The 52864-nt window shown below is 72.4% G+C and carries 48 protein-coding genes and 1 pseudogene; 30 read left to right on the forward strand and 19 right to left on the reverse strand.

Translation table 11 applies throughout. The features are described from left to right. Nucleotides 1-365: 365 nt before the first annotated feature. Nucleotides 366-1673: a hypothetical protein gene (locus ACIRVK_RS35595; protein ID WP_404254562.1), complete on the forward strand. Its 1308-nt coding sequence runs from the start codon at nt 366-368 to the stop codon at nt 1671-1673. 120 nt (nt 1674-1793) lie between these two features. Next, nucleotides 1794-2165: a hypothetical protein gene (locus ACIRVK_RS35600; RefSeq protein WP_404254564.1), complete on the forward strand. Its 372-nt coding sequence runs from the start codon at nt 1794-1796 to the stop codon at nt 2163-2165. Between the two features lie 2 nt (nt 2166-2167). On the opposite strand, the gene ACIRVK_RS35605 is transcribed toward ACIRVK_RS35600, so the two are convergent. Genes ACIRVK_RS35605 through ACIRVK_RS35615 form a run of 3 tightly spaced genes read right to left on the reverse strand, consistent with a single transcriptional unit; the run spans nt 2168 to nt 4653 of the window. Then, nucleotides 2168-2707 carry a putative immunity protein gene (locus tag ACIRVK_RS35605; RefSeq protein WP_404254566.1) on the reverse strand — a complete coding sequence of 180 codons (540 nt, stop codon included), beginning with the start codon at nt 2705-2707 and terminating at the stop codon, nt 2168-2170. A 30-nt stretch (nt 2708-2737) separates the two neighbouring features. Then, the gene (locus ACIRVK_RS35610) at nt 2738-3412 is read right to left on the reverse strand and encodes a cinnamyl alcohol dehydrogenase (RefSeq protein WP_404254568.1); all 675 of its coding nucleotides are present in this window, start codon (nt 3410-3412) and stop codon (nt 2738-2740) included. Beyond that, on the reverse strand, nt 3409-4653 hold the full coding sequence (locus ACIRVK_RS35615; RefSeq protein WP_404254570.1) for an SGNH/GDSL hydrolase family protein: 1245 nt from the start codon (nt 4651-4653) through the stop codon (nt 3409-3411). The genes ACIRVK_RS35610 and ACIRVK_RS35615 overlap by 4 nt, the downstream gene beginning before the upstream one ends. A gap of 228 nt (nt 4654-4881) precedes the next feature. On the opposite strand from ACIRVK_RS35615, the gene ACIRVK_RS35620 reads away from it, so the two are divergent. Together ACIRVK_RS35620 and ACIRVK_RS35625 are read left to right on the forward strand one after the other, a co-directional pair. Continuing rightward, entirely contained in the window at nt 4882-6816 is a 1935-nt protein-coding gene (locus tag ACIRVK_RS35620; RefSeq protein WP_404254572.1) for a glycoside hydrolase family 97 catalytic domain-containing protein, read from the forward strand. Nucleotides 6817-6866: 50 nt separating this feature from the next. Next, entirely contained in the window at nt 6867-7430 is a 564-nt protein-coding gene (locus ACIRVK_RS35625) for a DinB family protein (RefSeq protein WP_404254574.1), read from the forward strand. A gap of 13 nt (nt 7431-7443) precedes the next feature. Here ACIRVK_RS35625 and ACIRVK_RS35630 read toward each other — a convergent pair whose 3' ends face one another. Next, nucleotides 7444-8493, reverse strand: coding sequence for a LacI family DNA-binding transcriptional regulator (locus tag ACIRVK_RS35630; protein WP_404254576.1), 1050 nt, complete (start codon nt 8491-8493; stop codon nt 7444-7446). 68 nt (nt 8494-8561) lie between these two features. Here ACIRVK_RS35630 and ACIRVK_RS35635 point away from each other — a divergent pair, with 68 nt between their 5' ends. Then, nucleotides 8562-11222, forward strand: a complete 2661-nt coding sequence (locus tag ACIRVK_RS35635) for a carbohydrate-binding protein (protein WP_404254578.1) — start codon at nt 8562-8564, stop codon at nt 11220-11222. Between the two features lie 22 nt (nt 11223-11244). On the opposite strand, the gene ACIRVK_RS35640 is transcribed toward ACIRVK_RS35635, so the two are convergent. From ACIRVK_RS35640 to ACIRVK_RS35650, 3 genes are all read right to left on the reverse strand, one after another. Next, complete coding sequence (locus ACIRVK_RS35640) at nt 11245-12060, reverse strand: SAM-dependent methyltransferase (protein WP_404254580.1); 816 nt, start codon at nt 12058-12060, stop codon at nt 11245-11247. A gap of 108 nt (nt 12061-12168) precedes the next feature. After that, entirely contained in the window at nt 12169-13299 is a 1131-nt protein-coding gene (locus tag ACIRVK_RS35645; RefSeq protein WP_404254582.1) for a PP2C family protein-serine/threonine phosphatase, read from the reverse strand. 84 nt (nt 13300-13383) lie between these two features. Next, a complete protein-coding gene (locus ACIRVK_RS35650; protein ID WP_404254584.1) occupies nt 13384-13857 on the reverse strand; it encodes a hypothetical protein in 474 nt (157 codons plus the stop codon). 148 nt (nt 13858-14005) lie between these two features. Between ACIRVK_RS35650 and ACIRVK_RS35655 the strand changes: the two genes are divergently transcribed. Beyond that, a complete protein-coding gene (locus tag ACIRVK_RS35655) occupies nt 14006-14371 on the forward strand; it encodes a hypothetical protein (RefSeq protein ID WP_404254586.1) in 366 nt (121 codons plus the stop codon). A 35-nt stretch (nt 14372-14406) separates the two neighbouring features. Here the strand turns inward: ACIRVK_RS35655 and ACIRVK_RS35660 are convergent, their stop codons facing one another. Next, nucleotides 14407-14988: a hypothetical protein gene (locus tag ACIRVK_RS35660; RefSeq protein WP_404254588.1), complete on the reverse strand. Its 582-nt coding sequence runs from the start codon at nt 14986-14988 to the stop codon at nt 14407-14409. Between the two features lie 172 nt (nt 14989-15160). Here ACIRVK_RS35660 and ACIRVK_RS35665 point away from each other — a divergent pair, with 172 nt between their 5' ends. The 5 genes from ACIRVK_RS35665 to ACIRVK_RS35685 all read left to right on the forward strand — a co-directional run bounded on the left by ACIRVK_RS35665 (nt 15161) and on the right by ACIRVK_RS35685 (nt 22963). Next, nucleotides 15161-16030: a class II glutamine amidotransferase gene (locus ACIRVK_RS35665; RefSeq protein WP_404254590.1), complete on the forward strand. Its 870-nt coding sequence runs from the start codon at nt 15161-15163 to the stop codon at nt 16028-16030. A 163-nt stretch (nt 16031-16193) separates the two neighbouring features. After that, a complete protein-coding gene (locus ACIRVK_RS35670) occupies nt 16194-17384 on the forward strand; it encodes a glutamate--cysteine ligase (RefSeq protein WP_404254592.1) in 1191 nt (396 codons plus the stop codon). A 154-nt stretch (nt 17385-17538) separates the two neighbouring features. After that, the gene (locus tag ACIRVK_RS35675) at nt 17539-19323 is read left to right on the forward strand and encodes an N-acetylglutaminylglutamine amidotransferase (protein WP_404254594.1); all 1785 of its coding nucleotides are present in this window, start codon (nt 17539-17541) and stop codon (nt 19321-19323) included. Next, on the forward strand, nt 19296-21395 hold the full coding sequence (locus tag ACIRVK_RS35680; RefSeq protein WP_404254596.1) for a S9 family peptidase: 2100 nt from the start codon (nt 19296-19298) through the stop codon (nt 21393-21395). The genes ACIRVK_RS35675 and ACIRVK_RS35680 overlap by 28 nt, the downstream gene beginning before the upstream one ends. A gap of 104 nt (nt 21396-21499) precedes the next feature. Continuing rightward, nucleotides 21500-22963, forward strand: coding sequence for an aminotransferase class I/II-fold pyridoxal phosphate-dependent enzyme (locus ACIRVK_RS35685; protein WP_404254598.1), 1464 nt, complete (start codon nt 21500-21502; stop codon nt 22961-22963). A 25-nt stretch (nt 22964-22988) separates the two neighbouring features. On the opposite strand, the gene ACIRVK_RS35690 is transcribed toward ACIRVK_RS35685, so the two are convergent. From ACIRVK_RS35690 to ACIRVK_RS35700, 3 genes are all read right to left on the reverse strand, one after another. Then, nucleotides 22989-24206, reverse strand: a complete 1218-nt coding sequence (locus tag ACIRVK_RS35690; protein ID WP_404254600.1) for a PP2C family protein-serine/threonine phosphatase — start codon at nt 24204-24206, stop codon at nt 22989-22991. A 46-nt stretch (nt 24207-24252) separates the two neighbouring features. Then, nucleotides 24253-25998 (reverse strand): SpoIIE family protein phosphatase, encoded by a 1746-nt coding sequence (locus ACIRVK_RS35695; RefSeq protein WP_404254602.1) that lies wholly within the window; start codon nt 25996-25998, stop codon nt 24253-24255. Nucleotides 25999-26126: 128 nt separating this feature from the next. Beyond that, nucleotides 26127-26492: an STAS domain-containing protein gene (locus tag ACIRVK_RS35700; RefSeq protein ID WP_404254604.1), complete on the reverse strand. Its 366-nt coding sequence runs from the start codon at nt 26490-26492 to the stop codon at nt 26127-26129. A 239-nt stretch (nt 26493-26731) separates the two neighbouring features. Between ACIRVK_RS35700 and ACIRVK_RS35705 the strand changes: the two genes are divergently transcribed. Both ACIRVK_RS35705 and lpdA read left to right on the forward strand, forming a co-directional pair. Next, complete coding sequence (locus ACIRVK_RS35705) at nt 26732-27166, forward strand: ATP-binding protein (RefSeq protein ID WP_404254606.1); 435 nt, start codon at nt 26732-26734, stop codon at nt 27164-27166. 126 nt (nt 27167-27292) lie between these two features. Then, nucleotides 27293-28705: a dihydrolipoyl dehydrogenase gene (lpdA, locus tag ACIRVK_RS35710; protein ID WP_404254608.1), complete on the forward strand. Its 1413-nt coding sequence runs from the start codon at nt 27293-27295 to the stop codon at nt 28703-28705. Nucleotides 28706-29202: 497 nt separating this feature from the next. Here lpdA and ACIRVK_RS35715 read toward each other — a convergent pair whose 3' ends face one another. Further along, nucleotides 29203-30255 (reverse strand): YihY/virulence factor BrkB family protein, encoded by a 1053-nt coding sequence (locus tag ACIRVK_RS35715; protein ID WP_404254610.1) that lies wholly within the window; start codon nt 30253-30255, stop codon nt 29203-29205. A 162-nt stretch (nt 30256-30417) separates the two neighbouring features. On the opposite strand from ACIRVK_RS35715, the gene ACIRVK_RS35720 reads away from it, so the two are divergent. The 10 genes from ACIRVK_RS35720 (at nt 30418) to ACIRVK_RS35765 (ending at nt 38950) form a co-directional block, all read left to right on the forward strand. Then, a complete protein-coding gene (locus tag ACIRVK_RS35720) occupies nt 30418-32061 on the forward strand; it encodes an FAD-dependent oxidoreductase (RefSeq protein ID WP_404254612.1) in 1644 nt (547 codons plus the stop codon). Between the two features lie 261 nt (nt 32062-32322). Beyond that, complete coding sequence (locus ACIRVK_RS35725) at nt 32323-32787, forward strand: hypothetical protein (RefSeq protein WP_404254614.1); 465 nt, start codon at nt 32323-32325, stop codon at nt 32785-32787. Nucleotides 32788-32899: 112 nt separating this feature from the next. Beyond that, nucleotides 32900-33583, forward strand: coding sequence for a class F sortase (locus ACIRVK_RS35730; RefSeq protein WP_404254616.1), 684 nt, complete (start codon nt 32900-32902; stop codon nt 33581-33583). 138 nt (nt 33584-33721) lie between these two features. After that, a complete protein-coding gene (locus tag ACIRVK_RS35735; RefSeq protein WP_404254618.1) occupies nt 33722-34846 on the forward strand; it encodes a SchA/CurD-like domain-containing protein in 1125 nt (374 codons plus the stop codon). Nucleotides 34847-34915: 69 nt separating this feature from the next. Beyond that, complete coding sequence (locus tag ACIRVK_RS35740; protein WP_404254670.1) at nt 34916-35314, forward strand: cupin domain-containing protein; 399 nt, start codon at nt 34916-34918, stop codon at nt 35312-35314. Continuing rightward, nucleotides 35311-36579, forward strand: a complete 1269-nt coding sequence (locus ACIRVK_RS35745; protein ID WP_404254620.1) for a beta-ketoacyl-[acyl-carrier-protein] synthase family protein — start codon at nt 35311-35313, stop codon at nt 36577-36579. The genes ACIRVK_RS35740 and ACIRVK_RS35745 overlap by 4 nt, the downstream gene beginning before the upstream one ends. Further along, nucleotides 36576-37826, forward strand: a complete 1251-nt coding sequence (locus ACIRVK_RS35750; RefSeq protein WP_404254622.1) for a beta-ketoacyl synthase N-terminal-like domain-containing protein — start codon at nt 36576-36578, stop codon at nt 37824-37826. The genes ACIRVK_RS35745 and ACIRVK_RS35750 overlap by 4 nt, the downstream gene beginning before the upstream one ends. Before the next feature lie 32 nt (nt 37827-37858). Then, the gene (locus ACIRVK_RS35755) at nt 37859-38116 is read left to right on the forward strand and encodes an acyl carrier protein (RefSeq protein WP_404254624.1); all 258 of its coding nucleotides are present in this window, start codon (nt 37859-37861) and stop codon (nt 38114-38116) included. 1 nt (nt 38117) lies between these two features. Then, the gene (locus ACIRVK_RS35760; protein ID WP_404254626.1) at nt 38118-38597 is read left to right on the forward strand and encodes an SRPBCC family protein; all 480 of its coding nucleotides are present in this window, start codon (nt 38118-38120) and stop codon (nt 38595-38597) included. Nucleotides 38598-38617: 20 nt separating this feature from the next. Beyond that, complete coding sequence (locus ACIRVK_RS35765) at nt 38618-38950, forward strand: TcmI family type II polyketide cyclase (protein WP_404254628.1); 333 nt, start codon at nt 38618-38620, stop codon at nt 38948-38950. A gap of 63 nt (nt 38951-39013) precedes the next feature. Here ACIRVK_RS35765 and ACIRVK_RS35770 read toward each other — a convergent pair whose 3' ends face one another. Together ACIRVK_RS35770 and ACIRVK_RS35775 are read right to left on the reverse strand one after the other, a co-directional pair. Continuing rightward, nucleotides 39014-40042 (reverse strand): methyltransferase, encoded by a 1029-nt coding sequence (locus ACIRVK_RS35770; protein ID WP_404254630.1) that lies wholly within the window; start codon nt 40040-40042, stop codon nt 39014-39016. Between the two features lie 43 nt (nt 40043-40085). Further along, nucleotides 40086-41144 (reverse strand): nitrous oxide reductase family maturation protein NosD, encoded by a 1059-nt coding sequence (locus ACIRVK_RS35775; protein WP_404254632.1) that lies wholly within the window; start codon nt 41142-41144, stop codon nt 40086-40088. A gap of 209 nt (nt 41145-41353) precedes the next feature. On the opposite strand from ACIRVK_RS35775, the gene ACIRVK_RS35780 reads away from it, so the two are divergent. Further along, entirely contained in the window at nt 41354-43000 is a 1647-nt protein-coding gene (locus ACIRVK_RS35780) for an alkaline phosphatase family protein (RefSeq protein WP_404254634.1), read from the forward strand. Nucleotides 43001-43031: 31 nt separating this feature from the next. Here the strand turns inward: ACIRVK_RS35780 and ACIRVK_RS35785 are convergent, their stop codons facing one another. After that, nucleotides 43032-43892 carry a hypothetical protein gene (locus tag ACIRVK_RS35785; protein WP_404254636.1) on the reverse strand — a complete coding sequence of 287 codons (861 nt, stop codon included), beginning with the start codon at nt 43890-43892 and terminating at the stop codon, nt 43032-43034. Nucleotides 43893-43991: 99 nt separating this feature from the next. Here ACIRVK_RS35785 and ACIRVK_RS35790 point away from each other — a divergent pair, with 99 nt between their 5' ends. From ACIRVK_RS35790 to ACIRVK_RS35800, 3 genes are all read left to right on the forward strand, one after another. Beyond that, a complete protein-coding gene (locus tag ACIRVK_RS35790) occupies nt 43992-45014 on the forward strand; it encodes a permease (protein WP_404254637.1) in 1023 nt (340 codons plus the stop codon). Next, nucleotides 45011-45739: a TIGR03943 family putative permease subunit gene (locus ACIRVK_RS35795; RefSeq protein ID WP_404254638.1), complete on the forward strand. Its 729-nt coding sequence runs from the start codon at nt 45011-45013 to the stop codon at nt 45737-45739. Before ACIRVK_RS35790 ends, ACIRVK_RS35795 begins: the two co-directional genes overlap by 4 nt. 113 nt (nt 45740-45852) lie before the next feature. Continuing rightward, nucleotides 45853-47079: an Ig-like domain-containing protein gene (locus ACIRVK_RS35800; RefSeq protein ID WP_404254640.1), complete on the forward strand. Its 1227-nt coding sequence runs from the start codon at nt 45853-45855 to the stop codon at nt 47077-47079. Here ACIRVK_RS35800 and ACIRVK_RS35805 read toward each other — a convergent pair. Next, on the reverse strand, nt 47022-47885 hold the full coding sequence (locus tag ACIRVK_RS35805; protein WP_404254642.1) for an inositol monophosphatase family protein: 864 nt from the start codon (nt 47883-47885) through the stop codon (nt 47022-47024). The genes ACIRVK_RS35800 and ACIRVK_RS35805 overlap by 58 nt on opposite strands. 170 nt (nt 47886-48055) lie before the next feature. On the opposite strand from ACIRVK_RS35805, the gene ACIRVK_RS35810 reads away from it, so the two are divergent. Then, nucleotides 48056-48730, forward strand: a complete 675-nt coding sequence (locus ACIRVK_RS35810; protein ID WP_404254644.1) for a lytic transglycosylase domain-containing protein — start codon at nt 48056-48058, stop codon at nt 48728-48730. Nucleotides 48731-49007: 277 nt separating this feature from the next. After that, complete coding sequence (locus tag ACIRVK_RS35815) at nt 49008-49166, forward strand: hypothetical protein (protein ID WP_404254646.1); 159 nt, start codon at nt 49008-49010, stop codon at nt 49164-49166. Here ACIRVK_RS35815 and ACIRVK_RS35820 read toward each other — a convergent pair. Continuing rightward, a pseudogene (locus ACIRVK_RS35820) lies at nt 49127-49420 on the reverse strand (Gfo/Idh/MocA family protein); the annotation flags it as partial. The gene ACIRVK_RS35815 and the pseudogene ACIRVK_RS35820 overlap by 40 nt on opposite strands. Before the next feature lie 175 nt (nt 49421-49595). Next, nucleotides 49596-50750, reverse strand: a complete 1155-nt coding sequence (locus ACIRVK_RS35825) for a Gfo/Idh/MocA family protein (protein ID WP_404254648.1) — start codon at nt 50748-50750, stop codon at nt 49596-49598. A 109-nt stretch (nt 50751-50859) separates the two neighbouring features. On the opposite strand from ACIRVK_RS35825, the gene ACIRVK_RS35830 reads away from it, so the two are divergent. After that, nucleotides 50860-51858 carry a LacI family DNA-binding transcriptional regulator gene (locus tag ACIRVK_RS35830; protein WP_404254650.1) on the forward strand — a complete coding sequence of 333 codons (999 nt, stop codon included), beginning with the start codon at nt 50860-50862 and terminating at the stop codon, nt 51856-51858. Nucleotides 51859-51865: 7 nt separating this feature from the next. Here the strand turns inward: ACIRVK_RS35830 and ACIRVK_RS35835 are convergent, their stop codons facing one another. Then, nucleotides 51866-52681: an MIP/aquaporin family protein gene (locus ACIRVK_RS35835; protein WP_404254652.1), complete on the reverse strand. Its 816-nt coding sequence runs from the start codon at nt 52679-52681 to the stop codon at nt 51866-51868. Nucleotides 52682-52864: the final 183 nt, after the last annotated feature.

The following is a 52864-nucleotide window of genomic DNA, read 5'->3' on the forward strand; positions in this document are numbered from 1 at the left end:
CGTCATACCCCGGTGCAACGCCAGCGGCCCCGGATCCCCGTCACCGGACACCGACACGACAGCCGGCGGTGGCGTCACCAACTCCGCCCCAGCGGGACAGGTGCCGGACACGGCGTCACCTCCTCAACCCGTCCCCACCGCCCCGACCCCCCTCGAGTCCGGGCAACACCCATCCTTTACTACATCATCTAGAGACATTTCTGGTGGTGAGGGTTCCACTGAACAGGCGTGCGCTGAGCAACCCGCAACCCCTGAATCGCCTCTACAGAGTTGAGGCACGCGGGGCCGCGACCTCGGCCGTCCCGGTGTGGACAGCGCGTGGAGTGGAAGGACAGGGTGTGCGGAACCGGGAGACGGCGAGGTCCGTGCCGGAGCCTGAGAGCGGTGAGCCGGAGGGCTGGGTCTGGTGGCGTCCGGTGCGGTGGCACAACATGCTGCTGGCGCTGTGGACGACGGTCTGGTTCTTCGTGGCCGAACGCCACGGGGCCGTCTCCTGGCACTATCTGCGCCAGGGCCAGGAACTGCTCTTCAACCAGCAGTCCGGCGGCGGCCTCGCGCTCTACGCCAACCACCCCGAGCTGCAGATCGGGCCCGTGAGCTTCCTGGTCGCCGGGCTCTTCGCGCCGTTCTCGCCCGCGGTGGGCGAGAAGCTCGCCGACATGTTCATGTCCGGGCTCGGCCTGTACATGCTGGTCCTGATCGGCAGAGCCGCCGCCGACCACTACCGGGGCACCGGGATCAACCACCGCCGCCTCCAGCAGCGGGTGCTGATCGCGGGCGCGGCCTTCATCCCCATGTGGGTGGAGGTGTCGGTACGTTTCGCCCATCTGGACGACGTCCTGGCGCTGTTCTTCACCACGCTCGCCGTGCGCTCCCTGGTCCGCGGCAACGCCACCGCCGTGGGCGTCTTCCTGGCCCTCGCGGTCGCCAGCAAGCCGTGGGCGGTCGGCTTCCTGCCGCTGCTCCTGGCCCTGCCACGACCCGCGTGGCCGCGTGCCGCCGCCTGGCTCTTCGGCCTGGTGGCCGTGGCCTGGCTGCCCTTCTACCTGACCCACACCGACACCCTGGCCGCGACCCGTTTCACCATCCCCAACCAGCCGGCGTCGTCCCTGCGCTGGTTCGGTGTGCACGATCCCGTCACGCCCTGGTGGGACCGACCGGCCCAGATGGGCCTCGGCCTGGCCCTGGGCACCCTGGCCGTCCGTCGGCACCGATGGCCCGCTGTCGTCCTGCTCGCCGCGGACGCCCGCATCGCGCTCGACCCGAGCGTGTACACGTACTACAACGCCTCAGTCCTCCTCGGCACCCTGATCTGGGACTCGATCGGCCAGCGGCGCCTTGTCCCCTGGGTCAGCTGGATCGCCCTGCTCTCCCTGTACGGCAGTGCCCTGGTCGTCCCCTCGGACTCGGTCCGGGGACTCATCCGCCTCGCCTTCACCCTCGGGTCGGCCGCCTACGTCCTGTTCTGGCCGCAGCGCACCCCGCGCGGCAAGCGGAGCAGCAGACGGCCGCCGGCCCCGCCGCCATTCCCGGGCCCGGGAATGCCCGAGTGGGGCGTTCCGGACGGCCCCTCGCCGCGGCCGGCGCCTCCCCGCGTCCCCCCGCCCCGCTCCGGGTCCGACCCCACGCGTCCCGACCGGACCCGGCGTCGCATGCCACGCTCGACCACATGACGCCCGTATGACCGAGCGCGAGGAGGCCGCTCGCCGCGCTGACCGCTGTGAGGCTGGCCGTTCGCGGTGACGCGGGGCACTCTGGTGGGACGGAAGCGGGAGCCGTCCGGGGGAGGAACGATGAGAACGATTGCCTGGCCGTGGTTCTGCGCCTGGTTCGCCGTCGGCGCACTGGGCTCGCTCGGTGTGCTGACCGTCCTCAGCGTCGGCGTCTACCTGCTGCCGGTCGCCCTCCTGGCGGCCGCCCTGGTGGCCACCCGGCGCAACGCCGCGGCCGGACTGCCGGGACTCGTCTCCGGTCTCGGCGCACCGCTCCTCTACGTCGCCTTCCTCAACCGCGGCGGCCCCGGCACCGTGTGCACGACCACGACCACCGGCCAGTCGTGCGTGGACGAGTACAACCCCTGGCTGTGGCTGGCCGCAGGGGTGCTTCTCCTCCTCGCGGGGATCGTCTTCGGCGTCCTACGACAGCGAAGGACGACACCGCGCTGAGCTCACGGGCGCAGCGCGGTGTCGAGGGCGCGCAGGAGCTCTCCCACCCGTCCGCCTCCGGCAGGCGCGCGAGGCAGACGGCCGAGTACCGCGACGACGGTCGCCGGCGCGTGCTCGCGCGCCCAGCCGAGGGTGTCCCCGACAGCGCTCCGAACCCCTGCGGGAGCGAGCTCCTCGGCGCGTGCCGCGTGTACTGCCGCACCGAGGACGTGCTTGACCTGATGGGCGTCGGCCAGCGGGTGGAGGAACGCGGCCGCGGCCGCATGGCTCGCGGCCCGCGCCGCGTCGGCTGCCGCAGGGTGCGCGGCGGGCGTCTCCTGCGCCGCTTTGAAGGCCGCCCACCCGTGCCGCCGCAGCGCCGCCGTGCGCCGCCCGCCCCCGGCGAACCCGTCCGCCGCCGCGATCGCCTCGCGAGGGCGGGCATCGGTCGGCCGGGCCACCTCGAACAGCCCCAGCACCCTGCGGGCGCAGTCCGCCGCGTACCCCGCGACCTCACGGAGTTCCCCCTCGCTCAGCTCGATCCGCTCCGAGTCACCCGCCACGGCCCCATTCTGCCGCGGGCCGCCGCCCGCTCACCGGGTCCAGTAGCGGAGGTTGCGGAAACGCGCCTCCGCGCGGCCCGAGCCGTGGTCGTAGACGCCGTTCTTGAAGTAGCGGGTGGCCGGACCACGGTCGGCGGCGGTCAGGACGAGGGAGTCGTCGAAGTAGACCTCGACCGTGCCGGTCCCGCTGCTCGCGTGGTGGGCGACCTTGACGTTGAACCAGGTGTCGTAGGCACCGGCCTTCAGAACCGTGCCGTCATAGCGCCGCACCGTACCGCCGCCCGTGTCATAGACGTCGAGCATGATGTCGGTGGCGGGCGTGCCCGACGGGTGGACGCCGCGCAGGATCTGGACGAAGGTCGCGTTGTCCGTGCCGGACGGGAGGTACACGTCGCCGTCCCACATGTGGTCGCCCGTGGTGTAGTCGACGTTCCAGCGCATCTCGGTGCGCGGGTCGGTGGAACTGCCCTGCTTGAACGGTTCGTCGGTGGCGTACACCCACATCCGGTCCACCCCGCCGCTGTGACTGTGCCGCGCACCGAGATCGAGGTTCCACGGCTTGTCCCAGCCGTAACTGAAGGACGTCTGCGTCCAGCCGGCGGTCGGATCGGCGGCCGCGACGGCGTGCGCGGCGGCCGGAAGGCCGAACGCGGCGCCACCGGCCAGCAGACCGGCGCCCGCCCGTAAGACGGATCTCCTGTTCACCGTGTGCCCTTTCCTGTGAGGGAGCCGAGGTCGACGGCGTCGGCCATCGCCTGCAACCCGGCGTCGTCGAAGTGCAGATGGTCGCCGGAGTCGTACGCCGGCAGGATCCGGTCGGGTGCGGCGGGGTCACGCACGACGGCGTCGAAGTCCACCACCGCGTCGAAGATCCCGCCGTCGCGGATCAGGCCGTCGACGGACTGCCGCACCGCCTCGCGCGCCGCGGTCCAGCCGCCGTGGCCGCCGTACGGCGTGATCGTGCCGCCCACGACGCGGATGCCGCGGGCGTGGCAGCGCGCCACGATCTCGCGGTACGCGGCCTCGAAGGCGGCCGGGTCGGTCTGGGCGGGGGTGCCCTTGATGTCGTTGATGCCCTCCACGAGGATCACGGCGCGCACGCCGCTGTGGGAGAGCACGTCCGCGTCCAGCCGGGACAGCGCGCTGGGACCGGTGCCGTCGAGCAGCACGCGGTTGCCCGCGATGCCCGCGTTCAGCACGCCCAGGCGCCTCGGCGGGGGCAGTTGGGCGAGGCGGTCGGCGAGCCGGTCGGGCCAGCGGTGGTTGGCGCTCGCCGTCGAACCCGACCCGTCGGTGATGGAGTCGCCCAGCGCGACGACGCTGCCCGCGGCCGGTGCGCCGAGCACGTCGACGCCGGTCAGGTAGTACCAGGAGCCGGTGGTCGTGGTGTACGCGGCGCCTGCCTGGTCGGCCGTGTGGTCCCCGGCCGGGGCGATGAACGACGTCTGCAGCGCCGAGTGGTGATAGGTCGCCGGGCCCGAGTCGCCGGGAGTGTAGAGGCTGACCAGCAGGTTGGCGTCCGCGGGCACCCGCAGCGGGACGGGATCGCTGACGGCGTCCGCGCCCGCCGGCACCTCGGCGGAGGCGGCGCCGTGGAAGGTGACCCTGCGGACGGTTCCGGCCACCGCGTTCGGGCTCTTGGGGGCGCCGGGCTCCTGTACGGCGACGGTGACGGCCCCGAGTTCGAGCGGTGCCGTACCGAGCCGGTTGGACACGCGGACGCGAGCCGCGCCGCCGCCGACGCTGGTGTGGATCACATTGCGCACCGACTGGCCGGGCAGCTCGGCGGTGGTGGCGGACGGGGCCGCCTCCCACGTGCCCGTCCAGACGGGCCCGTCGGGTCTGTGCGGGGCAGGTGCGGCCGCGCTCGCCGGTAACGGCAGGAGCGCGAGGGTGAGAGCGGCGGCGGGAGCCGCGAGCAGACACCGGAGCGTGAACGTGCGCATGCCGTGCAGTCCTTCCGGTCGGGAGTCGGACGCAGGCAACCGCAATACATCGGAGGAGTCAAGGGATGGAACAAGGGTTGAGGAGGTGATCGAGCGTCAAATTACCTAGTAGATAGGTGCTGTTGAGCAAGGCTTGTCAGTGTCCTTGCCGTTGACAGGCGACAGAAGCCTGCCTAGGTTCTTCGCCGATACACCCGATGTATCGAAGAGCCGTCAGTCTGGAGGACGATGATGACCTCGCAGCCGGGGAAGAGCTCGCCGGTGCGGTGGAGAACGGCGGTCGCGGCCCTGTGCGCCGGGCTGGTGGCCGCGCTCGGCACCACCGCTCCCGCGCGGGCGGAGCAGGGCACCGCGCGGCGCGCCCAGGTCTGGTCGCTGTCCGCCGCCGCGCACGACGCACCGCACGCGCGCGTGTCCCTGGACGGCACCACCGGCGCGCTGAGCCTGTCCGTGTCCCGCGACGGCCGTACGGTCATCGAGCCGTCGCCCGTCGGCATCGTCACCGAACAGGCGGACTTCTCCAAGGACCTGCGCTTCCTGCGGCGCAGCGACCGGCTGGTCGCCGAACACTACCGGACCAGGTCCGGCAAGCGCCTGGACCGCCGGGTCCGGATGAACGAGACCCGCCTGTCCTTCGCCACCCCCGCCGGCGCCCGCCTCGACCTCGTGGTCCGCGCCTCGGCCGACGGCATCGCCTACCGCTACGTCCTGCCCACCGGACACGGCGACGTCCTCGGCGAGACCTCCGCCTTCAACCTCCCCGCGGACGCGAGCGCCTGGCTCGACACCTACCGGGTCGACAACGAGGGGCAGTTCAACTCTTCGTACACCGCCGCGGCCGCCCCCACCGGCGAGTACTCCGACCAGGCCCTCTTCTCCACCGCAGGCGGCTACACCCTGCTCGCCGAGTCCGACCTCACCGGCCGCTACTCCGGCGCCCGGCTCGCCCACGACCAGGGCACCGGCACCTACCGGATCAAGCTCGCCGACGACCGGGTGCACACCACCGGCCCCCTCGTCACCCCCTGGCGCGCGATGATCACCGGCGACCTGGCCACCGTCACGGGATCCACCTTCACCGACGACCTCGCGCCCGCCGCCAAGGCCGCCGACACCTCCTGGATCCGGCCCGGCACCGTGCTGTGGACCTGGCTGGCCGGCGGCCGCGCGGCCGGGCAGAGCCTCGAGGCGCAGAAGGCGTACGTCGACTACGCCGCCGCACGGCACTGGCCCTACGAGGCCGTCGACGCCGGCTGGTACTTCAAGAGCGACGCCTGGGACACCACCGACCCGAACTGGCAGACCGACAGCTGGATGCCCCAACTCGTCGACTACGCCCGCGCGAAGGGCGTCGGCATCGTCGTCTGGATCCACCAGCGCGACCTCGCCACGGCCGAGCAGCGCGCCCAGTGGCTGCCCACCCTGGAACGCTGGGGCGTCAAGGGAGTCAAGATCGACTTCATGAACTCCGAGGCGCAGTCCATGCTCCAGTGGTACGACGACGTCCTCAGGGACACGGCCGCCCACCACCTGATGATCGACTTCCACGGCTCCACGCTCCCCAAGGGCATCCAGCGCACCTGGCCGCAGGTCATGACCATGGAGGGCGTCGGCGGCGAGGAGAAGCGCACCAACACCGCGACCCACCTCACCACGCTGCCCTTCACCCGCAACGTCATCGGCTCCATGGACTTCACCCCCGGCGGCTTCCAGCGCGTCGGCCAGCGGCCCGACTCCGACGCGGCCGAGGTGGGTCTGACCGTCGCCTACGAGTCGGGCCTGCAGATGCTCGCCGGCACCCCGGAGTCGTACGACGCCCGGCCACTCGCCCGTGACTTCCTCCAGCAGCTCCCCGCCGCCTGGGACGACACCCGGCTGCTCGCCGGACAGCCCGGTCAGGAGGCGGTCCTGGCCCGCCGCAGCGGACAGCGGTGGTTCCTCGGCGGGGTGTACGCCGGCGCCGCGCACACCGCCCAGGTGCCGCTGTCGCTCGGTCCCGGACGGTGGCTGGTGCAGACGATCCGGGACGGCGCCGACAGGCTCGTCCAGGACCGGGCGGTGCTGCGCGGCGGTGACACCCTGAGCGTCGACGTCGTCGCCAATGGCGGCTTCGCCGGCATCGCGTGCCCGTGGCGTCCGGGGGTCACCACCTGCCACCGCTGAGCAAAGCGGCCGGACAAATGCGGTGGTGCGCGTCCGGTCCCCGGACCAGCATGGGACGCATGACCGAGCAACCCGCGCGATGGAGCCAGGCGACCGTCTACCCCGACATGTGGGCCGACCCGGACGACGACCCCCGCGAAGGACCGAGTCCGGAGGGCGAACGCGCCACGCTGGAGGACTATCTGACGAACTATCGCCTGACCCTGCGGATGAAGTGCGAGGGGCTGGACGCGGAGCAACTCGCCCGCCGGTCGGTGCCGCCGTCGACCATGTCGCTGCTCGGCCTGATCCGCCACCTCGCCGAGACGGAGCGGGACTGGCGCAACTGGATGACCGACTCGGACCCGCTGCCGAAGCTGTACGGCGACCCCGACGGGGACTTCGACGGAGCAGTCGCCGACCAGGCCGTGGTCGAGGAGGCGTACGCCGCGCTGGAGCGTGAACAGGCAGCGACGGACGCCGCGTTGGCCGCGCATCCGGATCTCGGCGAGCGCCTCGGCAAGGACCGGATCTCGGTCCGGGAACTGCTGGTCCACCGGATCGAGGAGTACGCCCGCCACTGCGGCCACGCCGACCTGCTGCGCGAGTGCGTCGACGGACGGGTGGGCCAGTGATGGCGGCGGCAGGTCACTGAACGGGCGGTGGTCCGCTGCTCTCCCGGACCACCAGTTCCGTCGCCACCTCCACCCGGGTCGTCTCCGGCGCCTGCCCCGACAGCAGGCGCAGCACCATGCGGGCGGCGAGCGCGGTCATGTCGGCGACGGGGGTGCGCATCGTCGTCAGGCGGGGCGTCACCCAGTCGGCGAACGGCAGGTCGTCGAAGCCGACCACGCTGACGTCGTCCGGGATGCGCAGCCCCCGCTCGGCCGCCGCACGGTAGGTGCCGAGCGCCTGGTGGTCGCTGCCCGCGAAGATCGCGGTGGGCCGGTCGGGCAACGCCAGCAGATCCAGGGCGTGTTCGTGGGCCAGCCCGTGGGTGAAGTCGCCGTGGCGGACCAGGGCCGGGTCGAAGGGGAGCCCGGCCTCCGTCAGCGCCGAGCGGTAGCCGTCGACGCGGGCGCGTGAGGTCAGTCGGCGCTCCGGGCCGCTGATGACGGCGATGCGCCGATGGCCGAGCTCGATGAGATGACGGGTCGCGGCCAGCCCGCCGGGCCAGTTGGCCGCGCCCACCCAGGGGACGCCGGGCGCGGGTTCGTCGATCGGGGCGACGAGGGCGTACGGGATGCCGAGCCCGGCGAGGTCCGCCTGCTGCCCCGGGGTCAGTTCGGGGACGACGAGGATCGCGCCGCGGGTGGGGCGGGTGGCCAGCGAGTCGAGCCACTGGCGCGCCCTCTTCTGCCGGCCGTGCGTGGCGGAGACGACCAGCCCCATGCCCGCCTCGTGCAGCACGTCCTCCGCGCCGCGGATCAGCTCCACCGCCCAGGGGCTGTCCAGCTCGTTGAGGACCAGGTCGATCAGCCCGCCCGGTGGAGCCGCCGTGGCCGCAGCCCGCGGCCGTGCCAGATAGCCGTGCCTCTCCAGGAGGCGCTGCACCTTGGCCCGTGTCCCCGCCGAGACATCGGACCTGTCGTGCAGCACCTTGGAGACGGTCGACACCGAAACCCCAGCCTCTTCAGCGATTTCGGCCAGAGTACGCCGCCTCGCGTCGCCGGATTCTGTCCGGACTGTTGACGTCATCGGATGAATCTCCTACGTTTCCGGGACGGTCACAGATTGCGAAAACTATCGCAAGGTGGAGAGGGCACATGAGACCCAGGCACCTGTCCGTACTGGCCGCCGTGGCGGCCCTGTTCGCCGTTCCGCTCCCGGCGCACGCCGCGGCCCCCGCCCGCACCTACCAGGTGGCTCCCTGGGGCAGCGACCACGCGCACGGCCGGCCGACGAGCCCCCTGCGCACCATCGGTGCCTGCCTGGCCCGCGTCCACCCCGGCGACACCTGTCTGATCCACCGCGGCACCTACCGCGAGCAGGTCACCCCGCCCTCCGGCACCAAGGACGCCCCGATCACCCTCGCCGCGTACGGCGACGGGCCGGTGACCGTCGACGGGACCGAGAAGGTGACCGGCTGGAAGGACGCCGGCGGCGGACTGGTCGCCGCCGACACCGACCTGCCGCTCGACCCCGACCTCAACGCGGTGTTCCTCGACAACGACCGGGCGGCGGAGGGCCGTTGGCCCAACTCGGGCCCGGACCCGCTGAACACCACCTGGGCCGAGGCCGACCCCACCTCCACCGACCAGCACATCGACGACACCGACCTGCCGGACGCCGACTGGACCGGCGCCACGGTCCATCTGTGGGCGGGCTCCAACCCCTGGGCCCAGCAGACCGGCACGGTCACCGCGAGCGCGCCCGGCAAACTGGACTTCAAGGGCGGCAACCACCGCTGCCCGCCGCTGTGCATGGGCGACCAGAACTACCGCAACTACTACCTCGTCGGCTCGAAGGCGGCCCTGGACCAGCCGGGGGAGTGGTACTACGACAAGGCCGCGCACCGGCTCTACCTGGTCCCGCCGAAGGGCGGCATGGCCGGGCACACGGTCACCGCCAAGCACCGCCTGTGGGGCGTCGACCTGACGGGCAGCTCCCACGTCACCGTGCGCGGCCTGAACCTGTGGGGCACCTCCCTGCGAACAGGCCCATCCAGCACGGGAGTTGTGGTCGACGGACTGCACGCCACCTACATCTCCGAGTTCTCCACCCTCCCCATGCCGCCGGACAGCGACCTCGCCGTCCCGCCCGCCGAAGGGCACATCGTCGCCTCCCGCATCCTCGACTCCGGCGTGCAGATCCTCGGCACCGGCAACACCCTGGAGAACAGCGAGATCTCGCAGTCGGCCGGCGACGGCGTCCTGGTGCGCGGCGGGCACAACACCGTGACCGACAACTACATCCACGACGTCGGCTGGATGGGCAGCTACACCCCCGGCATCGAGATCAACGGCAACGACCACACGGTCACGCACAACACGGTCCGCCGCACCGGGCGCGCCGCCATCGACACGGCGTGGCAGCTCAACGGGGCCGAGTTCCACGGCAACCGGATCGCCTACAACGACCTGTCCGAGGCCATGCGGACCTCCCGCGACGGTTCGCCCTTCTACGTGTGCTGCAGCCTCGACGCCTCCGGCACCTCCATCGACCACAACACCGCCCACGACGCCGACGGCCAGGTCGGCTTCTACGTCGACAACTACTCCGGCCACTTCCTCCTCCACCACAACGTCGCCTGGAACACCGGCAGTCGGGGCACCTTCTTCAACGGCCACACCGGCCCGAGCATCGCCAACCAGGACCACAACTCCAGTTACGGCGTGGGCATCAACGGCACCTCGGTCCAACTGAGCGGAGCGACCGACGCCTCGGGGTCGTACATCAGCAACATCGTGGGACCGATGCCGGTCAGCGTGACCCAGAAGGGCGATCCGCTGCCGGTCGTCCGCTCCAACCTCGTCACCGACCGGGCCGGATACACCGACGCCGTCAACGGCGAGCTGTGGCCGACCGCCGGCTCACCCGTCATCGACGCCGGCGAGACGATCGACGGCATCACCACCGACGTACGCGGCGCGGCCCCCGACATCGGCGCCTACGAGTACGGCGCGCCGATCTGGTCGACCGGCTGCGACCTCCCGGGCTGCGGGGAGCGCGTCCGGCACGGCGCGTGGACCGCCACCGCGAGCGACGGCACCGACGCCTCCGCCGCCGTCGACGGAGACATCAACACCCGGTGGACGGCGGCGAGCCCACAGACCCCCGGACAGTCGCTGACCGTCGACCTGGGCGAGCCGAAGACCTTCGACCGGCTCTCCCTCGACGCCGGACGCGACACCAGCGGCCAGCCCTACGGCTTCGCGGTCTCCGTCAGCCGCGACGGCAGCCACTTCAGCGGCACCCTCGCCCGCGTCGCCGGCCGCTCCTTCACCCAGGACGCCACCTTCCCGCCCCGCACGGCCCGGTACGTCCGCGTCACCCTCACCGCGAGCGGCCCCTCCCCGTGGGTGATCAACGACCTGCGCCTTTACGGCGACGGACCCGACGCCGCCGGCACCCTCCAGGCCGAGCAGGCCACGTCCGCCCACGGGGTACGGCGGGACACCGCGGCCACCGGCGTCATGGCCTCCGGCGACTGGATCGCCTACCAGCGGGCCGGCGCGTACGGCGACCGGCTCACCGTACGCCTCGCCTCGACCTGCGCCGCCGGCTGCGTTCTGCACCTTCGCCTCGGCGGCCCGGACGGGCCGGTGGCCGGCACCCTGCCGGTACGCGCCACCGGCTCCACCGACACCTGGCAGGAGCAGTCGGTCACCCTGCCCCACCGCCTGACCGGCACCCACGACCTCTACCTGGTCGCGAAGGGAGGCCCCCAGGTCGCGGCCTTGGACTGGCTGAGGATCCGCGAGTGACCCGCGTCGTCGGGCGGGCGGCTCACGGCTTGCGGGCCAGCCCGCCGTGCTCGGCGACCACCTCCGGCGTCGCCGAACCCGGCTCCGGACGCCACCGGGTGACGGAGACGACGCCGGGGTCGACCAGTTCCAGCCCCTCGAAGTAGGCCGTGATCTCGTCGACGGTCCGCAGGTTGTACGGGACGGCACCGCTCTCGTTGTAGGCGTCCTGGGCCTGCTCGAAGACCGGGTCGATACCGCGCGAGCCGTCGTCGACGACGAGGTAACTGCCGGAGGGCAGTGCGGCCATCAGCCGGGTCACGATGGAGCGGGCCTCGGCGTGGTCGGCGACGTGGCCCAGGATGTTGCTGAGGATGAGCGCAGTGGGGCGGCCGAGGTCCAGCGTCTGGGCGGCGCCCGCGAGGATGCGGTCCGGGTCCCGCACGTCGGCGTCGATGTAGGCGGTCGCGCCCTCGGCCGTGGAGTAGAGCAGGGCACGGGCGTGGGCCAGGACCAGCGGGTCGTTGTCGACGTAGACGATCCGTGCGTCCGGGGCGTGCTGCTGGGCCACCTCGTGGGTGTTCTGGGCGGTCGGCAGACCGGTGCCGACGTCCAGGAACTGCCGGATGCCCGCCTCCGTGACCAGGTAGGTGATGGTGCGGCGAAGGAAGGCGCGGCTGCCGCGGGCTATGGTGACGATGCCGGGGAAGACAGCGGTGTAGGCGTCGCCGGCCTCCTCGTCCACCGGGTAGTTGTCCTTGCCGCCGAGCCAGTAGTTCCAGATACGGGCGGAGTGCGGCACCGACGTGTCGATGTCCTGGTGCTGCGCGGGTTCGGGCGTCGTCACGGGGTCGCTCATGGGTCGGGTCCGTCCTTCGGCCGAGGCGTGGATCATTCACGCCCCAACCTACGTCCCAACACCCCCTCGGCACACGCCGGTTCTGCTTTCTCTGACGCGGCGCCCGCCTCAGAGCCGTGGTGACCGGCGCACCGTCAGGACGGCGATGTCGTCGTGCTGGCCGTCGTCGCCCGCGAACGCGCGGGCGTCCTCGTAAAGGGCCTCCGGGAGACCGGTGGGGGAGGAGAGGTCGAGGTGCTTCGCCAGGCGCTCGTCGACCGGGTAGAACGCGCCGTCCGCCGCCCTGGTCTCGGTGAGGCCGTCGGTGCTCAGCAGCAGTGTCGCCCCCTGCGGGAAGTCGAACCAGCCGACGGTGGTGGGCTCGGCGGCCAGTTCGGCGAGACCCAGCGGCACACCGGTGTCCAGGTCGGGCTGAGAGACGGTGCCCTCGTCCACCACGAGGGGCGGGATGTGCCCGCAGTTGACCGCCTGCACCTCGGTGTCCTCGTCCACGCCGATGATCAGCGCGGTGACGAACCGCTCGTCGTCGCCGGAGTGGGCGGCATAGGAGTTGTGCCGTACGACCGAGGCGTCCAGGGCGTCGACGAGCGCGGTCAGGGTGGGCTCCCGGTGGGCGGCCTCACGGAAGGCGCCGATGACGGCGAACGCGGCGCCCACCGCGGCCAGCCCCTTGCCCTGCACGTCGCCGATCAGCACGCGCGTGCCGAAGGGCGAGTCGACGACGTCGTAGATGTCACCGCCGACCAGCCGGTCCTCCTGCAGGGGTTCGTAGACGCCGTTGACCAGCACGTCGCCGGTGACCAGGGGCAGGGGGTGCAGGATGTGCCGCTGCATGGCCGCGGCGGTCGAGCGCAGCCGCAGCATCTCGTTCTCGCGCCGGATGCGGCGATGACCGGCGTAGACGGAGGTCACCCCCAGGGCGAGGGTGAACAGGATCAGCAGCGAACGTTCCAGCCAGTGGCCGCCGGTCGGCGCCCGCAGCACCGTGGTGACGGTGACGACGACGGCCGTCCACCCGGCGACGAACGCGGTCTGCCGGACCGTGCACAGCGTGGACGCCGTGCTCGGCAGGAACACCAGCAGCCCCAGGATCCACACCTCGGTCCCGGACAGGGCACTCAGGAACTCGACCAGCACGGTCGCGGCCAGCGCGCCGAGCACCACCTCGGCGTTGCCCGGCGACTGAACGACGTCGAGGACTTCGACGGGTCTCCTCCGTCGTCGGATGTCGGCGGCCATGCGCACTCCCGGGCAGGTGTTGATCTCCTCAAACGGTATGCCACGTTCGACCGGATGCGGGAGGCGCACCGCCTCGGTGCCGGGTCAGGGCACGGTGATGACGACCTGACCGGTGGGGCGGGTGCCGTCGTAGGCGTAGACATGGACCTGGACCGGGCTGCCGCCGGGTCGCGCCGCGACGAGGGAGAGGGCGACGAGACGACCGGCGCGGTCCTTCGCCACCGTACGGACGCGCACGGAGGCGGTGGGGGACACGACGACCGTGCGGCCGTGGGAGCAGTCGGAGGAGAGGGAGACGACGCGGGGCGCCGGACCGCCGTGCTGCCGGGTGGTGGAGTCGGGCAGCCGGGAGGTGGCCGGGGCGGCGGGCATGCCACGGGTGACCGCTCCCAGCCGGGTCGTTCCGATGGATTCGGCGCCGCTCCAGAACGTCACCCCGCACAGCTTGAGCGGGGGCCCGCCACTGCGCACGTCGGGCTGAAAGCAGCCGGCGGCCCCGGCGGCCACGAGGGCCAGGCAGGCGACCGACAGCGCGCGGTGGTGCGGAGTCCGGGGCATCGGCGTCCTCCTCGTACGGATCGGATCGGCGCTTCACGCGCGGCCGGCCGTGCCGACCACTCCTGAGACGGCGAGGGCGCCGGAAACGTTCGTTGCCCGCTAGGTGAACGGAGCGGCAACCACGAGCCGGTGGACCGACGGCCGTCGGATGAGCGAGCACACACCGTCCCAGGCCGAAGGCGAACGGGACGACGACCGGAACAGCGAACGCGGCGACGCAGGCCACGAGCCGCCCGGGACCACTCCCTCGCAGGCGGAAGGGGAGCGGGAGGACGAGGACGACGATGACGAGGACGAGGAGGACGAGGAGGACACCGACGAGGGGCCGGGGGCGTCGCCCGGGCTCGTCACCCGCGATCACGTACGTGAACTGCTGGCGGCGCACGTAAGCGCCCTCGACGTCATGTCCCGCACGGAACTCGTCCGCCGGATCGGTACGGACTCGCCGTCCGACCGCGAACTGGACCTGCTGGCCGGCACGTTGAACACCATGGTCGCCCAACTCGGCGCCTGAGTACCGGCCGCAGGACCACGGGTGCCCCGTCCCCGCTACACCTGGTCCCCTCCGCGCGAGCTCTTCGCCCCGGCCTTCGGTGCCGTCCTTGGCGAGCCGTCCGGGGACAGCAGGGCGGCGGCGGCCCGGCGATGCAGCGCGTCCACCGTGGTGAGCTGGCGTTCGGCCCGGCGCAGCAGCTCCTCCAGGCGGGCGGTGTCCAGGAGCGGTTCCGTCGGGGCGGCGCAGAGCAGGGCGTGCCAGAGCATCGCCTTGCCGGCTATGCCCGTTCGCAGGGCCTCGAGCTCCACAAGCACCGTGAGACCGGAGCGCCGCAGCAGCCGTCCGTTGGGCTTCGCCCGCGCGAGCTTCTCGCCCACCCACGCCCCGTAGACCTTGTAGCGCCTCGTGGGCGCCCGCAGCTCCGTCATCAGCCGCAGCAGGGCCTGGCGGTCCTGTGAGATCTCCACCTCCAGCGTGCGCAGTTCCTCGCCGTACGGCGTGTCCGCGTGCTCCTGGGCCATGCGGCGCGCGAGCCGCGTACCGGCCGTCGCGCCCGCCAGATGATCGTTGAGATAGATGCCGAGGATTCTCTGCCGACCGGGACCCTCGCCCGAGCCCCGTACCGAAGCGCTCATGGTCTTCCTCCGCCTTCCGTAACCTCTTGACGCTCGGCGAGTGCCCCGGATGGCGCGGTCGACCGCCCCGATCCGGGCACACGATGATCCGTCGGCCGGGTGCGGGAAATGCCACGGTGGGTCAGAGTGGGTAGGCTGGTTCGCCCCTCCGGCTGCGAGGGAGGAGGAATCCGTGTGCCGACTTTTCGGTCTCAGCAGCGCTCCGGAACACACCCGTGCCACCTTCTGGCTCCTGGACGCACCCGACAGCCTCAGCCGGCAGAGCCGTCGCGACCCCGACGGCACGGGCCTGGGCTACTTCACCGCCGACGGCGCCCCGCGCATCGACAAGGCGCCCATCGCCGCCTACCGGGACCGCGCCTTCGCCGAGGAGGCCCGGCAGGTGCGGTCCGTGACCTTCCTCGCCCACGTGCGCTTCGCCTCCACCGGCAGCCTCGACGCCCGCAACACCCATCCGTTCCAGCAGGACGGGCGCCTGTTCGCGCACAACGGGGTCATCGAGGGTCTCGACGACCTCGACGACCAGCTCGGCGACGACAGGTCGCTGGTCGGCGGCGACACCGACTCCGAGCGGTTCTTCGCCCTGATCACCCGGGAGGTCCGCCGCAACGGAGGCGACGTGACCACCGGCATCGAGCAGGCCGCGGGATGGATCGCCCGCAACCTGCCCGTCTACGCCCTCAACCTGATCCTCGTCACCGCCGACGAGCTGTGGGCACTGCGCTTCCCGGACACCCATGAGCTGTACGTCCTGGAGCGTGCGGCGGGTGGGCAGCACGGCAGCCGGCACCTGGACCACAGCGGCAGCAACGGCCGGATGCGCGTCCACTCCGCCCACCTGGCCGACCACCCCGCGGTCGTCGTCGCCAGCGAACGCATGGACGACAACCCCCGCTGGCGCCTCCTGGAGGCGGGCGAACTGCTCCACGTCGGCCCCGACCTCCGTACCACCCACCGCGTCGTCCTGCGGGAGCCCCCCGCCCACCAGCTCACGCTCGACGACCTGCACCCGGACGCCGCCGCCTCCCAGCGAGCCGCCTGATACCGCTCATATGTGAGGCCCATGCGTCAAACGCGCACGCGGGGGCGCTTAGTCATCGCCGCTCTGGGCACTTGGGGGGACGTCATCACAGCCGCCGCGTCCACCCGCCGAGGACAGGTTCCGACAGGACGCGCGGAGTCCGGGCAAGACCTCGAGGAGTGTCGTGAACGTACGCATCGGAGTCGAGGAGGAGTTCCACCTCCTGGAGGTGGAGAGCGGACTGCTCGTACCGCGCGCCGACCGGGTCCTGCGACGGCTTCCCAGCCGGGGCTTCACCGCAGAGCTGCACCAGTCCACCGTGGAGTCGAACAGCGGGGTGCACACCTCGCTGGACAGCCTGTACGCCGACCTCTCCCGGACCAGACGGCGGCTCGACACGGCCGCCTCCTCGCTGGGTCTTGCGGTGGTGGCCGCGGGCACGGCGCCCCTGGCGCCCGCCGCCTCCGGGCACCCCACCGCCGACGCGCGCTACCGCCACATGGTCGAGGAGTACCGCCAGGTGGCCGACGAGCAACTGATCTGCGGTGCGCAGATCCACGTGGACATACCCGACCGCGACACGGCGGTGGGCGTCATGTGCGCGATCTCGCCGTGGCTGCCCGTGCTGCTCGCGCTGTCCGCGAGTTCGCCCTTCTGGCAGGGGTCCGACACCGGCTACGCCAGCTGGCGCACCATGGTATGGCAGCGCTGGCCGACCGCCGGGCCGGTGGGCTGCTACGCCGACGCCGCCCAGTACGACGCCGCGGTCGACGAACTCGTCCGGGCGGGGATCATCAGCGATCCCGGGATGATCTACTGGGACGTACGGCCGTCCGCGCACCTGCCCACGCTGGAACTGCGCATCTGCGACGCCTGCCCGCGCGTCGAGACGGTCGTGCTCATCGCGGGGCTGTTCCGGGCCCTGGTGACGGACGCCCGCGAGCGTCGAACGGCCGGTGCCCTGACGTGCGACGGCCATCACGAGTGGTTGCGCGGCGCCACCTGGCGCGCCGCGCGGTCCGGCCTCGAGGGGACGTTGGTGGACCCCCGGACCCGCCGGGAGGCACCCGCCGCACGGGTCGTCCGCAAGCTGCTCTCCCGCCTGCGCCCCGCGCTCGAGGCCCATGGCGACTGGCAGACCGTCAGCGGCCTCACCAGGCGGGCCCTGACGGAAGGCAGCGCCGCCCGCTCCATACGCCGCACGGCCGAGGAAGAGGACCTGCTGGCCTGCGTCGACATGCTGATCGCCGAGACCCGCGGCGAGCGCAGGAACAGCCGGCCCTCGGCGCACGGCCGCAGGAAGCCCCGGGGCTCCGTCACGGGCCCAGCGGGCGCCTCCGCCACCTCCGGTACTCCGGAGGTCATCAGCCGCTGACCCGCGCCATCACGCGCGGCCTTCCCCCTACGTCCCAGGAGAGGTTCTTCCATGCCCAGCCATACCGTCGGGGCCGCGACCGGCAGGCGCGGCCCGCAAGGCGCCTTCCGCATCGTGATCGCCGAGACACGGAACGGAAGGGAGGTGGCGCACCATGTGCGGGCTGGTCGGTGAGATCACCTTCGACGGCGGGCGGCCCGACCTCGCGGCCGTCGCGCGCATGAGCGACCGGCTCGCCGCCCGCGGACCCGACGGGCACGGGATCTGGACCCGCGACGCGGTGGCACTGGGCCACCGGCGCCTGAAGATCATCGACCTCTCGGACCTCGGCGCACAGCCGATGACCGACACCGACGGCGAGCTCACCGGCGTCTTCAACGGCTGCGTCTACAACTACCGGGAGCTGCGCGAGGAACTGCGCGGCCTCGGCCACCGCTTCGCCTCCACCTCCGACACCGAGGTCGTCCTCAAGGCCTACCTGCAGTGGGGCACCGCGTGCGTCGAGCGCTTCTACGGCATGTTCGCCTTCGCCCTCGTCGAGCACCGCACCGGCCGCGTCGTCCTGGCCCGCGACCGGCTCGGCATCAAGCCGCTGTATCTGGCCCCGGCGCCGGGCCGCCTGCGGTTCGCCTCCACCCTGCCCGCCCTCCTCGCCGCCGGCGACGTCGACACCACCATCGACCCGGTCGCCGTCCACCAGTACCTGACCTGGCACGCGACGGTCGCGGCACCGCGGACCGTCCTGAACGGCGTGCGCAAGCTCCCGCCGGCCACCGTGCGCGTCGTCGAACCGGACGGCACCCACCGCGACCACCGCTACTGGCAGCCGTCGTACACCCGCCGGGCGGAGTACGCGGACATGGGCCCCGACGAGTGGCGGGACGCGGTGCTGGAGGCCCTGCGTACGGCCGTGCGCCGACGGATGGTCTCCGACGTGCCCGTCGGGGTCCTGCTCTCCGGCGGCCTCGACTCCAGCCTGATCGTGGCGCTGCTGGCCGAGGAGGGCCAGCGGGATCTGATGACGTTCAGCGTCGGCTTCGAGGCCGAGGGCGGCGAGCAGGGCGACGAGTTCCGGTACTCGGACCTGGTGGCCCGCGAGTTCGGCACCGACCACCGCCGGATGATGGTCCCCTCCCAGCGGGTGTCGACGGACCTGGACGCCACCGTCGCCGCAATGAGCGAACCCATGATCAGCCATGACGTGGTCGCCTTCCACCTGCTGTCCGAACAGGTCTCCCGCGAGGTGAAGGTCGTGCAGAGCGGGCAGGGCGCGGACGAGGTGTTCGCCGGGTACCACTGGTACCCGGATCTCGCCGAGGTGCCGCGCGAGGAGGAACCCGCCCGGTACGCCGAGGTCTACTTCGACCGTCCGCACGCCGACCTCGCCCGCGTGCTGCAGCCGGACATGCTCCCCCCGGACGACGTCTCGGGCCGCTTCGTCGGGGAGCACATGGCACGCCCCGGCGCGCAGACCGCCCTGGACGCCGCGCTGCGTCTGGACACCCACGTGATGCTCGTCGACGACCCCGTGAAGCGGGTCGACAACATGACCATGGCCTGGGGCCTGGAGGCCAGGGTGCCGTTCCTCGACCACGAACTGGTGGAGCTGGCCGCGGCCTGCCCCCCGGAGCTGAAACTCGCCGACGGCGGCAAGGGCGTACTGAAGGAAGCGGGCCGCAAGCTGCTGCCGCGGGAAGTCGTCGACCGCCCCAAGGGGTACTTCCCCGTCCCCGCCATCCGGCAGATGGCGGGCCCCGTCCTGGACCGGGTGCGCGAGGCGCTCGAAGCGCCCGAGGCGAGGAAGCGCGGGCTCTTCCAGGACGCGTACGTGGCCGAACTCCTTCAGGCCCCGGACGAGCACCGGACCAAGCGGGGGGCCAACGCCCTGTGGCAGGTGGCCCTGTTGGAGATATGGCTGCAGACGCACGGAATCCAGTGACCGGAGAGCCCGCCGCGCCGAACGCCGGGGCTGCGCCGCCCTCCTCCGGCGTCGCCCCGGAGGCGGTGCCGCTGCCCGACGCGAGAGGCCACCGTGACGCGGTCACCCGGCTGCGCGCGCACGGGTGCTGGTACCCCTCCGCCGACCCCGACGGCGCCGAGGCGGCCTTCATCTGCGACCGGGGCGGCGTGCCGCAGCTGTGGGCCGGCCCCGTGGACGGTGAGGACGTCCGGCTGCTCGACGCCTCCCCCGACCCCGTCATCGAGGTGTCCTGGTCCCCGGACGGCCGCTGGATCGGCTACACCACCGCGCCCGGCGGCGGCGAGCACACCCGGGTGCTGTGCGTACGGCCCGACGGCACCGGACGGCGCATCCTGGCCGGGGCCGACCCCGACACCTCCGCCCATCTGGGCTGCTGGGCGCACGACGGATCGGCCGTCGCGGTCACCCTCGCGGCGCCGGTCACCCGCGCCCACGTGAACGGCACGCGGCCGTCCGCCCCGGCCGACCCGGGCGGGACGGACAGCCGCGCGGCGCTCCTGGGCACCGCCACCGACCTCGTGGGGCCGGGGGCTGTCACCCACGCGGCCCCCGCCACCCGCGCCGGTGGCGGGCTCGCGGCCTACCTCGTCGATCCCGACGGTCTGATGTCTCCCGTGTTGCTGGCCACGGAGGCGCACGCCGCCACCCTGCGGGTCTGCGATCTCAGCGCCGACGGCGCCCTCGCCCTGCTGCGCCGCGGGCCGCGCGGACGCCGGGAGGCGGTGGTGAGGCGGCTGGACGACGCGACGACGACGGCCACCCTGCGGGTAGCGGACGGTGATCCGTGGATCGGCCGGTTCTCTCCCGACGGGCGGACGCTGTGGCTGCGCAGCGACGCCCACCGCGAGCACGCCGCGCTGTTCGAACTCGTCCTCGACGCCGACGGCGTGCCGTGCGGCCGCACGGTGGTGGCGGAGCGCGCGGGCACCGGTCTGGAGCTGCTGTCCCTGGGCCACGACGGCCGCACCGCCGTTCTCGCCTGGAACGTCCAGGGCGCGAGCGAACTGGAACTCGTCGAGACCTTCCCCGCGGCCCCCCTCCCGGACACCACCGGCCCCGCGCGACCGGTATCCCTCCCGCACGAGGTAGTCACCCGGATCGTCCCCGCCGGGGCCGGCCGGCTGCTGCTCGCCCTGTCCGGCTCCCGCCGCCGCCCGGGCGTGTGGTGGGCCCCCGAAGGGGTGTCCCTGCTGCGCACCCCCTGGTCCGCCCGCGACGAGGACACCGTCCCGCCCGGCCGGCCCCCGGCACGCCCCGTCTCCCTGCGGCCCGTGGCACGCGACGGCCTGGTCCTGAGCGGCTGGTACCACCGGGCTCCGGGCCGCGCCCCGGGCGAACCGGCACCCTGCGTCCTGTACCTGCACGGCGGCCCGGAGGAACAGGAACGCCCGCTGTTCAACCCGCTCTACCACGAACTGCTCGGCCGCGGACTGGACGTCTTCGCCCCCGACGTCCGCGGTTCCGCCGGGCACGGCAGGTCGTTCGTCGACGCCGACCTGGGCGAGGGCCGCTTCGCCGCCCTGCAGGACGTCGCGGACTGCGTGGCCCACGTCGTGGAGGCCGGCCTCGCGGACCCGACCCGACTGGCCGTCATGGGGCGCTCGTACGGCGGCTACCTGACCTACGCCTCCCTCGTGTGGCACCCCGACCTGTTCCGCACCGGCGTCGCCGTCTGCGGCATGTCCGACCTGCTGACCTTCTTCGCCGGCACCGAGCCCTGGATCGCCGAATCGGCCGCCCACAAGTACGGCGACCCCGAACGCGACCGCGCGTTGCTGCGCGCCCTGTCGCCGATGAGCCGTGTCGACGCGCTGCGGGTCCCCCTGCTCGCCGTCCACGGCGAACACGACACCAACGTCCCGCCGGGGGAGTCCGAGCAGTTCGTGCGGGCCGCGCGCGCACGCGGCCTGCCCGCCGACCTCCTCGTCCTGCGCGACGAGGGCCACGAATTCCTGCGCGCGGACAACCGGCGACTGTTCCGCCGGGCCGCGGCGGACTGGATGCAGCGGCATCTCGGGCCCCGGTCGTGATCGCTGGCGGGTTTCGGTCCGCGCACGAGGTGAACCCGGTGTACGGGTCGAGAGGGCCGTAGGGCCTCGACGCCCCTAACCGGGGGGCCGACTTGGGAGGAACCATGGATCACTCGCGGGTGCCCGTGCTGGAGGCGCTTCAGGAGTTCCGGCGCCGTGGGGACGTCGTCTTCGGGCCGCCCGGTCACAAGCAGGGCCGCGGCGCCGACCCCCGGGTGGCCGAGATCGTCGGCCTCGACGTGTTCCGTTCGGACGTCCTGTCCCTCAACGGCCTCGACGACCGCCGCCAGTCCCAGGGTGTGCTCAGCCAGGCCCAGGAGCTGATGGCGGACGCGGTCGGCGCCGAGCAGGCCTTCTTCTCCACCTGCGGCAGCTCCCTGTCGGTCAAGACCGCCATGCTGGCCGTCGCCGGTCCCGGCGAGAAAGTTCTGATCTCCCGCAACGCGCACAAGTCGGTGATCTCCGCCGTCGTCGTCAACGGGGTCGAGCCGATCTGGGTCCACCCCAAGTTCGACCGGGAGCGGCACATCGCCCACCCGCCGGAGCCCGACGACGTACGCCGCCGTCTCGAGGAGCACCCGGACGCCAAGGGCATGCTGCTGATCACGCCCACCGACTGGGGGACCTGCGCCGACATCCGGGGTGTCGCGCGGGTGTGCCACGAGTTCGGTGTCCCCCTCATCGTCGACGAGGCATGGGGCGCCCATCTCCCCTTCCACCCGGACCTGCCCGCCTGGGGCATGGACGCCGAGGCGGACCTGGTGCTCACCAGCGTGCACAAGATGGGCGGCGCGATCGAGCAGAGCTCTGTCTTCCACCTGCAGTACGACCGCGTGTCACCGGAGGCACTCAAGCAGCGGGAGGACCTGCTCGGCACCACCAGCGCCTCCTCGCTGGTGTACGCCACCCTCGACGGCTGGCGGCGCCAGATGGTCCAGCACGGGCACGAACTCCTGGACGCCGCCCTGCACCGCGCCGAACGCGTCCGCACGGCCGCGGCCGACCTGCCGGGCCTCAGGCCCATGGGCCAGGAGATCGTGGAGGAGGGGCTGGCCGCCGAGTTCGACCCCCTGAAGATCGTGATCGACGTACGGAAACTCGGCATCAGCGGTATGCAGGCCGCCGAGTGGCTGCGGGCCGAGCGGCACGTGGACGTCGGCGGCTCCGACAGTTGCCGTATCAGCGCCTCCATCACCCACGCCGACGACGACGCGACCGAGGAGGTGCTGCTGGACGCCCTCCGCGCCCTCGTCGACCGCGCCGACACCATCGAGCGCCGGCCCCCGGTCCGGCTGCCCGAGCCCTCCGACCTGGAACTGGAGCAGGCCATGCTGCCCCGCGAGGCGTTCTTCGCCGAGGTCGACCACGTGCCCGCGGAACGCGCCGCCGGCCGTATCGCCGCGGAGATGATCAGCCCGTACCCTCCGGGCGTACCGGCCGTCGCCCCCGGGGAGGTCATCACCGACGCGGTCCTCGACTACCTGCGCAGCGGCGTCGAGCACGGCGTCCTGATCCCGGACGCCGCCGACTCCTCGGTGAAGACGCTGCGGGTGGTGTCACGCCACTGACGCGGCACCGAGGCCGCTCACGGGTTCACGGGGTGAGCCGTTCCTGGTGCCCGCCACGCCACTCGGTCAGCAGCACGGTCGCGTCGTCCTCGAGCCTGCCGTCATGGTGGTCGAGGACGGCGGCCATCAGACGGCGCAGCGTCTCGTGCACGGTGTGTCCGCCGGAGTGCTGGCGACGGACGAAGTCGATGAAACGGTCCCGGCCGAACTGCCGGCCGTGGCCGTCACGCGCCTCGACGACCCCGTCGGTGTACAGCAACAACCGGTCTCCCGGCTCCAGTTGCTCCGAGCACTCCCGCACGGGCAGGCCGAGCTGTGCTCCCATGGGGCCGGCCGGCGGGCAGTCCAGATCGAGGGTCCAGCGGTTGTCGCGCAGCAGGACGGGCAGCGGGTGCCCGCGGTTGATCCAGGTCAGCCGGCCGGTCGTCATCTCCAGGTCCGCCAAGGTGGCCGTCACATAGCGGCTGGTGCCGAACTGCCGGACCAGCGCGTTCTCCACCCGACGGCTGGTCTCGGTCAGCGAGGCACCCTGACGGCGGGCGTTGCGACAGGCGGCCACGGCGACGCTGGCGGTGATCCCGGCGGCCGTGTCGTGCCCCATCGCGTCGAACACGCCCAGGTGAAGGGTGCGGTCGGCCACGGCGTAGTCGAAGGCGTCACCACCCATCTCGTACGCGGGCTCCATCACGGCACCCACGACCGCGTCCTGTCCGGCGTAGGCGAGCGGAGGGGTCAGGTTCCACTGCATCTCCGCCGCCACGTTCATCGGCTCGGTACGCACCAGACGGGCGTAGGAGTCGCTGAAGGAACGCTTGCTCAGCAACAGCAGGGCCGTCATCGAGGCCAGGTCGCGCAGGGCCTGACGGGTCGCCGCGTCGTCGGTCTCCGTGTCGGCCCGCAGCACGCCCAGACGTTCCACGCCGTCCGTGACGGCCACCCACCACCGCCACCGGTCCGGACGATCGTCCGTCCCCTCCGGTTCGCAGATCAGCGAGACGCGCTGATAGGCCTGGCCCGGCAGGCTGCCCCGCACGGTGAACTCCTGCCCGCCGGCGCCCGCGTCGGGCCCCCGGCCGGTGAGCTGCCGCAGCACCGTCTCGCGCAGGTCCACCACGAGGACGGCGGCGTCGCGCAGGCCGGCCTGCGCGGCGTACCCGGCGATCATGCCCGGGAGCTGTTCGAGGGTGGCGGTATGGCTGTCCTGCATCAGCCGTACCAGCAGTGTCGCCGCTCCGTCAGCCACGCCGTCCACCTCCCACCGTCCCCGGGTACCCCCGAACAGCGGACGACTACGGTTCCGTGCGGTCCGGTACCGCTGCCCGTTCCGGGGTGCGCAGGGCCAGCAGGGCGACGTCGTCGTCGTTGTCGGCCGGCCGGACGCGGCGCAACAACTGGTCGGTGAAGGCCCCGAGGGGGCGGTGGGCGAGGGCGGCGGCGTGGCGGCTCAGCCGGTCCAGGCCCGCGTCCAGGGTCTGGCCGCGCGCCTCGACCAGACCGTCGGTGTACAGCACCAGGGTGGAACCGGGCGGCAACAGGGCCGTGGCGTCGGGACGCCGGGCGCCTGCTCCGGTGCCCAGGAGGATCCCGTGGCCCTCGGTGAGGTAGCTGGCGAGGCCGTCGCGGCTGATCAGCAACGGCGGCAGGTGGCCCGCGTTGGTCCAGGACAGCAGCCACTGACCGTCGTCCGCCGGTTCGATCCGGCCGAGGACCACGGTGGCCATCGAGACGTCGGTGATGTGCTGGATCGCCTCGTCGAGCCGTTCGACGATCCGGCTGGGCGGCTCCTGCTGGGACCAGGCGTAGGCGCGCAGCATGTTGCGTACCTGCGCCATGCCCGCCGCGGCCTCCAGGTCGTGGCCGACGACGTCCCCGATGGCCAGGGCGGTGGAGCCGTCCGTCAGGGAGAAGGCGTCGTACCAGTCGCCGCCGACCTGTGAGGCGTCGGGTGCGGGCAGGTAGCGCACTGTCATCTGCAGGTCCGTCACGCTCGGCATCTGGGGCAGCAGATGGTTCTGCATGGTCTCGGCGACCTTGCGCTGGCGCTGGTAGAGCCGGGCGTTGTCGAGAGCGAGGCCGGCCCGGCGCGCGATGTCCTCGATCAGCGGGAGGTCGGACGAGGTGAAGGGCACCGGGTTCTCGGAGCGGCCCACCGTCAGCGCGCCCAGCACGTACCGGGTGCTGCGGATCGGCGCGATGGCCGCGGAGTGCATGCCGGTGGCCTCGAACAGGCGGCGCTGCTCCACCGCGAGGCCGGCGTCCGGTGGCTGCCGGTAGGTCTGCTGGTCCGCCAGGGTCGAGGCGACGCCGCGCAGGGCCCGGGACAGCGGCATCGGGGACTCCTGCGAGACCGGCGGCATCGGGCCCTGCAGGTCCTCGCGGGGGACCAGGGTGTCGCCCTCGGCGTGGACCACGACGGAACGCCACACCTCGTCACGCTCGCTGATCAGGTCGACCACCGCCCAGTCGGCCAGCCGGGGCACCACCAGCGCCACCAGCCGGCGCAGCGTCTCCTCGGCGTCGAGCGTGGAGGTGAGCCGCGTCGTGGTCTCGGCCAGCAGGGCCAGCCGCTCGAGCTCCGGCATCGGTTCGCCTGCCGGCTCCGCTGCCGGGCCGTCGTCGGGCGGGCCGTCGGGGCTATGGAAGACGACCAGTGTGCCGACGTCGTCGCCACCGAGGTCGTACGGCGTGATCATCCAGGAGATGGTGAGCAGGGTGCCGTCCGCACGGGCGAAGTAGTCCCGCTCGGCCTGCGCCGGGCGCCGTTCGTGGAACGGCTGCCGCATGGTGCACTGCGTCCTGGTCAGGGCCTGCCCCTGCGGCCCGCGGTGCAGCAACTCGTGCGCGTCATGGCCCAGCAGCTCGGCCGCGGATCTGCCCAGCAGCCGCTCGGCGCGGGCGTTGACGGCGATGATGAGGCCCTCGTCGTCCACGAGGTACGCGCCGGCCCCGAGGGCGTCCAGCACTCCGGCCGGCTCGGCGGAGGACACACGGGCGGCGGCCTGCCGGGAGTTCTGCCTGGTCACCGGCTTCGTCATGGCCCCGTCTCCTTGCCGACCGCGCCGCCGCTCCTCGCCGCGCGCGCCTTGTTCCGCGTGTCCCTCCCGTATGCCCGCTCGTCGAGGAATCACCACGCGCTCCCGGCGGCCGGGTGGAGCCGCGAGGATCAGGGCCGCAGGGCGTCCTGGAGGGTCGCGTGGCAGTCGACGAGGCTGTCGAGCCCCACGAGCTGCACGGTGCGCTGCACGGCGCCGCGGGCCCCCACGAGCCGCAGCCAGCCCTGCGCGGCACGAGTGGCCTGGTGGGCGGCGATCAGCGCGTTGACCCCGCTGGAGTCCATGAACGTGACCCCGCTCAGATCCAGGACGACCCGCTCGCCGGCCTCGGCGTCCGCCGGGGGCATGGCCCCGGTCAGCACGCCCACGCTCTGGTAGTCGACCTCTCCCCGGAGGGCGAGGACGGTGATGCCGTCGGCGTCGGAGCGGACCACGGACAGTTGGCCGTGACCCACCGCTTCCTCGTTGTCAGCCACTCGCGTTTCCCCTGGGCGTTCGGTCGGGACGGTGTCACCTCTTGCCTGCCATTCTTACGTGCCATCGTTGCCCCGCGATCCCGGCTGTGATGCGCGCGTCGACCATCCACTTGCCCGCGGCCCGTCCACGTACGCGTGACGGGGGAGTAATGGGGGAGATATGGGGTAGTCGCGCGCTCATGAACGGGGTACTTGCTTTTGCCGGCACGGTGCCTGTCGCGCCCGAGGAGTGTTCCCGGATGCCGGATGCCGCACCTGCCGAGGTGACCGTCGCCCTGGACGGCGCCGACGGCTGTATCGCCGACGCCCGAAACCAGGCTTCGCAGTTCTTGACGCGTGTTCGGTCCGCGTACGGGCTGCCGGTGCCGGCCCGCACCGTGGACCTGGCGCAGCTGGTGGTGAGCGAGCTGGTCACCAACGCGCTGAAGTACGCGCCCGGACCGGTGCTGCTGCATCTGCGCGTCGACGGCGCCCTGCTGGAGATCGCGGTGTGGGACACCGATCCTGTGCTCCCGGTGGCCAGGGTCACGGACGCCGGCCGGGTCGGACAGCACGGGCTGGAGATCGTGCTGGCCCTGGTGCAGGGCTTCGAGGCGCGGCGGGAGCCCGTGGGCAAGAGCATCACCGCCCGGCTCGCGCTGTACGACGACCCGCTGTCGGCGCCGGAAAGCTGATGCGGACGGGCATGTGAGGGGTGCCGACGTCGTTGTGCTGATGAGCCGTGCCCTGAGGTGCGGTGCGGATCAGTCACCGCGAAGCTGTACCGGGAGCGAGGCCGGCAGCGCCGAGAGAGGAACGTCATGGACGAGCAGGGCGAGCACTTCGACGTCGTGGTCCTCGGAGCCGGCCCCGGCGGATACGTCGCCGCCGTCCGCGCCGCCCAACTGGGCAGGCGCGTGGCCGTCGTGGAGGAGAAGTACTGGGGCGGGGTCTGCCTGAACGTGGGCTGCATCCCCAGCAAGGCCCTGCTGCGCAACGCGGAGCTGGCGCACATCGTCACCCGCGAGGCGAAGACCTTCGGCATCAGGGTGGACGGGCAGGTCAGCTTCGACTACGGCGAGGCGTTCCGCCGCAGCCGCAAGGTCGCCGACGGCCGGGTCAAGGGCGTCCACTACCTGATGAAGAAGAACAAGATCACCGAGTTCGACGGCCGCGGCACCTTCCTCGACCCGCACACGATCCAGGTGGCGGGCTACGACGGCGACACCCGGACCATCCGCTTCGACGACTGCGTCATCGCCGCCGGCGCCACCCCGAAGCTGCTGCCCGGCACCAAGCGCAGTGCGCGCGTGGTGACGTTCGAGGAGCAGATCCTCGCCGAGGACCTTCCGCAGTCGATCGTCATCGCGGGCGCCGGAGCGATCGGCGTCGAGTTCGCCTACATCCTGCACAACTACGGCGTGAAGGTGACGATCGTCGAGTTCCTGGACCGCGTGGCTCCCCTGGAGGACGCCGAGGTCTCCGCCGAACTCGCCAAGCAGTACCGTCGGTTGGGCATCGAGGTGCTCACCTCCACCCGCGTCGACGCCATCGACGAGTCCGGGCCGCAGGTCCGCGTCAGGGTCACCGGCAAGGACGGCACCCAGCAGGTGCTGGAGGCCGACAAGGTGCTGCAGGCGATCGGCTTCCAGCCGAACATCGAGGGCTACGGCCTGGAGAACACCGGCGTGAAGGTCACCGAGCGCGGCGCGATCGACGTCGACGGCCGCTGCCGCACCTCGGTTCCGCACCTCTACGCCATCGGCGACGTGACGGCGAAGCTCATGCTCGCGCACGCCGCGGAGGCGATGGGCATCATCGCCGCCGAGACGATCTCGGGCGCGGAGACCATGGAGCTGGACTACGTGATGATCCCGCGCGCCACCTACTGCCAGCCGCAGATCGCCAGCTTCGGCTACACCGAGGCCCAGGCCCGCGACCTCGGCCACGACGTGAATGTGGCCAAGTTCCCCTTCACCGCCAACGGCAAGTCGCACGGCCTGGGCGACACCACCGGCTTCGTGAAGCTGATCAGCGACGCCAAGTACGGTGAACTCCTCGGCGGCCACCTGATCGGCCCCGAGGTCACGGAACTCCTGCCCGAACTGACCCTCGCCCAGCAGTGGGACCTCACCGTCCACGAGGTGGCCCGCAACGTCCACGCCCACCCCACCCTGGGCGAGGCCGTCAAGGAGGCGGTGCACGGCCTGGCGGGCCACATGATCAACATGTGAGCCGGGGGTACGTGACCGGCGCACCCGCCCTTACGCCGAACCCCGCGTCCAGCCGGCCGCGCTCGCCGACGTCGGCACGGTACTCGGCAGCCGGGTGATCATCCCTCTGCCGAGGACCGGCGAACCGGCCGCCACGACGCCGTCCCGTACCCGCGTCACCGCCGCCGTCCACGACCCGACCGGCCTGCGGTCGAAGTCGCCCGGCTCGTGGCGAGCACATCGACGCCGACGCGATCGGCGCACGCACAACCGCCATAGGGCCTTCTGTCCGGTCCTGCCCCGGCCCACACGGCTGAGCCCTGCCGAGTCCTCGGCGGGGGCCCGAGACGGCCCCGCGGGCCTTCGGCGTGACCGGGCGTACTCCGTGGGGCGCCGCCGGAGGGGCGTGCCCGCACGGCGGAGAGCTGGGGTTTCCCGCACCGGCCGCCCCTTCAGTGCCGACCGGGCGGCGACGTCACACGGCACCCTCGAACCGGACCCGCGCCGAGCCGGGCACGTCACTCCTCGCCCAGGCGGCGCAGGTCCTTCTCGTCCCAGGCTCGGGTGTCGCGGGGCTCGGTGTAGGGCTCCTGGTCCGGTGGCAGGCCCCCGGCGATCGCCCGTTGCCGTACGGCCTCCGCGTCGAACTCCAGGCCGAGGAGGATCGCCAGGTTGCTGATCCACAGCCACACCAGGAAGACGATCACGCCGGCCATGGTGCCGTACGTCTTGTTGTACGACGCGAAGTTCGCGACGTAGAGCGCGAAGCCGGCGGAGGCGATCAGCCAGATCACCAGGGCGAGGACGCTGCCCGGGGTGATCCACCTGAAGCCCCTGACCTTCGCGTTGGGGCTGGCCCAATAGAGGATCGCGATCATGATCGTGACCAGGGCGACCAGAACCGGCCACTTGGCGATCGACCAGACGGTCAGTGCCGTGTCGCCGATACCGAGGGCGGTGCCCGCCTGCCGGGCGAGGGCGCCGGTGAAGACCACGATCAGGGCGCTGACCACGGCCAGCACCAGGAGCACGACCGTCAGACCGAGGCGCACCGGGAGGATCTTCCACACCGGGCGGCCCTCGGGCATGTCGTAGACCCGGTTGGCCGCGCGGATGAAGGCCGCGACATACCCGGACGCGGACCACACCGCGAGCACGATGCCGACGACCGCCATGACCGAGCCGGTGCCGGAGTTGTTCTGCAACTGCTCCACGGCCCGCGTGATGATGTCGCGGGCGGAACCGGGGGTGAGCTGCCGGAGGTTCTTCAGCACCGAGTCGGTGGCCGACCTGCCCGTGATGCCCAGCAGCGACACGAGCACCAGCAGCGCCGGGAACAGCGACAGCACGCCGTAGTAGGTCAGCGCCGCCGCGCGGTCGGTCAGCTCGTCGTCCGTGAACTCGCGCACCGCGCCCTTGAACACCGCGCCCCAGGCCCCCCGGGGCAGTTTGGTGGGGGCGTCCGGTGCCCGCTGCTCGACCTCGGGGCCCGGCCCGACGTCCCGCGGCGCGGGTGGTGCCTCGTCGGCGCTGTGGTGATTCTTCCGCCCCGGAAGATGCAACCTGGTCATACCCGCCGGGTAACCCGGCAGCGCCCACCCACTCACAAGCGGACGAGCCGGCGCGTCACGTATGCGGGTGAAGCCTGGGCCGCAGGCCGCGAACCGGGGCATGCATGAATATCCCGGCCGTATCCGGACGAGTCGCCGGGGGCGACACGCTGGAGGCGAGTGATGAATGCAAGAGCCGAGCAGACGGGCGGGGCGGTTCACGACGTACCGGTGCTGATCGTCGGTGGTTCGCTGGTCGGTCTGTCGACCTCGCTGTTCCTCGGCCGACTGGGGGTGCGGCACACCCTGGTGGAGCGCCATGCCGGCACCTCCATCCACCCCCGCGGCCGCGGCAACAACGTCCGTACGATGGAGCTCTTCCGGGTGTCCGGCACCGAGCCGGCGATCCATCGGGCCGCGGCCACCCTCGCCGACAACCACGGCATCCTGCAGACGCCCACCCTGGTCGGCGACGCGGGCGAATGGCTGTTCAAGGAGATCGACCCGGGCGGCGGCCTCGCCCGCTTCAGCCCGTCCGCCTGGTGCCTGTGCAGCCAGAACGACCTGGAACCGGTCCTGCTCGACCACGCCGCCCGGCTGGGCGGCGACCTGCGCTACTCCACCGAACTGATGTCCTTCGAGGCCGACTCCACGGGTGTCACCGCGCTCGTCAAGAGCCGCCGGACGGGCGAGCACACGACCTTCCGGGCCGGCTACCTCGTCGCCGCGGACGGCCCCCGCAGCCCCGTCCGCGAACAGCTCGGCATCGGCCAGAGCGGCCCCGGCGACCTCTTCCACAACGTCAGCGTCACCTTCCGCTCCCGTCGCCTCGCCGACGTGGTGGGCGACCGCCGGTTCATCGTCTGCTACCTCACCAGCCCCGAGGCCGACGGAGCCCTGCTGCCGGTGGACAACCGCGAGCACTGGGTCTTCCACGCCCCCTGGCACCCCGAACACGGGGAAACCCTCGAGGAGTTCACCGACGAACGCTGCGCCGACCACATCCGCCGGGCCGTCGGCGACCCCCACCTCGACGTCGAGATCACCGGCCGGGCCCCCTGGCACGCCGCCCAGCGCGTGGCGCGCGCCTACCGTTCCGGGCGCGTCCTGCTGGCCGGCGACTCGGCCCACGAGATGTCCCCCACCGGGGCCTTCGGCTCCAACACCGGTATCCAGGACGCGCACAACCTCGCCTGGAAACTGGCCGCCGTGCTCGACGGCTGGGCGGGGGAGGGCCTGCTGGACAGCTACGACGCCGAACGCCGGCCGGTCGCGGAGGCCACCAGCGCCCGCGCGGCCGTACGCTCCGCCGAGCACAGCCACCCCGGCTTCGACGCGCCTCCGGGCGCGGGCAGCGGCCCCCAGCGCGGCATCCTCAACGTCGCCCTCGGCTACCGCTACCCGCACGGCGCCGTCCTCGGCGCCGACCCGGCCACCCCGGTCGTCCCGGAGAGACTCGCCCTCACCGGCGAACCCGGCAGCCGCGCCCCCCATCTGTGGGTGCGTCACCAGGGCGAGCGGGTGTCCACCCTCGACCTCTACGAACGCAACCTCGTCCTGCTCTGCGACGCCGACACGCCGAACGACTGGCACCGGGCCGCCCTGCGGCTCGCCGAGGAGATGTCCCTCCCGCTCGTCCCGTACCGGATGGGCGGCGAACTGGTGCCGCAGGACGGGGCGGACTGGGCTGCGGCGCACGGCACGACACGTGAGGGCGCCGTCCTCGTCCGGCCCGACGGCTTCGTCGCCTGGCGCTGTCAGGGCTCGGTCGAGGACCCTGAGTCGACCCTGCGCGAGGCCCTGACGGCGGTGCTCGCCCGCACCTGACCGCCCGGGTGGTCCGTCCAACCGAGTGAGCCGCTCTCCTCCCGTCCCTGGACGGCTGGAAAGCGGCTCTCGCCCTGTCTGTACTGCGCGGATGCGGCGCGCGTGGCCCCGGACGGCGGGAACCGGGGGCCTTGGGCATCACCCGGGTGAGCGTCCCAGGTGGTGAGCGCCGCGCATCTGGCTGACGGTGGTTCACATCGGGGCCGGGTCATCTCAGCTGACGAAGTGCCAGCTGCCCGGTCACGACGGAAGGAACGTCAGATGCGTTCTGCTCGCTTGCTTCTGGCCACCGGAGCGGTCTCGGCCGTCCTCGCCCTCGGTGCGCCCGCCGCCTACGCCCACGGCGGCGACGGTGACCATTCGGGTTCGTCCTCAGGCCGGGACAGCTCTTCGTACACCAAGGGCCACGACACGCCGCACGGTGGAATGCACACGGGTGGCGGTGCGCTGACCGCCGTCAAGCAGGACGGCGCCCGTGACCCGCGGTTCGACCCCAACACCTACAAGGACAAGGACAGCGGCTCCGACTCCTGGGGCGGCTCCAACTCCCACAGCGACTCGGGCTCCTGGAGCGGCGAGCACGAGAAGCCGCACGGCGGCATGCACACCGGGGGCGGCGCGCTCGCCAACCGGGGTGTGCCCGCGGGCGGCCTGGCCGTCCTCGGCGTCGCGGGAGCCGGACTGTACGTGGCGCGGCGCCGGAAGAGCGCCGCGGCCCTGGCCTGACCCATGCCGGATGCGATAGCCGCCGTGGCCGCCACCCGCGTGCCTGGTGGCGGCCCGGCCGGCCCTCCCCGCCTCTGCACCCCGCTGCCGCATCCAAGAGAGGTGGTCCTCGATGGCAGCCCCCGCTTCACCCTCTTCCGACGACGAGCGGGCCCCCGACGGCTCCAGGACGGGCGCGAACCTGATGATGGTGTGCGCCGCCGCCCTGGTGGTCCTGGCGGTGAGCCTGGTCGGCGGCCGGGACGCCGCCGCCGAAAGGCCCCGTGTCGCCGCCGCAGCCCCGCAGGCCGCCGCGCCCGCCGCACCCGTCCCGCCCGACGCGCGGCAGGCGGCCGCAAAGCACCTTCCGCGGTCGCGGCCGGTGCGCCTGCTCATTCCGAAGATCTCCGTCGACGCCCCCTTCACCGACCTCGCCCTCGCCCCCACCGGGCAGCTCCAGCCGCCGCCCGCGCACGACACCAACCTCGTCGGCTGGTACGCCGGGGGCGCCTCCCCCGGAGAGGCCGGCACGGCCATCATCGCGGGGCACGTCGACACGACCACGTCCGCGGCCGTCTTCGCCGACCTCGGCCGACTGCGCAAGGGCGACGTCTTCCACGTCGTACGCGCCGACGGGCGCAAGGCCACCTTCGTCGTCGACGACGCGCAGACCTTCCCCAAGGACGACTTCCCGAGCGACCGCGTCTACGCCGACACCCCGCAGGCCCAGGTCCGGCTGATCACCTGCGCGGGCGACTACGACCGCACGGTGAGGGACTACAAGGACAACCTGGTGGTCTTCGCCCACCTCGTCTGAGCTCGGGCGACGCGACAGCGGTCACCCACGTAGTTCATACGAGTCGCGCCCTTGCCAGGCCGGGCACAGGATCAAGGAACGCCGACGTCGCCCGAAGCGGCCGACGTACCAAGCCGCCCCGCGAAGGAGATGTGCTCCATGACCACCCTGTCCGCACCCGCCACGGACCCCCACGCGCGACAGGTGTCGCCCCGTGTCTCACAGTCCGTCTTCGACGGCTCCCGGCTCCGTGTCGTCCTGCTGGTGGACGTCTACGAGGGCGCCCAGCAGCAGTTCCTGGAGGCCTACGAGCAACTGTGCAACCAGGTCGCCTCGGTGCCCGGGCACGTCAGCGACCAGCTGTGCCAGTCCATCGAGAACCCTTCCCAGTGGCTGATCACCAGCGAGTGGGAGAGCGCCCCGCCGTTCCTCGCCTGGGTCAACAGCGAGGAGCACGTCCGGATGGTCGAACCCCTGCACAGCTGCGTCCGGGACACCCGCTCGTTGCGCTTCCACGTCGTGCGCGAGACCGGCGGCCCGGCGCCGCGCGCCGACTCCGCCCAGGGCCGGCTGCAGGCCTCGCCGCGCATCGGGGACGGCGTGATCCGCCATGCCCTCACCTTCACCGTCAAGCCGGGCAGCGAGGAGAAGGTCGCCAAGATCCTCTCCGAGTACGCCTCGCCCGAACCGAAGGTCGACGAGAACACCCGGCTGTGCCGCACCTCCCTGTTCATGCACGGCAACCGGGTGGTGCGGGCCATCGAGGTGCGCGGCGACCTGCTCGCGGCCCTGCGCCACGTCGCCCGCCAGCCCGAGGTGCGGGCCGTCGAGGAGGCCGTCAACCCGTATCTGGAGCAGGACCGCGACCTCGACGACCCCGAGTCCGCCCGGGTCTTCTTCACCCGCGCGGCCCTGCCCGCCGTCCACCACGTCAACGCGGAGCAGGAGGACCCGAAGGCGCGGCGCCACGCCCTGTACTACCCGGCCCGGCCCGGCCGCGGCATGGAGCTGGCGGAACTGCTGGCCCGTCAGGACGAGGCCGCGGCCGACGACCCGCGCAGGCCCATCGTGCGCAGCACGATCTTCCAGCGCGACGAGGTCGTGGTGCGGCTGATCGACGTGCGCGGCGACCTGGAGGCCGCCGACCCCGCACTGGTCCTCGGCATCGCCGACGCCGGCCGGCTGGCCGAGCTGACCACGCTCCCCAAGGATCGGGACCTCGCCCACGTCCTCCAGCTCGTGCGCGCGGACCTGGTCACCGACCGCCGCTCGGCCGGGGCCTGATCCGCCCCGCCGCCCGCCGACCCAGCACCCGATCGGAGCAACGTCGTGTCCCAACCCCGTCCCAGCATCGTGGATCTCAGCGACGTCGAGCCCAACACTCGGCGCGGCGGCGATCTGCGCGCCATGCTCACCCCCACCACGTGCGGCTCGACCAGCGGCTTCATGGGCGTGGCCATCGTGCAGCCCGGTGACCGCATCGGCGAGCACTACCACCCGTACTCCGAGGAGTTCGTGTACGTCGTCTGCGGTCACCTGGAGGTGGACCTGAACGGTGAACCGCATCCGCTGCGGCCCGAGCAGGGGCTGATGATCCCCATCAACATGCGCCACCGCTTCCGCAACGTCGGCAAGGTCGAGGCCCGGATCGTCTTCCACCTCGGGCCGCTCGCGCCGAGTCCGCCCCTCGGTCACGTCGACACCGAGGAGACCTCGGCCGCGGCCGACGACCGGCAGCAGGTCCCTTCATGAGCCGGCGGGTGGCGGTCACCGGCATAGGCGTCGTCGCGCCCGGCGGCATAGGGGTGACCGCGTTCTGGGACCTGCTGGCGGCCGGGCGTACGGCGACGCGGGGCATCACCTTCTTCGACCCGGCCGGCCTACGCTCCCGGATCGCCGCCGAGTGCGACTTCGACCCGGCCGCCTGCGGCCTGGACGACGAGCAGATCGCGCGCTGCGACCGCTACATCCAGTTCGCCCTGGTCGCCGGCGACGAGGCGGTGCGCGACGCCGGCCTCGACCTCGAACGGGAGAACCCCTGGCGGGTCGGCGTGTCGCTCGGCACCGCGGTGGGCGGCACGACCCGCCTCGAGCACGACTACGTCCTGGTCAGCCACCACGGTGAGCGCTGGGACGTGGACCCCCGCGAGGCCGGCCCGCATCTGCACCGTGCGTTCTCGCCCAGCACCCTCGCCTCGGCCGTGGCCGAGCGGTTCGGGGCGCGCGGGCCGGTGCAGACCGTGTCCACCGGCTGCACCTCGGGCCTGGACGCCGTCGGTTACGCCTTCCACACGATCGAGGAGGGCCGCGCGGACGTCTGCGTCGCCGGCGCCTCGGACTCCCCGATCTCCCCGATCACCATGGCCTGCTTCGACGCCATCAAGGCGACCTCACCCAACAACGACGACCCGGCGCACGCCTCCCGGCCCTTCGACGCCCACCGCGACGGCTTCGTCATGGGCGAGGGCGGTGCCGTACTCGTCCTGGAGGAGCTGGAGCACGCCCGGGCCCGCGGGGCGCACGTGTACTGCGAACTCGCCGGCTACGCCACCTTCGGCAACGCGTACCACATGACCGGCCTGACCAAGGAGGGCCTGGAGATGGCCCGGGCGATCGACACGGCCCTGGACCACGCCCGCCTCGACCCCACGGCGATCGACTACGTCAACGCCCACGGCTCCGGCACCCAGCAGAACGACCGTCACGAGACGGCCGCGGTCAAACGGGCCCTGGGACAGCACGCCCACGCCACGCCGATGAGCTCCATCAAGTCCATGGTGGGCCACTCCCTCGGTGCGATCGGCGCGATCGAGGTCGTCGCCTGCGTGCTGGCCCTGGCCCACCAGGTCGTACCGCCCACCGCCAACTACACGACCCCCGACCCGGAGTGCGACCTGGACTACGTCCCACGCGTCGCACGGGAGCGGAAGCTGACCAGCGTGCTGTCCGTGGGCAGCGGCTTCGGCGGCTTCCAGTCCGCGGTGGTCCTGACCCGGCCGAGGGAGAGGACACGATGAGCGAACCTTATCCACGGCGCGCGGCCGTCACCGGCATCGGTGTGGTGGCGCCCAACGGAACCAGCACCGAGTCCTTCTGGAAGTCCACACAGGAGGGCATCAGTGCCCTCGATCGCGTCACCCGCGAGGGCTGCGAGCGGCTGCCGCTGCGCGTGGCGGGCGAGATCCGCGACTTCGACGCCCAGGCGGCCGTCGAGGAGCGCTTCCTCGTCCAGACCGACCGCTTCACCCACTTCGCCATGGCCGCCGCCGACCGCGCCCTGGACGACGCCGAGTTCGGGTCCACCGACCTGGGGGAGGCGCAGTTCTCCGTGGGCGTGGTCACCGCGGCCGGCTCCGGCGGCGGCGAGTTCGGCCAGCGGGAGTTGCAGCAACTGTGGGGCAAGGGCAGCCGGTTCGTCGGTCCCTACCAGTCCATCGCCTGGTTCTACGCCGCCAGCACCGGTCAGATCTCCATCCGCCGGGGCTTCAAGGGCCCCTGCTCGGTGGTCGCCGCCGACGAGGCCGGCGGCCTGGACGCCCTCGCCCACGCGGCCCGGGCGGTGCGACGCGGCACCGACACGATCGTGGCCGGCGCGACCGAGGCCCCGCTGGCCCCCTACTCCGGGGTCTGCCAGCTCGGCTACCAGGAGCTGAGCACCGAGGCCGACCCGGACCGCGCCTACCGGCCCTTCACCGCCCAGGCCTGCGGTTTCGTACCGGCGGAGGGCGGTGCCATGCTCGTCGTCGAGGACGAGCGCACGGCCCGGGAGCGGGGCGCGCGCGTGCGGGCCCTCGTCGCCGGGCACGCGGCGACCTTCACGGGCGCCTCCCGCTGGGAGGAGTCCCGGTACGGGCTGGCCAACGCCATCGCCGGCGCCCTGTCCGACGCCGGCTGCGCCCCCGAGGACATCGACGCGGTGTTCGCCGACGCCCTCGGCGTGCCCGAGGCCGACCGGGCCGAGGCCCTCGCGATCGCCGACACGCTCGGCGCGCACGGCCGGCGCGTGCCCGTCACCGCACCCAAGACCGGTATCGGCCGCGGCTACTGCGCGGCTGCCGTCCTGGACACGGCGGCGGCGGTGCTGGCCCTGGAGCACGGCCTGGTCCCGCCCACCCCCAACGTCTACGACATCTGCCACGACCTCGACCTCGTGACCACCCGCGCCCGTGTCACCGAACTGCGCACGGTGCTGGTCCTCAGCCGGGGGCTCATGGGATCGAACTCGGCGCTCGTGCTGCGGCGCGGCGCCGCCGAAGCCTCGTAGCGAGGCGCCAAGCAGCGAAAGAGAGGAACCGCATGAGTGACCGCATCACGGTGGAGGAACTGGCCGAGCTGATGAAGAAGGCCGCCGGTGTCACCGTCGCCCCCGAGGAGCTCCAGCAGCGCCGCGACAGCGGTTTCGACACCTTCGGCATCGACTCGCTCGGACTGCTCGGTGTCGTCGGAGAACTGGAGAACCGGTACGGCGCTCCGCTGCCCCCGGACGCCGAGCGCTGCAAGAGTCCCCGCGAGTTCCTCGACCTCGTCAACACCACCCTCGTGGCAGGAGCCTGACATGGCCGGACACACGCAGAACGAGATCACCGTCGCCGCACCGATGGACCTGGTGTGGGACATGACCAACGACGTGGCGAACTGGCCGAACCTGTTCACCGAGTACGCCTCGGCCGAGATCATCTCGGTGGAGGGGAACCGGACCACCTTCCGGCTGACCATGCACCCGGACGAGAACGGCAAGGTCTGGAGCTGGGTCTCGGAGCGGGAGACCGACCGCGCCACCCTCACCGTGCGCGCCCGCCGGGTGGAGACCGGGCCGTTCGCGCACATGAACATCCACTGGAAGTACGAGCAGGTGCCCGGCGGCGTCCGGATGGTGTGGACGCAGGACTTCGCGATGAAGCCCGAGGCTCCCGTCGACGACGAATGGATGACGGACAACATCAACCGGAACTCCAAGGTCCAGATGGCCCTGATCCGGGACCGCATCGAGAAGGCGGCCGCCGAGCGGGGCTCCACGCCGGGCCTCGCCGACTGAACCGCGGGAAGGACACACCGATGCACCAGGCCCTGATCGTGGCCCGCATGGCTCCGGGAGCCGCCCCGGACATCGCCAAGGTGTTCGCCGAGTCCGACCGGGGGGAGCTGCCGCACCTCGTCGGGGTCGCCCGGCGCAGCCTCTTCCAGTTCGGCGACGTGTACCTGCACCTCATCGAGTCCGAGCGGGACCCCGGGCCGGCCATCGCCAAGGTGACCGGACACCCCGAGTTCCGTGACGTCAGCGAGCGACTGGCCGCGTACGTCAGCGCGTACGACCCCGCCACCTGGCGCTCGCCGAAGGACGCGATGGCCCACCGCTTCTACGTCTGGGAGCGGGACGCCACCGCCTGAGCCGTCCGCTGCCACCGGTCGAAGGACCCGGCGACCGGTGGCAGCGGACGCTGTGCGGACCGGTCATCCGGGGACGTGGCAGTCGAACGCGTGCAGATAGGGATTGACCGGGCTGATGCCGTCGACGACCAGCCCCGCGGCCGTCAGCCGGCCGACCATGCTGTCGGTGGTGTGCTTCGCCCCGCCGACGTTCAGGAGCAGCAGCAGGTCCATGGCGGTGCTGAACCGCATCGACGGGGTGTCGTCGACCAGGTTCTCGATCACCACGACCCGGGTGCCCGGGCCGCCCGCCTCCGAGACGTTGCGCAGGGTGCGGGCGGTGCTGTCGTCGTCCCACTCGAGAATGTTCTTGATGATGTAGACGTCGGCCCGCACCGGGACGGCGTCCCGCACGTCACCGGGCACGATCCGCACCCGGTCGGCCAGGTCGCCGCCCGGCCGCAGCCGCGGCACCGCGTTCTCCACCACCCGGGGCAGATCCAGCAGACTGCCCCGCATCGCGGGGTACTTGTCGAGCAGGCTGGCCACCACGTGCCCCTGCCCGCCGCCGATGTCCGCCATCGACGCCGCTTGCGACAGGTCGAGCAGCGCCGCCACGTCCCGCGCCGACTGCTCGCTGGAGGTGGTCATCGCCCGGTTGAAGACGTCCGCGGATTCCGGGGCGTCCTCGTTGAGGTAGGGGAAGAACTCCTTGCCGTACAGGTCCTCCACGACGTTCTTCCCGGTGCGTACCGCCTCGTCCAGCTTGGGCCAGGCGTCCCAGGTCCACGGCTCCGTGCACCACAGGGCGATCCAGCGCAGGCTGTCGGGGGCGTCCTCGCGCAGCAGCCGGGACATGTCGGTGTGCGCGAAGGTGCCGTCCGGCCGCTCGGCGAAGACGCCGTAGCAGGACAGGGCCCGCAACAGGCGTCGTAGCGGCCGTGGTTCGGTCTTCACCGCGGCCGCCAGGTCCTCCACGGACAGGGGGGTCTCCCCGAGTGCGTCGGGTACCCCAAGCCGGGCGGCCGCGCGGAGGGCGGCGGCGCAGGCCGCCCCGAACACGAGCTCCCTCAGCCGCATCGGCGGCGGTGGGGCGGTCTGTGCGGTCGTCATACGCCGCCTGCCTTCCTGGTGTCGACGGGGGAGTGGTGGCCGTTCAGCACAGGCCCGCAGGCCTGGAGGCCCGACAGGAGTTGCCCGCGAACGTGTTGTTCTTGCCGACGTCCGCGTTGACGAGGTCGGCGGGGGAGTTGCCGGACAGCAGGTTGCCGGTGATCCGGTTGTCGTCGCTGGTGGTGGCGACGAAGCTCTTGAACAGCACGACGCCCCCGGACAGCGGGGAGGCGCCGGCGTTGTCGCGGATCTCGTTGTCCTCCACCAGCGTCTTCTCTGCGCCGGTCAGGACGATGCCGGAGCCCTGCAGGGCGGGCAGGCGGTCGGTCTTCGGACAGGACTTGTTGTTGCGCACGATGCGGTTGGCGCGCACGGTGAGGTCCCCGGCCTTCGGCCTGTTCTCGTCGCCGACGACGAACACGCCCACGCAGTTCCCGGTGACGGTGTTGCGGGTGACCGACAGGTCGCGCAGCCGCCGCACGGTGACGCCCACGCGGTTGCCCTCCAGCCGGTTGTGGTCCACCAGGGTTCCCCGGGTGTCCGCGGCGCCCGCCTCGGCCGTGATCGTGTTGGCGAGGAAGATGCCCGCGTCGCCGCTGCCCCCGACGGTGTTGTCACGGAACACACCGCGCGTCGAACGCTCCTGGGCGATGCCCCACACCCCGTTCTGCAGCGCGTTCACGCGACGCACCGTCAGGCCGTCGGTCCCCATGGAGAAGACCCCGGACTTGCTGAAGCCGGTCACCGTCAGGTCGGCGACCGTGACGCCCGTGAGGGCGTGGCCCTTGGTCCCCACCACACAGATGCCGTTGCCGTTCTCCGCGCAACGGTCCCCGGCCTTCTTCACGCCGGGCTCGATCACGGTACGGAGGCCCATGCCGCGCAGGGTGATCCCGGACGTGGTCACCTTGACGCTCTCGTGGTAGACGCCCGGCATCACCAGGACGGTGTCACCCGGCGCGGCGGCGTTGACCGCCTGCTGGACGGACTCTCCCGGACGGACCAGGTGGATCATGTGGCCGGCGGCCGAGGGGGCGGCGCCGAGGCTCGTCCCCACGATCGCGGCGGTGCACGCCAGATAGGCGATATGGAGTTTCTTCATGTTCCGCACGGTATGCCGGAATGATTTGCAGACCGGGCGGATAGGCCGTTCGGCGGCGTGTCTCGCCAGGGCCGTTCCTTTGCCCGCGCCCATGCCTTTCTTGGTCAGGACCAGGCGCGCATGTCGGGCGCCGTACATATTCGGCCACTGCCATGTCGGTGCACGGTTCGCAGACGTTCCCGCACCCCGCACGGCTCCGAGGAGAGACCATGCCCCGACGTCCCGTCCGCCCCGCCCGTACCGTCACCGCGGCCGCCGCCGCGCTGGCCGCCGTCGGCGCCCTCACCGTCACGGCCGCCGCGCCGGCCTCGGCGCACCCGCGCGCGGCCCGGCATGTCCTGCTCCTGTCCGTGGACGGACTCCACCAGTCCGACCTGGCCTGGTACATCGCCCGTCACCCGCACTCGGCGCTGGCCCGGCTCGCGTCCGGCGGAGTGGAGTACACGCACGCCAGAACCACCATCCCCTCCGACTCCTTCCCCGGCATGGTCGGCCAGGTCACCGGCGGCGACCCCGGCGTCACCGGCGTCTACTACGACGACACCTACAACGCCGCCCTCCTCCCGGCCGGCACCACCCACTGCGCCGGCGTCAAGCCCGGCGTGGAGGTCGACCTCACCGAGGACCTCGACAAGAACAAGGACGCCCTCGACGCGGGCCAGGGACTCGCCGGACTGCCCGGCAGCATCCTGAAGATGACCGGGAACGCCGCGAGCCTCCTCGACCCCTCGAAGCTGCCGGTCGACCCGAAGACCTGCAAGCCGGTCTACCCGCACACGTACCTGAAGGTGAACACGGTCTTCGAGGTCGCCCGCAAGGCGGGCCTGCGCACCGCCTGGTCCGACAAGCACGTCGCCTACGACATCCTCAACGGCCCCTCCGGCAAGGGCATCCAGGACCTGTTCGCCCCCGAGATCAACAGCAGTGCCGTCGGCTACCCCGCGGGCGACGACTGGACCAAGGACAACGCGGCCACCGAGCAGTACGACAGCTACAAGGTGAAGGCCGTCCTCAACGAGATCGACGGCTACGACCACAGCCGCACGCACAAGGTCGGCACGCCCGCCGTCTACGGCATGAACTTCCAGTCCGTGTCCACCGCCCAGAAACTGCCCACCTCCGACGGGCTGGCCGGCGGCTACGTGAGCAAGGGTGTGCCCGGCCCGCTGCTGGCGAAGAACCTCGCCTACGTCGACGGGCAGATCGGCGCCTTCCTCCGCGAACTGCGCACGCGCCACCTGGACTCCAGCACCACCGTCATCCTCTCTGCCAAGCACGGCCAGTCGCCCACCGACCCCAAGGCGCTCACCCGCATCGACGACGGCCCGCTCCTCGACGGCCTCAACGCCGCCTGGAAGCACGCCCACCCGGGCGCCGGCGACCTCGTCGCCCACTCCGTCGACGACGACGGCATGCTGCTGTGGCTGAGCGACCGCTCCAAGGCGGCCACCGACTTCGCCAAGGCCTACCTGCTGGCCCAGTCGGGCAAGGGCAACGGCATCGACGGCAAGGCGAAGCCCTTCACCGCGAGCGGCCTGAAGACCCTGTACGCCGGGGCCGGCGCGGCCCGTTACTTCCACGTCCGGCCGGGCGACTCCCGCGTGCCCGACCTGGTCGGCATCAGCAAGTACGACGTCGTCTACACCGGCGGCAAGGGCAAGATCGCCGAACACGGCGGTGCCCACGCCGACGACCTCGACGTCCCGCTCGTCGTCTCCGGAGCCGCCGCCCCGCACGGCGTCCGTGTCGCCCACCCGGTGCGCACCACCCAGATCGCCCCGACGATCCTGCGGCTGCTGGGCCTCGACCCGCGTTCCCTGGACGCCGTCCGGATCGAACACACCCCGGCGCTCTGACCCGACGCCTTTGGCGCCGACGGCGCTGGGCTCAGGCGAAGGTCACCTCGGCGGACGCGAACCGGGGTTCGCGGTGGCCGGCCACCCGCAGGCGGGCCCCGCCGTCTGCGGGGGCGCCGTCTGCCAGGAGGTGCTCGCCTGCGAACGCGGGGCGGTGCAGGCGGTAGGACAGGGACCGTACCGGTCGGCCCGGCGCGTTGCGCCGGGCCAGTTCCAGCATGAGCAGCGCCAGCAGCGGGCCGTGCACCACGAGGCCGGGATAGCCCTCCACGTCACGGCAGTACAGGGCGTCGTAGTGGATGCGATGGGCGTTGGCCGTCAGGGCGCTGAAGCGGAACAGGAGGGTGGGGTCCGGTCGTAGGCGCAGGCGCCAGAGGGCCTCACCCTCGGGGACGGCCCGGTCGTCCAGCACCGTCGGGTGCTGAACGCCCGCGCGTCCCGAGCGGTAGACGATGTCCCGCTCCTCCACCAGCAGGAGACGGCCGCGCTGGCGGAACTCCTGGCGTTCGGCGACGAACAGCAGCTCGCCGCTGCGGCCCTGTCGGGGTGTCACCGCCCCCAGACTGCTGACCCGTTCGGCGGGTTCCCCCAGCAGCAGCGGCCCGGTGATCTCGCAGCGTCCGCCGGCGAACATGCGCTGCCGGTCGGGTACCGGCGGCAGGAAGCGGCCGCCCAGCGGGTGCCCGTCGGGGCCGAGCTCCCGCTGGGCCGGCCAGTGCAGGAAGTAGAGCCACTGCCACAGCGGCGGCAACGGATCCCCCGGCCCGGCGGCGGTGTCCGGCAGGTCCAGCAGCGCGGACAGGGCCGCCGCCGGAGCCGGGGACAGGACGTCCCGGTCCGTGACCGCGGCGGGCTGCCAGTTCCTCACGTGGGAGGCGAGCGGGGTCGTCATGGTCCCAGTCTCCCGTCACTCGTTTGCGGCGGTGTGTGCGCCCGGTCGTCCCCGTGATCGTCGCTTATGTTCGCCAGGACACCGACATCCGGAGCGAACATGTTGAAAACGGATGAACTGGTTGACGGCGTGGTCGCGACGGCCGCACCGCCGGCGCGCCGACTGCCCCCGCAGCCGGTCGTGCTCGCGGCGGCGACGGCGGTCGCGCTGGTCGCCGCGGTGGCGGCCCTGGCCGGGACGGGGTGGCTGAGCCGGCCGGCCTTCTCCGCCTGGCGGACCGTGTGTCTGGCCATCACCGTCCAGGCGCTCCCCTTCCTCGTCCTGGGCACGGTCCTGTCCGGCGCGATCAACGCCTTCGTACCGGCGGACCTGTTCACCCGGGTGCTGCCCCGGCGCCCCGCACTCGCCGTTCCGGTGGCCGGCGTGGCGGGCGCCGTCCTGCCGGGCTGCGAGTGCGCCTCCGTACCCGTCGCGAACAGCCTGATCCGCCGGGGCGTCACCCCGGCCGCCGCCTTCGCGTTCCTGCTCTCCGCGCCCGCCGTCAACCCCGTCGTGCTGACCGCCACCGCCGTCGCCTTCCCCGGCAACCCGGCGATGGTGGCGGCCCGGCTGCTCGCCTCGCTCGCCACCGCCGCCGTGATGGGCTGGCTGTGGCTCTGGCTGGGCCGGGAGGACTGGCTGAGGCCGGCCGTACGCCACGGCGGGCACCACGCCGGGCACAACCGGTGGCGGGAGTTCCGTCTCGGTTTCCAGCACGACTTCCTGAACGCCGGGGGCTTCCTCGTGTTCGGCGCGATGGCCGCCGCCACCTTCAACGTCGCCGTACCGCGCGCCGTCCTGGACACCTTCTCGGGCTCGCCCTGGCTGTCGGTGCTGTTCCTGACCGGGCTCGCGATCGTGCTCGCGGTGTGCTCGGAGGCCGACGCGTTCGTCGCCGCCTCGCTCACCGGGTTCTCGCCCGCCGCCCGGCTCGCCTTCCTGGTGGTGGGCCCGATGGTCGACCTGAAGCTGATCTCCCTTCAGGCCGGCACCTTCGGGCGGGCGTTCGCCTGGCGCTTCTGCACCGCGACCGTCGTCGTCGCGGTCGCCGCGAGCGCGCTGATCTCAGGCGCCCTGCTGTGAGCCGCCACGCCAGGACACTGCTGCTGGCCGTGCTGGGAGCGGGACTGCTGCACGTCTCCCTCCTCACCGACCTCTACCTGCGCTACGTCAAGGAAGGGCTGCGGCTCCCGCTGATCGCCTGCGGTGCCGTCCTGCTGCTGCTCGCCCTGGCGGGCGCCGTACGGGACCGCTCCCACGGCGGCGACGCGGACCACGCCCACGGCCACGACCACTCCCGCACCCCCCGTGTCGCCTGGCTGCTGTTCCTCCCCGCGCTGAGCCTGCTCCTCTACGTCCCGCCGGCCCTCGGCGCGTACACCGCGACGCGCACGAACAACAAGGCGATCACGGTGCGGAAGGGATTCGACCCGCTGCCCGCGACCTCTCCGCTGCCGATGACCCTCACCGACTTCACCAGCCGGGTGCAACAGGACGCCGCGGGCGCCATCCGGCACCGCAGCGTGCAGATGACCGGCTTCGTCACCCCGGCCGGACACGGCGAGGGCTGGTTCCTGACGCGGATCATCTTCACCTGCTGCGCCGCCGACTCGCAGTCCGTCAAGGTCCGGATGTACGGGGGCGCCGCGCAGCCCGCCAACACCTGGCTGGCGGTCACCGGGACCTGGCACCCCAGGGGCAGGCTCGGTACCAGGACCGCGGAAGCGGCCCTCGACGTCGGCGTGATGCGGCGCATCACCCCGCCCGTCAACGCCTACACCGACGACCTGCCCCTCACGCCCTCCTGACCGGGCGGGGTTATCCCGGCCTCCCGGCGGGTTACCCGGCACCCCGGGAGCGAGTGTCCGCCCACGGTGCTCACTCGCACGGACCGGACGCACGGAAGGCGGTTGACGGAAGCATGAGGCACGCACCCGCACGGCGGGACACCGCCGGGGACGCCCCACCAGCCCGCACGGGCCGCCGCCTCGGCGCGTCCGCAGCCGTCGCGCTGCTGGCCCTGACGGCCTGCGGCGGTTCCGGCGGCTCGGGCGGACAGGACGGGCGGGGGAGCGGCGGCCGGAGCGACCGGATCACGATCACGCCCGCGGCGCACAGCGCGCCCGTCCCCACGAACCGGAAGGTCACCATAGGGGCCGGGAACGGTCACCTCACCACCGTGAAGGTCACCGCGGACGGGCCCGGCGACCTCAGGGGCACCCTCTCCAAGGACAGGAACACCTGGACGTCGAGCGAGCCCCTCGCACCCGGCGTGACCTACACGGTGCGCGCCCGGGCCACCGGGGCCGACGGGAAACCGCTCACGCGGAACGCCACCATCACCACCGCCGAAGCGCCCAAGTCCGAGACGTTCGTCGGGGAGTACCACCCCGACAAGGGCACCACCGTCGGCGTGGCCATGCCCGTCTCCATCGTGTTCGACAAGCCGATCCACGACCGGGCGGCCGTCGAACGCCACCTGCGGGTCACCTCGACTCCCGCCGTCCAGGGCGCCTGGAAGTGGATGACCGACCGCGACGGCAGGGACCGGGTCGACTTCCGTCCCGCGAAGTTCTGGAAGCCGGGCACCGACGTCACCCTGCGCATGAACCTCGACGGCGTACGGGCCGGCGGCCTGTACGGGACCCAGAACCGGGTCGTGAACTTCCGTGTCGGTGACGCCGTGACCACCACCGTCGACACCGCGACCAGGACGATGACGGTCCTCGACAACGGCAGGAAACTGCGCACCCTGCCGATCTCCGCGGGCAAGAAGGGCTTCGAGACCTGGAACGGCACCATGGTCGTCCTGGAGAAGACGCCCACGATCCGCATGAACTCCCGCACCGTGCGCATCTTCGGGCCCGAGGCGTACAACCTCGGCTCGGTCAAGTGGGACGTGCGGCTCACCCCTTCGGGCACCTTCGTGCACGCGGCACCCTGGAACGAGGGCAAGTTCGGCCGGATCAACAGCAGCCACGGCTGCATCGGCATGAGCACCGTCGACGCCGAGTGGTTCTACAGCCACGTCCATCCCGGTGACCCGGTCACGGTGGTCAACTCCAAGGACACGGTGGCCGCCAACAACGGCTACGGCGACTGGAACGTCGACTGGGCGACCTGGCGCTCGGGCGGCTCCTTGCCGTAGACGTCGCCGCCGTCGCCCGGGCCGACCGTGGCCCGCCACAGCTCCCTCGCCTCGGCCGCCGCCTGCGGTGCCGCGAGCAGCAACGGCTCGTCGTAGGCGGGCAGCGGGGGCATCGCCACCGCTCCTGCCTCCGTCGCGACGAGCAGCGCGGGCAGGCCGTCCACCGGGTGGAACTCGCCGATCGCCGCCGCGGTCGCCCGGCCCGCCGCCACCTGGACCAGGGACAGGGCGGTGGAGCCCATCACCCTGACCGTGCAGTGGCGGGCCGCCAACGCGGCGAGCAGCGCGTCCAGGCCGGGCCAGTGGGCGTGCGCGGCCCACTCCGTCAGGAAGACGTGGCCCGTGAGGGTGGGGTGGTCCGCCGCGCGGAGGGGAGTTCCGTTCAGATACGCGCCCCCGCCCCGCACCGCCGTGAAGATCTCGCCGCGCCACGGGTCCGCCACGACGCCCAGCAGCGGACTGCCGTCCGGTTCCGCCAGGCCCAGTGAGAAGGAGCACCAGCCCAGGCCGTGGGCGTAGTTGGTGGTGCCGTCCACCGGGTCGACCACCCAGTGCGGGGCGTGCACAACGCCCTCCTCGGCGCCGTACTCCTCACCGTCGATGCCCCACGCGGGGAACTCCCGCCGCAGCACCGACCGTACGTGCCGCTCCACCGCCTCGTCCGTGTCCGTGACGATGTCCGCGGGGCTCGCCTTCTGCCGCACGGGCCCGTTGGCCGCGGCGTTCCCGCCGCGGATGGTCTGCGACGCCCACTCGGCCAGCTCCACGGCCACCCGCAGCGCGGCGTCCAGGTCATGCCCGCTCACAGCTCTTCACCACCCCGATCACGTCACCGCCCACGATAGGCGGGGTGCCCGTGGTGTGCGGAGGCCGCGGTGAACAGGCGGTTTCCTCAGGGCGAAAGTCCCTTCACACAGGCCTTAATCCTCCTGCGGTAGAAGGGAGCCGGCCGAGGAGAAGGGTGAGGGGGTAGGACATGTCCGAATCGCGGGCAGGGGGGTACCGGCGGCTGTTCCTGGTCGTGGTCTTCGCCGTGGCCGTCTACGTCGTCGTCCGCGCCGCCCACACACCGCAGGGCCACTCCCCGCCCCCCGCGGGCAAGACCCTCCCGACACCGACCGCGTCGGCCGGATCGCCCACCCCTTCCGCGTCCCCGTCCCCCGCCTCGTACGACCCGGCAACCTACGCCGGCCAGGTCCGCGCCAGGGCCCGGCAGACCGGCGTCAGCGCGCAGTTGCTGATGGCGATCCTCTACAACGAGGCGTACAAACCGCATGATCCGGCGTTCGAGCGGGCCTGGCAGAAGTTCAAGCCGGACGCCGCCTTCGGCATCGCCAACATGCACCGCGCGACCTTCGACGAGGTACGCCAGGGCCGGGACTTCGCCGACCGGAACTGGCAGGATTTGCCGGACGACCGGGGCCTCGCCGTCGAGGCCGAGGCCTGGTACGTGCACGACCTCGCGACCCGGCTGCCCGCCCACTGGTCCGCGCCGTACTCCGAGGACGAACTGCTCGCCCTCGGATACGACGCCGGACCCGGCAACATGCTCGCCTTCGCGCGCGGCGCGAGCCTGGGCGGCGACGCCCGCTCGTACCTCGACCGGCTGCACGGCAACTGGGCGAAGGCGAAGGCCGCCGTCGGTCCCTGAGCGGCGGCGCCTACGTGTGGGTCGCTCTGGGGGAAGGCGATCCCGCACAGGCGGCGGATCTCGTCCATCGCCCGCAGCGTGACGACCGAGTCCGCAGGCGGGCGCAGAGGGGTCTCCCGGTCGCCGGCGCTGATGCGCCACGCCGTCTCCGCGGCCTCGAAGTGCAGGGCGTCGTGGGCCGTGCGCGGCTCGGTGAAGGTGAGCGGGGCGCCCGGTGGGCGTCAGGACCAGGTCGCCGGGCTGGTAGAAGGGGCCGGGCAGGGACAGGGTGGCGTGCGTGCCCGCGCTGGTCGCGGCCGTCGGGGTGTCGCTGAACAGGGTGGTGTGGATGACGGCCTGGTTGCCGTCGGCGTCGCGCAGGACGGCGGAGGCCTGGCCGTGGGCCGTGACGCCGGCCGGCACGCCGAGGATCCAGGTGGCGAGGGAGAGCGGGTAGGTGCCCAGGTCGAGCAGCGGGACGCCGGCCAGGTCGGCCCGCGGGATGCGGTGACCGGCGGCGAAGTGCTCACCGTGGTCCGCGAGGACGGTGTGGATGTCGCCGAGGACACCGGAGTCGATGATCTGGCGGACGACGTCGAACGTGGGCAGGAAGAAGGTCCACAGGGCCTCGGCGCAGAACAGACCGCGCTCGGCGGCCAGTTCGGCGATCTCGGTGGCCTCGGCCGCGTTGAGCGCGAGAGGCTTCTCCACCAGGACGTGCTTGCCCGCCTCCAGCGCCAGGCCCCCGGCACGGCGGCCGCGGCCGAGGCGGCCCGCTCCGCGTCGAGGTCGGCGACCATCGCCACCTCGGCACCGGAGACGAAGCGGTGCAGGGTCCCGACGTGGTCGGCGCCCATGGTGCCGGCCCCGATCACGCGCACGGCGCTCATGCGGGGCTCACCCACGTCCGCTGCTCCGCCGAGCGCACCATGGCGTCCAGCGCGCCGGCACTCGCCACGGCGTCTTCCAGCGTCGGCCCGTACGCCGTGCCCTCGGCGACGGAGCGCAGGAAGTGGGACGCCTCGACGACCTTGAGGTCGTCGTAGCCCAGGGGGTTGGCCGCGCCGGGCTGGAAGGCCGCGTACGCGCCGGCGCCGGGGCCGACGAACACCGTGCTGACCGGCTGGTCCTGGTAGGAGGTGCCGCGGCTGACGCCGAGTTCGCCCATGCGGCGGTAGTCCCAGAAGACGGCGCCCTTGGTGCCGTGGATCTCGAAGCCGTAGTTGTTCTGCTCGCCGACCGAGACCCGGCAGGCCTCCAGGACACCGCGGGCGCCCGAGGAGAAGCGCAGCAGGCAGTTGACGTAGTCCTCGTTCTCCACCGGGCCGAGCTCGCCGCCCGTCGCGAGGGTGTGGCCGGCGGTGGCGCCGGTGGGGCGGGCCCGCTCGGGGACGAAGATCGCGGTGTCGGCGCTGAGGGACTCGATCTCGCCGAGCAGGAAGCGGGCCAGGTCCACCCCGTGTGAGGCGAGGTCGCCGAGCACGCCGTGGCCTCCGCGCTCCCGCTCGTAACGCCAGGTCAGGGCGCCTTGGGGGTGGGCGGCGTAGTCGCTGAGCAGGCGGATGCGGACGTGGGTGACCGTGCCGATCTCGCCGGTGGCGATGAGCCGACGGGCGGCCTCGACGGCGGGTGCGTTGCGGTAGTTGAAGCCCACCGTGCCCTGTACGCCCGCCTTGCCGACGGCGTCGGCGATCGCCCGGGCGTCCTCGGCCGTCAGACCCACCGGCTTCTCGATCCAGATGTGCTTGCCGGCCTCGGCCAGCGCCACGCCGATCTCCCGGTGCAGGAAGTTCGGGGCGGTGATGCTCACGGCCTGCACCCGCGGATCGGCGGCCAGCTCCCGCCAGTCGCGCACCGCGCTCGCGAAGCCGTACCGGCCGGCCGCCTCCTCGGCCCGGCCCGGCACCTCGTCGGCCACGGCGACCAGCTCGGGGCGCAGGGTCAGCTCCGGGAAGTGGTGCGGCAGCCGGGCGTACGCCTGTGTGTGCACCCGTCCCATCCAGCCGAACCCGACGACGGCGACGCCCAACGTCTTCACCATGACAGCCCTTCTTTGGACCGATCCAAAACCTGCGCCCACCATGATTGCTTGCTCAGCCAGGTGTCAAGGGGGCTTTACAGCGGGTATCGGTATATGGAACGGTCCACTCATGAGGACCCCGACCATCCGCGACGTCGCCGCCCGGGCCGGCGTGTCCAAGTCCCTGGTCTCGCTGGTGCTGCGCGGCGCCGACGGGGTACGCCCCGAGAAGCGGGCCGCCGTCCTCAGCGCCGTCGAGGAACTCGGCTACCGGCCCAACGCCGCCGCGCGCAGCCTCAGCGAACGGCGCACCCGGACGGTCGGCGTCCTCCTCGACGACCTGCGCAACCCCTGGTTCGTCGAACTCCTCGACGGTCTCAACTCCCGCCTGTACGACAGCGGTCTGCACATGCTCCTGGCCGACGGCCACCTCAACCGGCGCCTCGGCGAGGACCTCACCCGCACCTTCACCGAACTGCGCGTCGACGGACTGATCGCCATCGGCACCCTGCAGGACCCCGAGGCGCTGCGCGCCGCCGCCGGGCGGATCCCGACCGTCGTCGCCGGCACCCGCGAACCGGTGCTGCCGGGCGTGGACATCGTCGCGGGCGACGACGAGCACGGCGCGCGTCTGGCCACCGAACACCTCATCGGCCTCGGCCACCGCCGCATCGCCCACATCGCCGGGCACGGCGCGGTCGGCGCGCTGCGCCGCCGCAGCTTCGAGGCCACCATGCGCGAGCACGGGCTGGCCGACTCGGCGGTCGTGGAACAGGGCGACCTCACCGAGGAGGGCGGCTACCGGGCCACCGTACGGCTGCTGAGCCGGCCCCGGCGGCCCACCGCCGTGTTCGCGGTCAACGACATGTCGTGCGTCGGCGCGCTGTCCGCCGCCGAGGAGAGCGGACTGCGGGTACCCCGGGACCTGTCCCTCGTCGGCTACGACAACACGTACCTCTCCCGGCTGCGGCACCTGTGGCTGACCACCGTCGACAGCGCCAGCCACGACGTCGGCCGCCGCGCCGCCCAGCGCCTGCTGGACCGCATCGAGGACCCGGAACGCCCGGCGGAGGTCGAACTGACGGTGCCGTTCCTGGAGGTGCGGGGGAGTACGGCCGCCGTGGGATGAGCGCGGGTCACCCGCCGTCGGGGGTGGGGATGCGGCCCGGTTCCTGCTCCGCCGCGGGGAGGAACGGGGTGATCACGTACCGGTACAGGGCGGCGCCGACCACACCGCCGACGAGCGGTCCGACGATGGGCACCCAGAAGTAGAGGTGGCCGTACTGGTCCCGCCACGCCGTGCCGTACCCGGTGAGGAAGCTGGCCAGCCGGGGGCCGAAGTCACGGGCCGGGTTGATGGCGTACCCGGCGTCGGTTCCCCAGGCCATGCCGATGGCCACGACGAGGAAGCCGATGACCAGCGGGGCGAGGTTGGCGCCGGGCGGGGTGTTGAGCAGGTCGGTGACGGCGAAGATCAGCAGGACCAGGATCGCCGTGCCGATGACCTGGTCGCGCAGCGCGCCGAGTTCACTGACCGGGAGGGCGCCGTTGCCGGGCAGGGTGGAGAACACGAACTGGGACTTGATCGTGTGGCCGGGGTCGAACTTGGCCAGCACCTCCGTGTAGTTCCAGCGCACCAGCAGCGCGGCGACGAACGCGCCCACCGTCTGCGCGACGGAGTAGGGCAGCACCTTCGCCCAGGGGAAGCCCTTGAAGCAGGCCAGGGCGACGGTCACCGCGGGGTTGAGATGGGCGCCGCTGAGCCGGGCGGCGATGTACACGCCGAAGGTGACGCCGAAGCCCCACGCCCACGTGATGCTGTCGTGATCTCCGAGCCCGCCGGCCACCACCTGGGCGACCACGCCGACACCGAAGAGGATGAGAACCATGGTGCCCAGGAACTCCGCCGCCAGTTCGCCGACGAGTCCCTTTCTCGAGGTCCCGTTTGCCATGGGGCACCGCCTTCCACCTGTCAGAGGTTGGGCGTTTTCGACCGTTGATGCTGGACGTCCTCGGGCCCGCCGTCAACGGGCTGAGCGTGCCCGAAACGCGCTCCGGCCCCGGTCCTTCGCGAAGGGCCCGGGGCGGGGCGCGGTTTGGACGGCGGCACACCGGTCCCGGGGGCCCTAGGCGGG

This window comes from Streptomyces sp. NPDC101152, assembly GCF_044768275.1.
Lineage (GTDB): Bacteria > Actinomycetota > Actinomycetes > Streptomycetales > Streptomycetaceae > Streptomyces.

Coding starts and splice junctions, on each gene's coding strand:
- ACIRVK_RS35600 (WP_404254564.1), top strand. CDS start 1,794: ATGAGAACGATTGCCTGGCCGTGGTTCTGCGCCTGGTTCGCCGTCGGC.
- ACIRVK_RS35615 (WP_404254570.1), bottom strand. CDS start 4,653: ATGCGCACGTTCACGCTCCGGTGTCTGCTCGCGGCTCCCGCCGCCGCT.
- ACIRVK_RS35620 (WP_404254572.1), top strand. CDS start 4,882: ATGATGACCTCGCAGCCGGGGAAGAGCTCGCCGGTGCGGTGGAGAACG.
- ACIRVK_RS35625 (WP_404254574.1), top strand. CDS start 6,867: ATGGGACGCATGACCGAGCAACCCGCGCGATGGAGCCAGGCGACCGTC.
- ACIRVK_RS35630 (WP_404254576.1), bottom strand. CDS start 8,493: ATGACGTCAACAGTCCGGACAGAATCCGGCGACGCGAGGCGGCGTACT.
- ACIRVK_RS35635 (WP_404254578.1), top strand. CDS start 8,562: ATGAGACCCAGGCACCTGTCCGTACTGGCCGCCGTGGCGGCCCTGTTC.
- ACIRVK_RS35640 (WP_404254580.1), bottom strand. CDS start 12,060: ATGAGCGACCCCGTGACGACGCCCGAACCCGCGCAGCACCAGGACATC.
- ACIRVK_RS35645 (WP_404254582.1), bottom strand. CDS start 13,299: ATGGCCGCCGACATCCGACGACGGAGGAGACCCGTCGAAGTCCTCGAC.
- ACIRVK_RS35650 (WP_404254584.1), bottom strand. CDS start 13,857: ATGCCCCGGACTCCGCACCACCGCGCGCTGTCGGTCGCCTGCCTGGCC.
- ACIRVK_RS35655 (WP_404254586.1), top strand. CDS start 14,006: ATGAGCGAGCACACACCGTCCCAGGCCGAAGGCGAACGGGACGACGAC.
- ACIRVK_RS35660 (WP_404254588.1), bottom strand. CDS start 14,988: ATGAGCGCTTCGGTACGGGGCTCGGGCGAGGGTCCCGGTCGGCAGAGA.
- ACIRVK_RS35675 (WP_404254594.1), top strand. CDS start 17,539: ATGTGCGGGCTGGTCGGTGAGATCACCTTCGACGGCGGGCGGCCCGAC.
- ACIRVK_RS35680 (WP_404254596.1), top strand. CDS start 19,296: ATGGCTGCAGACGCACGGAATCCAGTGACCGGAGAGCCCGCCGCGCCG.
- ACIRVK_RS35685 (WP_404254598.1), top strand. CDS start 21,500: ATGGATCACTCGCGGGTGCCCGTGCTGGAGGCGCTTCAGGAGTTCCGG.
- ACIRVK_RS35695 (WP_404254602.1), bottom strand. CDS start 25,998: ATGACGAAGCCGGTGACCAGGCAGAACTCCCGGCAGGCCGCCGCCCGT.
- ACIRVK_RS35705 (WP_404254606.1), top strand. CDS start 26,732: ATGCCGGATGCCGCACCTGCCGAGGTGACCGTCGCCCTGGACGGCGCC.
- lpdA (WP_404254608.1), top strand. CDS start 27,293: ATGGACGAGCAGGGCGAGCACTTCGACGTCGTGGTCCTCGGAGCCGGC.
- ACIRVK_RS35715 (WP_404254610.1), bottom strand. CDS start 30,255: ATGACCAGGTTGCATCTTCCGGGGCGGAAGAATCACCACAGCGCCGAC.
- ACIRVK_RS35720 (WP_404254612.1), top strand. CDS start 30,418: ATGAATGCAAGAGCCGAGCAGACGGGCGGGGCGGTTCACGACGTACCG.
- ACIRVK_RS35725 (WP_404254614.1), top strand. CDS start 32,323: ATGCGTTCTGCTCGCTTGCTTCTGGCCACCGGAGCGGTCTCGGCCGTC.
- ACIRVK_RS35730 (WP_404254616.1), top strand. CDS start 32,900: ATGGCAGCCCCCGCTTCACCCTCTTCCGACGACGAGCGGGCCCCCGAC.
- ACIRVK_RS35735 (WP_404254618.1), top strand. CDS start 33,722: ATGACCACCCTGTCCGCACCCGCCACGGACCCCCACGCGCGACAGGTG.
- ACIRVK_RS35745 (WP_404254620.1), top strand. CDS start 35,311: ATGAGCCGGCGGGTGGCGGTCACCGGCATAGGCGTCGTCGCGCCCGGC.
- ACIRVK_RS35750 (WP_404254622.1), top strand. CDS start 36,576: ATGAGCGAACCTTATCCACGGCGCGCGGCCGTCACCGGCATCGGTGTG.
- ACIRVK_RS35755 (WP_404254624.1), top strand. CDS start 37,859: ATGAGTGACCGCATCACGGTGGAGGAACTGGCCGAGCTGATGAAGAAG.
- ACIRVK_RS35760 (WP_404254626.1), top strand. CDS start 38,118: ATGGCCGGACACACGCAGAACGAGATCACCGTCGCCGCACCGATGGAC.
- ACIRVK_RS35765 (WP_404254628.1), top strand. CDS start 38,618: ATGCACCAGGCCCTGATCGTGGCCCGCATGGCTCCGGGAGCCGCCCCG.
- ACIRVK_RS35770 (WP_404254630.1), bottom strand. CDS start 40,042: ATGACGACCGCACAGACCGCCCCACCGCCGCCGATGCGGCTGAGGGAG.
- ACIRVK_RS35775 (WP_404254632.1), bottom strand. CDS start 41,144: ATGAAGAAACTCCATATCGCCTATCTGGCGTGCACCGCCGCGATCGTG.
- ACIRVK_RS35780 (WP_404254634.1), top strand. CDS start 41,354: ATGCCCCGACGTCCCGTCCGCCCCGCCCGTACCGTCACCGCGGCCGCC.
- ACIRVK_RS35785 (WP_404254636.1), bottom strand. CDS start 43,892: ATGACGACCCCGCTCGCCTCCCACGTGAGGAACTGGCAGCCCGCCGCG.
- ACIRVK_RS35790 (WP_404254637.1), top strand. CDS start 43,992: ATGTTGAAAACGGATGAACTGGTTGACGGCGTGGTCGCGACGGCCGCA.
- ACIRVK_RS35800 (WP_404254640.1), top strand. CDS start 45,853: ATGAGGCACGCACCCGCACGGCGGGACACCGCCGGGGACGCCCCACCA.
- ACIRVK_RS35810 (WP_404254644.1), top strand. CDS start 48,056: ATGTCCGAATCGCGGGCAGGGGGGTACCGGCGGCTGTTCCTGGTCGTG.
- ACIRVK_RS35825 (WP_404254648.1), bottom strand. CDS start 50,750: ATGGTGAAGACGTTGGGCGTCGCCGTCGTCGGGTTCGGCTGGATGGGA.
- ACIRVK_RS35830 (WP_404254650.1), top strand. CDS start 50,860: ATGAGGACCCCGACCATCCGCGACGTCGCCGCCCGGGCCGGCGTGTCC.
- ACIRVK_RS35835 (WP_404254652.1), bottom strand. CDS start 52,681: ATGGCAAACGGGACCTCGAGAAAGGGACTCGTCGGCGAACTGGCGGCG.